This is a genomic window from Paenibacillus sp. p3-SID867, assembly GCF_025142895.1.
Classification (GTDB): domain Bacteria; phylum Bacillota; class Bacilli; order Paenibacillales; family Paenibacillaceae; genus Paenibacillus_AQ.
Genome location: NZ_JAMBDM010000032.1, coordinates 1 through 45,847, shown reverse-complemented (window position 1 = coordinate 45,847; position 45,847 = coordinate 1). Strand labels below are relative to the sequence as shown.

The window sequence follows — 45,847 nt, the reverse complement described above, 5'->3', positions numbered from 1 at the left end:
CAGCCTTGGGCCGGTGGGGGCTTAGCGCAGCGCAGAGCGCCGCCGCTGGCGCTGCGCTGCGGTTTTTGGCGGAGCCGCCCGAAGGGGGCTCCGCGGGGCCCGCCCGGTTTCTCATCTGGGCGGTGACCGGTGCCGGAAAGACTGAAATGATCTTTCCGCTGCTGCAGTCTATTCTGGATGCGGGTGGGCGCGTGCTGGTTGCCGCGCCAAGACGGGACGTGGTGCTGGAGCTGGCGCCACGTTTATCCAAGGCTTTTCCCGAAGAGACGGTGGTCACGTTATACGGGGGAAGTCCGGATCGATGGAAGCGTGGGAGCATCACACTGGCAACAACGCATCAACTGCTGCGCTTCAAGAGGGCTTTTGACCTGGTGGTGATCGACGAGATTGATGCCTTCCCGTATCATAATGATCCGATGCTGGATTACGCTGCCAAAGGCGTTTGCAAAATAGGAGGGAAGTATATCTACCTATCAGCCACTCCGCCAACGCCATTACAGCGTGAGGCGTCTGCAGGCAGATTGCCTCACGCCAAAGTCCCGGCACGCTTCCACGGTCATCCGTTACCCGTTCCACAAAAGCTGAAAATCTTGACGGTGAACCGCTGTCTACAGGAAAAAAAGCTTTCCCCACTCTTGGTTCGCAGTCTGAGCGCATCTCTATCCCGCGGTGCTCAAGTGTTCCTGTTCGTTTCCCGCATCAAGCATATTGATCCTATTCTGAAGCTGCTTCGCAAGGCGATTGCCAACATGCCGATTGAAGGGACTTCATCTATCGATCCGGAGAGGGCAAGCAAAGTGATGTCTTTTCGTAACCGGGAGATTCGCTTGCTCGTGACAACGACCATTCTTGAACGCGGGGTAACGGTTCCGAAGAGTGACGTGTTTATTTTGGATGCAGACAGTGAGCTTTTTGACGAAGCTGCATTGATTCAAATGGCCGGCCGCGCGGGCCGATCCAAGGATGATCCGGCAGGACGGGTGGTTTTTGCTGCGCCCCAATGGACTCGGAGCCAAAGCACGGCAGTCCGGCAAATCAAGGCAATGAACAGAATCGCCCGTAAGGGTGGGTATTTACGGTCTGTTCAGGAACTGGTGAATGACTAGGGGATTGAGCGGACATGAGTTTGTAGCGCATGAATATTGAATCTCGGGAGTCCTTTAAGTTTCCAACACTATAGTGAAAAAAATCTACTGAGCTGATATCGGCGGTCCCGGAATAGTGATGACAATATATTCGCGTTGTTGTTTTGTAGTCTTTTTACCCGTTGAGTGATGTCTATCATTCTTTATTCTATCTCTCTTAGAAAGGAAGGAGCATAATTGATTTCAAACGCCTTTAGCCATTTACTCGGACATATGCATCGTTTGCTCAAACCAATTGACGAAACCTGTCTCGCTTGTGGAAAAACAGGTTCATTCACCCGGGAACTTCCGGGCATATGCCGTGCCTGTTATCGGAATATCCCCTGGATTATGAGACCTAAATGTTGGCGTTGCGGAAGGGGAATCGGCTGCCCCGACTGTACTCGTTTAGGAATGAACGATCGAAGCTTTGTTTTGAACCGAAGTGCGGTAACCTACGGTACACAGATGAGAGAGTGGTTGGCTCAGTACAAATATAGGGGGAATGAACGTTATGCTCCTCTTTTGATAGAGATGATGCTGCGGGCATACGCAATGCTCCATCGGGAAGTAAATATCCATTTGGGCAATAAGGGGTCACGGAAATCTAGTAACATGCCATGGAGTGTACATGCCGTCACTTCGGTTCCGGTCAGTGAGGAAAGGCTTCAGGAGAGGGGCTTCAATCAAGCGGAGGTACTTGCACAGGGGCTTGCGCTTAGAATTAAGGTGCCTTATGTACGGATGTTGGAACGTAGACGTCACACGGACAAACAGAGCTTCAAAAACCGGATGGATCGGCTGAAGGATATGGAGGGTGTATTCGGTGCATTGCAGGATGGACCCGATATGCTTATGTCTATTATAAGTAATCAGGCCGCAGAGCATACTCGTTCCGAAGTGGGAGCATCTCTGTTCAAAGGACCATTCCGTATGCTTTTGATTGATGATATCTATACAACCGGAAGTACGATTAATGCTTGTGCGCAGGTTTTGCGGAGATGCGAATCCCTTATGGAAATGCCCGTAGAGATCTATAGTTTAACTTGGGCTCGTTCGTAAATGATTAAAATAGGAAAAATGTGTGGATTCTGTTACCGAATGATAGACGTAAGCCCTCAGATAATGTAATCTAGGGGTATCAAAGGTTCTATGTGGCATGGAGGTTGTTGAGCATGAATTTGGGGAATTGCCCTCGGTGCGGCAAGTTATATACGGTGAATATTCGGGAAATGTGTCCTGAATGCATGAAAGTGATTGAGAAGGAATATGAGAAATGCGCAACCTTCCTGCGTGAGCAAAAAGGCGCAACCATCCATGAGGTATCTGAGGCTACGGAAGTATCTGTGCGGCAGATTACGAAGTTTATCAAGGAAGGCCGGATCTCGATTGCGAACGCGCCGAACCTGGCGTATCCTTGCGAAGTGTGCGGAACGTTGATTCGCGAGAGCAATATGTGCGAGTCCTGCCGGACGCGATTAACGAGGGAGTTAAGACAGGCGGCTGCTGGCGACCAGGAAAATCAGCCTGGGTCCCGCAAAGACAGAGAGACTTACAGTGCAGTCGATAAACTGCGCAAATACTAACTTTTGAACTATTAACAATGTTTCATATCCGGCCGATAAACTTAGTAAAGCTTATCGGTCTTTTATTTTAAGTGAGGTGAATAGGGCGTGAAGATTAACGAATCGGGACGTGTGAACGGCATCAATTCGTATCAACGGAATATTGAATCTCGGGAGATGCAGCATATCGATAAGAAGAAACGCCGTAAGGATGAAGTATCAATCTCCCCGGAGGCGATGGAACTGAGTGCACAGAGTAAAGTACAGGATCCGGAACGCGCGGAGAAAATCCAGCGTTTGAAGGAAGCTGTAACCAACGGCACATACGAAGTGCCGGTTGATCGTTTGGCAGACAAATTGCTCCCGTATTTTCAATCCTACAATAAATCAGGTGAGTCCAAGTGAGTGCTAGGTCCATAATCGAATATATGAAGCGTCAGGATGAGCTGCATCAGCAGCTCATAGAGGCAGGGAAAGATAAAAGGCAAGCCATTCTGGATAATGATGTGGAACGTCTTACAGCGGTCATGACCAAGGAGAACCGCCTGCTGAAGCAGGTGGCGGAAACGGAAGCGCTGCGTCAAGGTGCCGCAGATGATTTTTTGCGTGAGAAGGGCATCCGCTCCCAGCTTCAGCTGACGGTTACTGAGATGACTCGTCTTGTATTTAACCCGGAGGAAAAAACTGAGCTGCAAGATGTTCAGCAGCAATTAATGGACAGGCTCATGGAACTGAAAGAGCTGAATGCGATTAACCGAGAGCTCATTGAGCAATCCCTAGCGTTCATTGATTACAGTTTGAATTTGTTAGTTAGTCGTCCGGAGGATGATTTGCTCTATCAGCATCCGAAGCATCAGAATCCTGCCGGCAAGGGCCGAAGCATGTTTGATACCAGGGCATAAGCAGAAAGGAAAATGTAGATGAGATCCACATTTCATTTGCTCGAAATCGGAAAGAGGGGCTTGATTGCCCAGCAAGCTGCAATTAACACAGCTGGTCATAACGTCACGAACGCCAATACGCCAGGTTACTCTCGTCAGACTACCCGCCTGGTTGCATCGAATCCGATTGCATTCCCAGGAATGCAGCGATCCCAAGCCGCAGGACAGCTTGGAATGGGCGTAGAAGCGGAGAGCATTCAGCGGGTACGGGACTTTCTATTGGATATCGAATACCGCAATCAGAACACAAATTTGTCGACATGGAGCGTTCAGCAAGAGACGCTTTCGAATATTGAGGGGATTTTTAACGAGCCTTCGGACAGCAGCTTGAGCGCAAGTATTGCCGAGTTCTGGACGGCATGGCAAACGCTCAGTAAGAATCCAAGCGACACCGACTTGTCTGCCCGTATGGCGGTTCAGCAGAAAGCGATCGCTTTGACGGAGACGTTTAACCATATTTACTCTCAATTGGATACACTCAGTAATAACTTGACTTCCCGCATCGACACCAAGGTAGCGGAGGCTAACAACTATATTGAGCAAGTGGCGGAATTAACCCAGAGTATTAAGCGGATCGAGGGTCTTGGCGATAATGCAAACGATCTGCGGGATAAACGAGATTTGCTCGTTGATCAGTTATCATTACTCGGGAATGTGAACGTAACGGAGACAGGTGACGTTTATCAAGTGACGTTTGGCAACCAGGTCGTGGTTGATGATATGACGTCCACACCGATTACGAACGCGATTGCCGGCGCATTGACCGGCGGGGAGATCGCTGGTTATGTGACCTCCCGTGATGTGCATGTTCAAGGATATATCACCCAGCTGAACATTATGGCCAACACACTGGCTACAGGCAAAGTGGAAGTGACCCTGCCGGCTGGAACGATACTTCCACCAGGCGTGAATATTCCGAATGCTGTTATGGATGCGAATAATCCTCGCAAGCTTGCCCAGGATACGAAGCATACTGTAGACGGCCTCAACGGATTACATAAGTTGGGTTATACCCTTAATGAGCCGGCCACAACCGGTGGCGACTTCTTTGTATCTGCTAACGGCGGGCCAATTACCGCTGGTAATATGAGATTAAGCCAGACGATCCAATCCGATCTGAAGAACATCGGGGCCTCTCTCCGGACAGAAATGAAGACTGATCCAACGACTGGTACGACCTCCGAGGTGGTTTTAAAAGGGAACGGCGGCATGGCGCTTCTGATTGCGCAACTGTCAGAACGTACGTTTAATTTCAATCCGAATAACAACAATGGTTCAGTAACGGACATCACGAATTTTGAAGGATATCTGCAGTCCGTTATCTCCAAATTGGGTACGGACAGCAGCAATGCCATCAAGATGGTGGAGAACGGCACGTTGTTGGTGGAGCATGCAGATACACTCCGTCTGTCGATTAGCAGTGTATCACTTGATGAAGAGATGTCGGATTTGATCCGGTTCCAGCATGCTTACAGCGCATCATCACGTGTTGTCACTACGATTGATGAAATGTTGGACAAATTAATTAACGGTACCGGCGTCGTCGGCAGATAGGAGGAATAAGTCATGCGCATAACCCAATCCATGATGACTAGCTCCATGATGAGCGGCTTGCAAGGCAACTATCGCAGACTGGATAAATATCAGGAGCAAATGATGACCCAGCGCCGGATTAATCGTCCTTCCGACGATCCGGTGGGTGTAGCCAGTGCGCTCCAATACCGTGGTCAAATCACTGCTACAACGCAGTTTGAGCAAAATGCGGATGATGCGGATGCATGGTTAAAGTATGGAGATACGGTAATGACCGAAGTTACACAGATTATCCAAAAGCTTTCGGAGCTGGCGGTTCAGGGTGGAACGGATACTGTGCCGAAGGATGCCAGGGAAAACATTGCCGCTGAGGTGGATCAGTTATTCCAGCAGCTGGTTTCTCTCGGTAATTCGCAATTCAAAGGGAAGTATATTTTTAATGGTGAGAGAACCGATGAAAAGCCATTCCCTGATGACCCAACCCAAACCTCATATGCTTTGGATGATGGCGAAGTAAGGTATCAAGTTGGTGCTGGAATTACAGTGTCTGTGAACACTTTAGGAGAGCAAGTGTTTGGAGCATATGGAGACACTTCGGGAATATTTGCTGTGGTAGATAATCTTAAGAAGGCACTGCTTGCTGATGATACAGCAGGTATTCAAAGTGCCATACCTTCACTGCAGAAGAATCTCGAGACAACAATTACTGCCCAAGCGGAGATGGGCGGTAAACAAAATCGTCTGGAGTTTACGCTTAGCAGGCTTGGAGATCTTAATTTAAACTACATGGATTTACAATCAAAAGTGGAAGACGCAGATATCTCCAAAGTTATTATAGATCTCAAGACTTCCGAGAGTGTTTATCAGGCTTCTTTAGATACCATGGCTAGAATTATTCGTCCGAGTTTGTTGGATTTCCTAAGATAAAGGAGGGTATGCATGAATATCCCCCGAATACAAATTCAGCAAGGATACTCACAGATTGGCCTTCAATCCACAAAGGGCCAACAGAGTATAGAGCAGCCTAGACCATCCATAAATATGACCCAGAAGAAGGCCATCCTAGAGGTGGAGCAAGCTAAGGGAACATTGGAGATTGATTCACGCAAGGCGTGGTCGGCGTTAGGCAAGGCTCGCTTTGAAGAGGTTACGGATAGAATAGCACAATCTTCTCTTCAGATTTCAATGCAGAACATTGGAGAGATAGCCCAGAACGGGGACCGTATGATGGCTACTCATGAGGGCGGTAATGTATTTGCAGAAATTGCGAGGAATAACGTATTCAAGGAACGTCCAAGGGTCGAGCTAACCGGTGATCCTGGATATGATAATGTAGACGTTACTTATATTCCTGGTCAAGTGAAAACTAACTATATTCCAGGTGGAGTTAGCTTTAATCCCGAGATCCATAAACCAGTAGTTGATTATTATCCCGGCAAGGTTAACCCATATTTAATAAATCAAAATTTTATATTTATGTCGGCAACAGGTAAACAGCTTGATGCAGTTGTCTAGTTGTAGATATACAATAGCTATAATGAAACTTGTTTCATTATAGCTATTGTTTTTAACGAAGGAGGAATAACCTATGATTGTAAATACAAAAAGATTCGGCAAAATCGAGATAGATAACAACCAAATGATCGTATTTGAGAGTCCGATATTGGGATTCGGAGATTTCCAGAAATATATTTTGCTTCAATCAGAGGAGAAGACGAGTCCCTTTGAGTTCTTGCAGTCTGCGGAGAATGAAGATCTAAGTTTTATTGTTACAGACCCCTTTGTTTTTTTTCCTCAATATGAATTTCATTTGGAACCACACTGGCTTGAGGCATTAGCCATTACTAATGAATCTGATATAACGATCATGGTTATCGTTACGGTCCGGTCTGCAGATGACATATCCTGCAATTTAAAGGCGCCTGTTGTCATCAATAAATCCAACAATAGCGCTGCACAGATTGTCTTAGATCATGGGGGATATACGACACAGCAGCCCTTGTTAAGAGAGAAGAAGGGGGCTGAAATTAATGCTGATTCTGTCAAGAAATAAAGGACAGAAAATTATGATCAATGATAACATTGTTCTTTCTGTTATTGAAGTAAATGGTGATCAGGTCAGAATTGGTATTGAAGCCCCTGGGAATGTGACTATATTTCGTGAAGAAATTTATGAAGCTATCAAGCAGCAGAATCAAAATGCAGTTGAATTCAATGATGATATACAAAATATATTGCAGACTGTCATTCCAAGAGAAAAGAAATAATTTTTATTTAGAAATTGATATTCTGCTATAAACAATAGAGTAAAGTTTCCGATAAATATAATATGGGTCGAAAGGCATGGCAGTAACGGCCGAACGCCATGTCCCGATCACAATAGGGTGAAGCAAGGATGCTAATCACCAACACATTCCAAGGAGGAATTTTATCATGCGTATTAACCACAATATCAGTTCTTACAACACACAGCGTCAATTGTCTTTCAACAACACTCAACAAGGTAAATCCCTTGAAAAGCTGTCTTCCGGCTACCGCATCAACCGTGCAGCTGACGATGCTGCTGGGCTTGCAATCTCCGAGAAAATGCGTAACCAAATCCGTGGTTTGGAGCAAGCTTCGAAGAATGCCTTGGATGGTATCTCCCTGATCCAAACAGCTGAGGGTGCTTTGAATGAAACTCATGCTATGCTGCAACGTATGGCTGAGCTTTATGTACAGGGTGCTAACGAAGTATTAACTACTACAGATGCTGCTAAGATTGATTCGGAAATTAGCCAACTTACTTCCCAAATCGGATCTATCGCTACACAAACTCAATTTAACACTAAGAAACTCTTGGATGGTTCTACTAGCTCTGTTAAATTCCAAGTTGGTGCTAATGGTGGAGAAACAATTACCCTTGATCTGAAAGCAGCTCTTGCAACTTCCTTGGATATTGCTGGTCTTGCTAGTTTGTCCACAGCTGCTGCAGACGCTATGAACTCCACTGCTGCTGCAAACTTAGCTTCTGTTCAGGCGGCTATCAACTCGGTTTCTTCTATCCGTTCTGATCTTGGTGCTGTTCAAAACCGTTTGGAACACACAATCAACAACCTGGGAACAACTTCCGAGAACCTGCAAGCTGCTGAATCTCGTATTCGTGATGTTGATATGGCAAAAGAAATGTCCGAATTTACGAAGAACAACATCTTGCAACAAGCTGCTACAGCTATGTTGGCTCAAGCAAATCAGCAGCCGCAAGGCGTTCTGCAACTGCTTCGTTAATCTTGAGATTAAGCCGGCCGGGAAACCGGCCGGCTTTTTTACTATAGATCCATTTTTGTTGTGAAATGGAGGCTAGCAATGAAGGTTGAACAAAACTCTTCATTTATATTCCCGGTCCCAGGGTTGAATGACAATCTCTCCTCCGCAGCTTCAAGTCAAACAGAAAAGGTAAGTGGTAAGAACAAGGAAGATTATACAGTGCCTGAGCTTATGGAGAAATTAAACAAGAAGTTATCTGATATGGGGACCCATATTCAGGTGAAGTTACATGAGAAGACAAATACCATCATGGTCGCTGTTGTTGCAAATGAAACCAATGAAGTGATTCGCGAAATTCCACCGGAAAAAATGCTGGACATAATGTACAACATGTGTTTACAAGTCGGTGTTTTTTTAGATGAGAAAATGTAGGGGGAGGAGTTAAAGTGGCGAACATAAATGGACCAATAAGATTAACAGGTTTTAGCGGTGCCCTTGATACGGATTCATTGATTAAAGACTTGATGAAAGCCGAACGCATGCCATTGGACAAGTTGCTGAAACAGAAACAGTACACGCTTTGGAAACGCGAAGATTACCGCTCGATGAATACATCGCTGCTTTCCTTTAGAAACGCGGTTAATGATCTGCGCTTTGAATCTAACTTTGAAACGGTAAAGGCATCATCCTCAAACACTGGTGTGCTGGATATTTTGTCGGGAGGGTCTAATCCAAGCACGAGCACGGTGTCTGTAAGCAAGTTGGCTTCTTCAGCGTCTATTATAGGTAATAAAGTTACCCAATCCTCCTCGGCTCCAGTGACAACCGGTGGTACAGTTAAAATTACAGGAGCGAGCGGTTCGGCCGAAATTACCATAACTGCTGGCACTTCGACTTTGGATTCTATTGTTAAAGATATAAATAATAATTCGAAGGCAACTGGCGTTAAAGCCAGTTTTGATCAAAGCGCAGGAGTATTGTATCTAAGTTCTACGACAACGGGTTCTTCTTCAAAGGTTGAGATCACCCCGGGGGGGGCGACAAACGCGTTAGCACAAGTTTTTAACTTGGATACAGCTCAACTTTCTAAAACTGGAGAGGATGCGGAATATACCGTTAATGGAAGTAACGTAATTAAATCAAGTACTAATAATGTATCGATTAATGGAGTGCAAGTAACTCTCCGTGGAAGCGGAGATGCTACGATAAGTGCTGCTACTGATCGGTCCGGAATTACCGATAAAATTAAAAGTTTCGTTGAGAAGTACAATGAAATTGTTGATTTGTTTTCAACAACTGCAACTACGAGGAAAAATCGTGAATATGAGCCGTTAACTTCCGAAGAGAAAGGCAGTTTGTCCGAGAAAGAAATTGAACTATGGGAGAAGAAGGCACGTGCTGGAACGTTGTATAATGACACTTTGCTTACAGGGACACTTTCAGCTCTTCGCTCCGCTTTGAATCTGCCGCTGGACACACCGTCAGAAGATCAGTTGGCATTGTTATCTCAGATCGGTATTACCGTAAAATCTGATTACAGGGAAAACGGTAAGCTGGAGATTGATGAAGCAAAACTTCAAGATGCTATAAATAACCGTTTTGATGAAGTGAAACAGCTCTTTACGCAAACTTCAGACACGCCTGCGGATACTCCGGAAAACATCAAAAAGAGAAGGCAAGAGCTTGGTTTTGCTGATAGACTTTATGAGGAGATTACGGCCCAACTCAATAAATTCACTAAAAAAATCGGTACGGGGTCCATTGAATCAATTGACGACAGTGTTCTTGGCCGAGAATTAAAACAACTAGGCCAAAAGGAATCGGACTTAGAACGAAAATTAGCTGATATTGAGACCCGGTATTATAAAAAATTTGCGGCTATGGAACAGGCCATTCAGAAGTTGAACACACAAAGTTCTTGGCTATTTTCGCAACTTGGCGGCTAATCTGAAGTCTAGTCCCAACTAAATAGAATTATGGAGAGATTGAACATGCAGAATGCACAACAATTGCAATACTTAAAAGTTCAGGTTGAAACAGCGAGTCCGGGAGAATTGACTCTTTTGCTATATCAGGAGACTGTCAGATCCTTACTTAAGGCAAAACAGCTATATACCCAAGGCGAGTATGAAATCATGAATGAAGTATTGCATAAGGTGAGGAGCATTTTTAACGAATTGATCATAACTTTGGACCTACAGTATGAAATCTCCCGGAATTTAAAAGAATTATACCTCTTCTACAACAACTATTTGGCACAATTTATTATAAATAAAAATGAAACGTTATTGGATGAAACACTTGATTTTGCTAGAGGGTTGCTTGAGACTTGGAAACAAGCCTTAGTTCTAGTGAAAAGTGGGAGAGGGAATTAGAGCATGGATAATTCGCAACAATTCCAGTCACTTGAAGATCGTCTTATACGTTTGTATCAAGAGGTATTAAGAGAACCAAAATTTGAGAATTATGCTGCAACAGCCGGTGAAATTGATGCATTATTTTTTCAACTGCAACAGAGGGAGAACACGAAATGTGACCATGTGAAATTAATTGAGATCAAATCGTTGCATGATCAAGTCGTTAACATGATTCTATCAGAAAAAAAGGGCTTAGGTGAGGAGCTTATTGAGTTTAATATGAAGAAAAATGCATCCAGTCAATACGGAAAAGTATCCGAGTATGAAAGAATGGATGCTTTTTTCGTGGATTATAAAAAGTAGAGTCAAAAAGGAGGCTCGTTAAATGAAAGGATCATTGTCAAAGTATATATACATATTTTTAGCAGCTGTACTAGTATGGACTCAATTCCCTATTAGTTCACAAGCTGCGGGAAGTTCAGAGGCTGTTCAGGTTACCAAAACAGTAAGTCCGACTGGAATCCTCGAAGGTGGCGAAGCGGAAATTCAGCTTGATGTAACAGGATCAGGAGATGCTAGTTTTGTAAAGCCAAATGATATTATCCTCATAATTGACCGCTCCGGCAGTATGTTGCCGAGTAACAATAATGGTGAGGATAAAATGGCCAATGCCAAAGCAGCGGCAAAAGGATTTATTGATCTTGTGGATTTTTCTAAGCACCGAATCGGGGTTGTTGATTTTTCAAGTGACGTGAAATTTAAAGAGCTTTCCAACAATCCGAGCGAACTAAAAACCTATATTGATGGTATACGCGCTAATGGAGGAACGAATACAAAAAGCGCAATTGAGAAATCGCGCGAGCTTTTAAGCAATCATAGACCTGATGCCCAACCGGTAATACTTCTGTTGACAGACGGGGAAGCAACGGAACCGTCCCCTGTAGAAAATGCCCGGTTACAGGCCTTACAGCAAGCAAACTTAGCTAAGAATGAAGAAATTGTATTTTATACTATAGCCTTACTGAAAGGAAATGAAAATCCGGATTCAAGCGCTCCAAACCAACTAATGAAAGAAATGGCTACAACAGCACACCACCATCATTTTGTGTTAGGATCGGTTGGACTGTCTGAAATATACGAGGCTATTGTCGACGAAATTGGAGTAGCCAGTGCTTATGATGTAACTGTAACCGACAGTGTAGGACCAGAGTTTGAAATTGTCCCGGACTCTTATCTGCATAACATTCCTCAACCTACAGTTAACGGGAACACATTAACATTCAAGTTTAATGAATTAAAGGAACAAACACTGACCTTAACTTATAAGATTCGCCATAAAGTTGGAGGGAAAACGGGCGAGGTATCTGTCGGAGAACAAAACGTAAATGTAACCTACAAGGATTATGCCGGAGCGCCACATCAGTTTAGCGTTCCTCATCCTATCATTAAAGTTTCTTATCCTGCGCCAGAGATAACCTCAGTTGTTGAGGATAGAGGGGGAATCGACGGCGGAGAGAACGTAGTTATTACAGGCAAGAATTTTAGGCCAAATCCTACAGTCCTGTTTGGATCAAATTCTGCTACAAACATTCAATATATTGATGCAACTAAATTGATTGTTACGGCGCCTAAAGGCGTCCAAGGTGATGTTACGGTTAAAGTAACGAATACGGATGGGCAATTTGCAACAGCCATTTACAAATATGTTGCCAATCCGAGCATAACCTCCATTACCCCCAATATTGGACCATTGGCTGGGGGAACCAGAGTCGTTATAAACGGGGATTATTTCCTCCCAGGAGCAGAAGTTAAGTTCGGTGATCAAGTGGGAACCGTAGTTTCTACGACATCAAAGCAAATTGTTGTGAACACTCCTCCATCTGCTACTGCTCAAACCGTAGACGTGTTAATAACCAATCCGGATGCAACTGCTGTGACTGCGGAACAAGCTTATTCATATGTAACTGGACCTGAAGTCCAAAACGTATCCCCGAATAAAGGGTTAACGTTAGGGAATGAAAGTATCACCATACACGGCGCTCATTTCATTAATGGAGTGAAAGTTTATTTTAATAACACGTTGATTACTTCTGAATTTGTTTCGAATACTGAATTATTGGCAACAACGCCAAACTGGGTTAATGCAGAATTCGTCAAGGTGAAGGTTGTTAATCCGGATGGCCAAGAGGCGGTACTAGATTCCGGATATCAATATGTTTATCCAAAACCGGTAATAGAAAGTATTTCACCTAATCAAGGTATGGTATCAGGTAATCTTTCAGTGGACATTAAGGGACAGCATTTTTTGAATGGTGCCAAAGTATTTTTTGATGGTGTACAACTTCAAAATGTGGTGTTCTATAGTAGCAATCAACTTAAAGTCAGGACTCCGGTCTGGGCAAATGCCGACATTGTTAATGTAAAGGTAGTTAATCCCGATGGACAAGAAGATACTGAGCTTGATGGTTTTACCTATCAACTGCCTTCTGCACCAGTAGTCTCGGGGATAAATCCAATTGAAGGTCCTTTAAGCGGAGGAACTGCAGTAAGTATTACAGGATCTAATCTTGGATCAGTGACTGAGTTATATCTGGATTCTATGAAAGTAGAAATTAAATCCAATAGTGGGACAATACTAACATTTACTACACCTAAAGCTACAACTCCAGGAAAAGTTGATGTAAAAGTAATAGACCAATATGGCAGAGAATCCATTTTACCTGATGCTTTTGAATATTTGAGCCCACCACCTCCACCAGTGCCGACGATTACTACAATCACTCCAAATGAAGGAACTATGAAGGGTGGGTATACTGTTGTAGTAAAGGGCACTAATTTCGAAAGCACATCGAAAGTATTTGTCAATGACGTTTCTGCTGCGACTTTATTCTACAGCAGTAATGAACTTCGTATAACTATTCCAACCTCTACTATGAGTGGTGCAGTTGATGTCAAAGTGTTAAATATGAGTGGTGAAAAAGCCATTGCATCTGGAGCATTTACTTATCTTGCCCCGCCACCGAAGGAAGCACCTGTTATATCAACGGTAACCCCTAACGAGGGAGCGCTGCAAGGCGGGTATTTAATAAAGGTGCTGGGAAGTAACTTTGATTCCACAGCAAAAATCTATTTTAATGGTTCATTAGTGGAAACTACTTTCTATTCCAGTAGTGAGCTCCGAATGAGGGTTCCAGTTTCTCAAACTCCTGGCGGAGTGGATGTTAAAGTAGTCAATTCGGACGGTCAAGAAGCACTTGCACCTCAAGCCTTCACTTATCTGGCCCCACCGTTGAAGGAAGCGCCTGTTATTTCTTCAGTAACCCCTAACGAGGGAGCACTGCAAGGCGGATATTTAATAAAGGTACTGGGAAGTAATTTTGATTCCACAGCAAAAATCCATTTTAATGGTTCATTAGTAGAAACAATTTTCTACTCCAGCGGTGAACTTAGAATGAGAGTTCCAGCTTCTCAAACCCCTGGAGAAGTGGATGTTAAAGTAGTTAATTCGGACGGTCAGGAAGCTATTGCATCTGATGCGTTTATGTATTTGGCTCCTCCGCCAGCGCCTGCACCAACCATCACCTCGGTAACACCTAACGAGGGGTACCTTGAAGGGGGATACTATTTAACAGTTAAAGGAGCAAACTATACAAGTTCATCTATTTTGCAAATTGACAGCAAGCCTGTTCAGACTGTTTTCTACTCAGCCAATGAACTAAGAGGCAGAGTTCCGGCTTCTCCGGTAGCGAAAGTAGCGGATGTCAAAGTAGTGAATTCCGATGAACAATTTGCAATTGCGGCAGGTGCGTTCAGTTATATCACACCACCACCACCACCTGCGCCAATGATAACTTCATTATCTCTTGATAGCGGTATAACGACGGGAGGATATTATAGCTTCGTTAATGGAGACAACTTTAGTTCCAGTACTAAGGTATATTTTAATGATACATTATTGAACTCTGTGTATTATTCGCCTAAACAAATTAGGGTAATGGTACCTGCTAAAACAACTGCCGGCCCGGTTACAGTTAAAGTTGTTAATAGTGATGGGCAAGAGGGGCTCCTTGTAGACGGATTTACTTATTTATTGCCTCCGCCGCCGTCAGTCACGGAAATCAGGCCAAACAAAGGTGAAATAGCAGGAGGATATCTTATTGTTATTACAGGAGCAAACTTTAATAGCTCATCTGTTGTATATATTAACAATGTGGCAGTACAAACCATTCTATACTCTGGCAATGAGTTAAGAGCAAGGGTGCCACAAGCATCTCAGCCTGGTCCGGTAGATGTACGGGTAATGAATAGCGATAGTCAGGAAGTTACTGTTACCGGCGGCTTTACCTATATTGCTCCGCCACCACCGCCATCTCCTGTTGTAACTTCCATAACGCCAAACACGGGACAAATAACAGGTGGTTATTATATTAGTATCAAAGGATCCAATTATGATGCTAATTCGAAAGTTTGGATAAATAATGTTGAGGTGCAAACCGTATTCTATAGTGCCAGTGAAGTGCGTGGTAGAGTACCTGCTACCAGCGTTAGTGGTCCAGTCAATGTTAAGGTTGTCAATAAAGACGGACAATATGCTGAAGTCATTGGTGGTTTCACTTACGAAACCCCTCCTCAAAAACCAGCTCCAGTGATTACCAGTGTAACTCCTAACTCAGGTACTCTTGCAGGCGGTTCCTTCATTTCTATTAAGGGCACGAATTTTGAGTCCACAACAAAAGTATATATTAATAACATAAGCGTCCAAACTTTATTCTATTCGACCGGAGAAGTAAGAGCTCGTGTTCCAGCTAGCACCGTATCTGGTCCGGTTGACATTAAAGTAGAGAACAGTGACGGCCAATCTATAGTATTGGCCGGTGGATACACTTATCAATAATTCTAACAAATTTTGGAGTAGGCGTTTCTCGCCTGCTCCTTCTTTTCTGGAGGGTATATGGTTACTGCTGGATTATCGCTTTGCATGATTGTGAAAAATGAATCAGAATTTATCGAACAGGCAGTTCTTTCAGCTAAACCGTTTGTGCAAGAGATCGTCGTAGTAGACACGGGTTCAACAGACCAAACTCCTGTGTTGGCTGAAAATCTGGGAGCAAAAGTATTTAAGAAGGAATGGAATGATAATTTCTCTGAAATGAGAAATTACTCCATTGAAATGGCAACGCAGCGCTTTATATTGGTTATGGATGCGGATGAGATGATCATTGAAGGCAATACAGAAGCACTTCAGCGTCTGTGTGAAAAAATAGAAGGAAATCCTGGTTCCGCCGGAACAATCACAATATTAAATGAAACGATGTCTGGAGATACTTCTTCTACAACAATTGTCCGCATTTTTCCAAGGGATGAGCGTTATCGATATACAGGAAAGATACATGAGCAATTAACTTTTTTAGGGAAACCAATTCAACTCGCAGTCGATTCTCAAATTAAAGTAAATCATTTGGGTTATTCGGCATTACAAATGACGAAGAAAAATAAATACGAGCGCAATTTGGCATTATTACTGAGTGAACTTTCAGAACACCCTGATCCAAGCTATATTCAATTTCAGATAGGAAGAACTTTTTATGTCATGAAAGATTATGTTCAAGCAGAGCATTTTTTAAATAAATGTATCGAAACCGAACTTCAAAGTTCAAGGAGAAATTTCCTGAGTTCAGCCTTATTGACAATGGGATATTGTTGTATCCCCCTGCAGAAATTTAACGCTTTATCGGAATATTATAAGTTGGCTATTGATTTATACCCTGATTATACCGATTTATATTTTATGTATGGTGTAGGACTTATTGAATCAAGAAACATACATGCGTTCAAAGAAATACCAGATGTATTTAAAAAATGCACCGAAATGGGTGAAGCATCAAGCATTAAATATGAAACTGTCAAAGGAGTTGGCTCATTTAAGGCTCATTATAATTTAGCTCTATTCTATGAATTAACTGGTCAACTTAAAAAAGCAGTCCATCATTATCAATTAAGCAGCAGGGACGGTTACACGCAGGCAAAAGAAAGATTGCGAAGGCTCCTGCACTAAGAAAGGAATTGGACCAATGAATCATAATTCGGTTTCGTTATGCATGATTGTCAAGAATGAAGAAAGCTATTTGGAACGATGCCTTGAAAGCGTTCGAGGTATTGTTGATGAGATAATCATTGTGGATACAGGTTCGTCAGATAAAACTAAAGATATAGCAAAAAGATATACCGATAAAGTATTTGATTTCAAATGGATTGATGATTTCTCGGCAGCAAGAAACTTTGCGATAGAGTTTGCATCATCGGAGTATATTCTTCAGTTGGATGCAGATGAAATACTTCGTTTTCCTCAAAACGATCTTCTTCAACAGTTGAATAAAGACTTCTATTATATTCGAATAAAGAATGATTTGGGATCGGGATTATACCTATCTCACCAATTTATTAGATTATTCAGAAACTCTTCAGATATACGTTATAGGGGAGCATTGCATGAGCAGGTTCCTTCTGATTTCGATATTGAACGTTATGGATTTTTATCTTCTATGGAGATTTTTCACGAAGGGTATAAAACACATCTCGTCAAAACTAAACAAAAAGCTCAGAGGAATTTGAAAATTTTACTAAAAGAAATCAAAACGAAACCAACAGCGTTCAATTACTATAATTTGGGTATGCAGTATATTTTGGAAGAGAAGCACCATGATGCTTTGATTGCCTTGAAAAAGTCCTACTCTTTAGGTACCCAATATGCTTTTTCTCAAAAAGTAGTTTTGGATATTATGAAGTGTTTGCAGGCGTTGGGGCAATTTCAAGAAGCTATAAAAGTTGGTAAAGATGCTGTCGTTCTTTATGAAGACGTTCCGGATTTCTGGTATCAAATGGGCCTTGTATTTATGGAATGGGGATTGATCAAGGATGCACAAAAATGTTTTGAACAATGTCTAGAGATCGGGGAAGAGAATGCATATAAGTTAGTCCAACACTATGATGGGACAGGCTCTTATATGGCTCAAGCTAAATTGGCAGAGATTAGTCTAGCTTTGGAAAATCATGAAGAAGCCTTAAAGTATATTGTTCAAGCAGCCAAAGCTTCGCCGGATACATTGGCGATTTTTGATATATTCCTATCTATTTATCCAAACGCAAAAAATAGCGAGATATTTCAAACAATTAGTTCGATTTGGCCATTTTCACCAGAAAGATACATTCAATTTATAAGCTACCTGTACCAACAAAGAAGTCCTTTACTAAATGAGTTTTTGATTTATTTCGGGATGGACGTCGTTTATCCGGTTTCTACTTTCTATTATATTGTGGCTGGTAAGTATGAAGAAGCAATTTCGGATTTCTTAAGCAACAAGGAGCAGTCTGTTGAAAAAGATCCGCAAGTCAATTCCAATCTATTATTTTTGGCGATGGCAACTGAGAATTCTGGTTTATTGGATCACTTTGATTTATCACTATCATCAAAAGAATTGAAATGGTTCAAAAATTTAGTGGATACTAAGAAAGTTAGCGAAATTCCAGTTAATCGTTCTATTCTAGTTATATGGAAACAACTCGTTACAGATATTATTCAACTGCAAAAATACGAATTTATAGATATATTAATTAATGCGACAGATCAGCCGGAATTGAAATTAATTATTGCAGAATGTTTGCAATTGTACGGTTTCGATGCGTTAGCGCTTGATGTGTTGGTTGAAACCAGCGATCAACAGATTAACCGAAAAATATATATGGTCGCAGCTAACTCTCTCAGAAAACTAGGTGCAATGGAAGATGCTCTGTTTTATTTCAAGAAAGCAGAAAAAATAAAATTGGATTTTAATGTTTTATATGAACAATGGAGAATCTATAGTGATATGGATGCAAAAACGAGTCGTGAGCTTCTTCAAAAAATAAATAGTCTTTACCCCGATTCAAAGTGGGTTAAAGAAGAGGCTTATGAAAGAGGAGTTACTATATGATACCTACACTAAGGTAAAGTGAGTATCGAGCAAGAAATTCCTGGTATCTTTAAAACCACAAGAGCAGTAAATCCTCCCGGTCCTGGTGATGGTCAAGAAGGAGAGCGGGCCTTGCTTCGTCTTATCCTTTTAAATGGCATCGATAGAGAGTACGACTTATCCATGACGGAGGTGAATGCCTTCATTAACTGGTATGAAGAACGTGCCAACGGCGTTGGAACAGCTATGTATGGTATCAATAAATACAATAATAATAAAGGGCCGTTTGTAAATCGTAAGGATTATGTATTCTATGATAAGATTATTACGTTTGAAGTGAATTCTTATGATACGGGGACAAGTGTACCGGAAACCCCGCCCTATGATCCGGGTGCCCATTAAGACGACTGATGTTTAAAATAACTTATGCTCTTGGCGACGCAGATGGCGTTGCCGAGAGCTTTTTTGTATGGCTTCATTTTGGCTGCTTGAGAATCTGTTTGTATAATTAAGAAGATTTTTTCTGAAGGAACATGGTTCATAATATTTTTTACCGGGTAAATAACCCTAAACCTATTTTGTCCGAAGACTATTTTCACCCGCCAACTCAGTCGTGAAGCCAAGTCGACATTTTTCCCGGTTTTCTGCAAAAGAAAACCTTTTTCTTGGTAATTGACACTGGATAAGTCGGGTGCTATAGTCGGAAATGTGGACAATTAGTGTCACACTTTATTTGACAATGAAGGGAATGTTAGTGCATGCAAGGTAAAGTGAAATGGTTCAACGCAGAGAAAGGTTATGGCTTCATCGAGACTGAGGACGGCGGCGACGTATTCGTACATTTCTCCGCGATCCAATCCGAGGGCTTCAAGACTCTGGAAGAAGGACAATCCGTAGAATTCGAGATCGTTGAAGGCGCTCGTGGCCCGCAAGCAGCTAACGTAATCAAATTATAATCATCCCGGCACAGCCGACCTACATAAACGGTATAGATGATTAACAGTTCGAGATTCGCTAGCCCAAGACTCCGGTTCGTCCGGAGTCTTTTTTCTGTGCGCCGACCCCTTTAAAATATTGTGCCAAAATTCACAATTCTGACTTTTTACATAGCCTTAACAAAATGCTATAATGAAGGTGCAAAGGAGGAGTGCCCAATGCAATTCACTATCCGAGGTCAACAAATTGAAGTGACCGATGCTTTGAAAGACTATGTTGACAAGAAACTCAGCAGGCTAGATAAGTATTTTGATGCACCCCCCACCTCCGAAGGATATGTCACACTGAATGTCATTCGAGGATTGCACACAGTGGAAGTGACCATTCCGCTCACAGGCGTGGTACTGCGTGCGGAAGACCGAAGCGACGATATGTACGCTTCCATTGACGCTGTTGTGGACAAGTTGGAACGTCAGATTCGCAAGCACAAAACCAAGCTGAACCGTAAGATCAAGCAAGAGGGCGGACTGAAGACGCTTATTGCGGCGAACGGAGCAGCGGCAACCAGTCAGATGGAGGCAGAGCAAGTCGAGTATGACGAGGACAATTACGAGGTTGTCCGTACGAAACGTTTTACCATGAAGCCGATGGACGTGGAAGAAGCGATCCTGCAGATGAACATGGTAGGCCATAATTTCTTCGTATTTTCCAACATTGACACACAAGAAGTAAATGTCGTTTACAAGCGTGATGACGGCAAGTACGGATTGATCGAGCGGGACTAAGTTTTTAAACGGCATTCCAAACGGAATGTAGAGGCAGTTGGACCTGATCGAATTTTAAATTTTAAACGTTGAAATGAAATTGAAATGTAAGATGAGCCTTCATCCGTGTAAGCGGGTGGGGCTCTTTATTTGGATATATACGTTTTCGATGCGATAGGCATCGTAAAGGCGCTGGCATTTGATGGTAAGCCCATCGGAGTGTGCTGAATAGTGCAACCAATTATTTTAATGAGATGGCTCTCTTAGGGGGCCTCAGGGCCGTTTCTTAAACAGCTTCAGGTACAACGTCTTAAGGACTTCCTATATAAGAGGATTAACGTTCGGTTAGCCACGATTCAGCGATAGTTCTAGGGCGGAGTCTTTGTTGTTTTCGGACAATGAGAGATGAATATTTGGCACCCACTTAGATGTAGAGTTTCATTTATGAAATGAATATACTTCCATTGGTTATGACTGGGTAAATGCTCCACGCAACTTTTTTGAGCCTTCCCGCGTCTTATAGAGTAGGGCTTCATGTAACAGACATCTCTTGTGATAGCACATATTGTTGCGGCATCCCTTACAAACTGTTACAATTTATGCAAACCCTCATTTTATGGGACGGGCTTTTTAGCCTGCATGAAATGGGACCATCATAAGGAATCAATGAATCGATTTCATCATTTAACCCTTTGGCATTTAATGAAGTTGATTCTATCACTTGTTTTGCACGAAAGGGGTTAACCATGCTAGGACTTGTCAAAAAGATATTCGGCGACACCAACGAGCGTGATGTCAAACGTCTCATGAAGACGGTCGATGTAATCAACAAACTGGAACCGGATTTTGAGAAGCTCTCCGATGAGCAGCTGCAATCCAAAACCGAAGAGTTCCGTGCGCGGATCGAGAAAGGTGAGACGCTGGAGGAATTGCTTCCTGAAGCGTTTGCGACAGTTCGTGAAGCTTCCAGACGGACACTCGGCAAGCGTCACTATGACGTGCAGCTGATCGGAGGAATGGCCCTCCACGAAGGCAGAATTGCAGAGATGAAGACCGGTGAAGGTAAGACCCTTGTAGGTACGCTGCCGGTTTACTTAAATGCCCTGCTTGGCAAAGGTGTTCACGTTGTAACGGTCAATGATTATCTAGCGCAGCGTGACAGCCAAGAGATGGCGCAAATATATAATTTCCTGGGAATGACGGTCGGGGTTAACCTGAGCGGTATGGAACACCCGGATAAACAGCAGGCATATGCTTGCGATATTACGTACGGTACGAACAATGAGTTCGGCTTTGACTATCTGCGGGACAACATGGTTCTCTACAAAGAGCAGATGGTTCAACGTCCACTCTATTTCTGTATCATTGATGAAGTGGACTCCATCCTGGTTGACGAAGCGCGTACGCCGCTCATCATCTCGGGTCAAGCTCAGAAATCGACCGAGCTGTATTTTGCCGCTGACCGTTTCGTGAAGCGTCTGACTGCGGAAGAGGATTATACGGTAGACATTAAAGTCAAATCCGTGGCCTTAACTGAAAAAGGTGTGGCGCTGGCGGAGCGTTCCTTCGGCATCGACAACCTGTATGACCATAACCACGTAACCTTGAACCACCACATTGTACAAGCGCTGAAAGCGAACGTGATCATGCGCCGCGATGTGGATTACGTTGTTACCGACGATGAAGTGGTCATCGTTGACGAATTCACGGGACGTCTGATGGCTGGACGCCGCTATAGCGACGGTCTCCATCAGGCGATTGAAGCGAAGGAAGGCATCGAGGTTCAGAACGAGAGCATGACTCTTGCAACGATCACCTTCCAGAACTACTTCCGGATGTATCGCAAGCTGGCAGGTATGACTGGTACGGCGAAAACCGAGGAAGAAGAATTCAAGAAGATTTATGGTCTTGAAGTGCTGCAAATTCCTACGAATAAACCGAATCAGCGTATCGACATGCCGGATGTGGTATACAAGAGCGAAGAGGGCAAGTTTAAGGCGGTTGTAGCTGAGATCGTGGAACGTCACAAAAAGAACCAGCCTATTCTGGTGGGTACGGTTTCCATCGAGAACTCCGAGCGTTTATCGGAAATGCTGAAGCGCAAAGGCGTCCAGCATAAAGTTCTGAATGCGAAGTACCATGCGGAGGAAGCGGAAATCATCTCCCGCGCCGGTCAGCCGGGATCGGTAACGATCGCGACGAACATGGCGGGACGCGGTACGGATATTTTGCTTGGTGAAGGCGTACAGGATATTGGCGGGCTTCACATTATCGGTACGGAACGCCACGAATCGCGCCGGATCGATAACCAGCTGCGTGGTCGTGCCGGTCGTCAGGGTGACCCGGGGTCGACTCAGTTCTATCTGTCCCTCGGCGATGAGCTGATGAAACGTTTTGGTACGGACAACGTGCTGAACATGATGGAGCGTCTTGGTTTTGAAGAAGACCAGCCGATTGAGAGCAAAATGATTACCCGTGCGGTTGAATCCGCGCAGAAGCGGGTAGAAGGCAATAACTTCGACATGCGTAAAGTCGTTCTCCAATATGATGACGTCATGAACCAGCAACGTGAGATCATCTACAAACAGCGCCGCGAGATCTTGGAGTCCCAAGACATTAAGCAAATCGTTGTAGAGATGATTAAGCCGGTCATTGATCGCGTTGTTCAGGCTCACTGCAGCGATGACATTCCGGAGAACTGGGAACTGCAAGAAGTGGCAGACTACGTCAACAGCAAGCTGCTGGACGAGGGTGCCGTTACCCGCGAAGATCTGTGGGGTAAAGAAGCAGAAGAGCTTACCGAGTACATCTTCGATCGCGTGATGAAGAAGTACGAAGAGCGTGAGCAAGCCATCGGCGAAGAAATGGTTCGCGAGTTCGAGAAGGTTATCGTGCTGCGTGCGGTGGACAGTAAGTGGATGGATCATATCGATGCAATGGACCAATTGCGTCAAGGTATTCACCTTCGTGCTTACGGCGGTACCGATCCGCTTCGCGAATACCAATTCGAAGGCTTCGAAATGTTTAATGCCATGATTGCGACGATCCAGGAAGAAGTGGCGACGTACATCATGAAGGCCCAAATCGCGACGAATCAGGAGCGTCAAGCCGTTGTGGACGAGAACAAAGTCTCCACGAACAGCAGCAGCGAACCTGCCGAGAAGCGTCCGGTCCAAGTGGCTGAACAGATCGGCCGGAATGATGCATGCCCTTGCGGCAGCGGCAAGAAATATAAGCACTGCCATGGACAGAACGCATAAGCGATACGGCCTATTGGCGATGAATATAATATTAAGAAAAGCATCCATCGACGCGCTTTTACAGCAGTCGGACCGCGTGTAGAGGATCATTTTCTTGCGATGATCGAATTTGTTCAGTTTTGCTAAAACCGACGAATTCGGTGATTCTTATAAGCCCGTCCAGAATATGGGCGCGGAACTATTTAACTCCCTTAAGAGCGGCAGATGAACCGGGTGATTGTGGTCTATTCCACCGTGATCCGGAATCACTGCTGCGCTTAAGGGAGTTTATCTGAATAAACAGCAAACATGGTGTGAAGCGATGTGGCATGGATTTTCTCTTGAAATGGAACGTTTTTCATACAGGAGAGGGTATACTGAAATTATTACATGAAGATAAGAAAGGACGAGGACTCATGATCGATCCAAGTGTGAAGCAGGACCTGCGTGAAATTAGCAAGAAACTAACCAATCTTAGGGGGTCTCTTTGACTTAAGTTTAAAGCAGGAGATGATTGAGAACTTTGAAGAGAAGATGGCAGCCCCGGATTTCTGGGACGACAATGAGAAAGCTCAGGCGCTCATTGCCGAGATGAATGCCGTGAAGTCATCCGTGGATCAATATCTGAAGCTGCAAGCGGATTACGACGATGCCGTTGTGATGATCGAGCTCGCGGATGAAGAAGGCGATGACTCCCTTGCGGGAGAAATTGGAGAGACGATCAAGGACCTGGTTGGGCGTGTGGAAGAGTTTGAACTCCAACTGCTGTTGAACCAGCCTTACGATAAAATGAATGCCATCCTTGAGCTGCATCCGGGCGCGGGGGGTACCGAGTCGCAGGACTGGGGCCAAATGCTGCATCGCATGTATACGCGTTGGGCGGAGAAACGCGGCTTCAAGGTAGAGACACTGGATTATTTGCCTGGGGATGAAGCGGGAATCAAAAGCGTGACGCTGCTCATTAAGGGCTACAATGCTTACGGGTATTTAAAGGCTGAAAAAGGCGTACATCGCCTGGTTCGGATCTCCCCATTCGATTCTTCCGGCCGTCGACATACCTCATTTGTGTCCTGTGACGTCGTTCCGGAGATTAACGATGAGATTGAACTGGATATCCGCACGGAGGACCTGAAGATTGATACTTATCGTGCGAGCGGCGCCGGTGGTCAGCATATCAATACGACGGACTCGGCCGTACGGATTACTCACTTGCCAACGGGTGTGGTCGTAACCTGTCAGAATGAACGGTCCCAGATTAAGAACCGTGAGCGCGCGATGACCATGCTTCGTTCCAAGCTCTATGAGCGCAAGATCGAAGAGCAGCAAAAGGAATTAGCGGAAATCCGCGGCGAGCAGTCCGACATCGCATGGGGCAGCCAGATCCGCTCGTATGTATTCCATCCGTACAGCATGGTGAAAGACCATCGTACACAGGTGGAGACCGGTAATATAGGAGCCGTCATGGACGGGGATCTGGATGCTTTTATCGATGGATATTTGCGCAGCCAGATCAAGCAGGAAGTCGAGTAAGACGCTGAGGAGAGATTCGAAGAGCTATGGCGCAATCCGCTGGTAATCCATCGATTAACAAAAGAAAAAGAGAACCCCTGATTCCGATCAACGGTCCCCTCAGGCAGACGGTGGACACCGTTTTTATCATCATCGGCTCCTTTATTATGGCGCTGTCATTTAATCTGTTTTTCTTGCCCAACCACATCGCCTCAGGCGGTGTGTCCGGATTGTCCGTTCTTGCGCAAGCATGGCTCGGCATTGAACCGGCTTTTACGCAGTGGGCGCTGAATATCCCCTTGTTTGTGCTCGGCTTCTGGCTGCTAGGACGTGACTACGGCATTCGTTCCCTGCTGGGAAGCGTGGTTTTGCCATTGTTCGTATTTTTGACCAAGGACTGGCCCATTCCAACCTCCAATCCCCTCTTGGCTTCCATCTATGGCGGGATCGGCGTCGGGATCGGCATGGGGCTGGTCTATCGCGGCAGGGGTTCAACCGGTGGATTGACCATCGTGGCTCAGCTCCTGCAAAAATACAGCGGCCTCAGCTTCTCCCTTTGCGTCGTGCTCTTGGATGCGATTGTGATCTCTTCGGCAGCCCTCGTGCTGTCGCTGGAGCAGGCGTTGTACGCACTCATTGGACTGTACGTGACAGGCAAAGTGATTGATGCGATTGAGCTGGGCTTTAGCTTCACCAAGGTGGCTTACATTATATCCGATCATACGGAGCCGATAACCAAGGCCATTCTCGAGGATCTCGACCGTGGTTTAACCAAGCTGACCGCAGAGGGAGGCTATACGGGTGAACACCGAACGGTTCTGATGGTCGTCGTCGGGCAGAGTGAAATTCCCCGTCTAAAAACGGTGGTACAATCGGTGGACCCGAATGCGTTTGTCATCATTAGCAATGCCCATGAGGTATTGGGTGAGGGCTTCCGCAATATTAAGGCGTAAAACAATAAAAGCTGTGTCGAGAGGTTTTCGGCACTCGGAGAGACGGTGTATATCACCGTCTCTTTTTTTGTGGACTTTAGAATGTATAAGTTTTCAGCGAAGCTGAACCGTTCGTTGAGTTGCAAGCAGAACTTCCTCTACACGCGGTCTGTCGTCTGTGAAGTGCGTCGATAGACGTTTTTCCAAATGGGATCGACTTTTCGGTGGGAGCCAAACCGATAACCTTGAATTTTCCTTTATTTTTCTAGCAAAGAGCATATAATGGTATCTAATATTGTTCAGGGGGTAGGAGATTATGGAAATCGAACGGATCTTTGCTAATTTGCCGGTGCTGGAAACCGAGCGACTGAGGCTTCGCAGAATATCGATGCAGGATGCGGACCAGATGTATGCCTATGCCTCTGATGATGAGGTTGCCAAGTACGTAACATGGGAAACTCACCGCTCGATCAACGACAGTAAGAAATTTATCCAGTTTATACTGGTCCAGTATGCCAAGCATGATATTGCCCCTTGGGGGATCGAGCTGAAGGAAAGCGGACGTCTGGTCGGGACGGTGGATTTCGTATGGTGGAAGCCCGAACAGCAGAGTGCCGAGATTGGATATGTACTTGCGCGGGATTGTTGGGGACAAGGTCTCATGACGGAAGCTGCTTCTGCTCTATTGAAACTCGGATTTGGTGAAATGGATCTTGTGCGCATCCAAGCGCGTTGCATAGAAGGGAATATCGGCTCGCAGCGTGTGATGGAGAAGATCGGCATGTCCTATGAGGGGACGTTGAGGAAGGGGATTAAGACCAAAGGGCGACATTGGGACCTCAAATTATATTCCATTCTAAAAGATGAATATGAATCTCTTTAGCATTGGAAGGCGATTGGAATTCATTTGCAATGGGATCAAATTTGAATAATCCATTGTATTTATATGAATACAGTCGTATAATAATACATATTTATGAGACGGATAAAGTCAATGAATACCTAGGAATAAAGCGTGTGCTAACGCAGGAGACAAAAAACTCCGAAGAAGATCATCACCAGCTTGACTGCTTCTTGAAGCAAAAAAGATATCAAGAAGCACCAGTAGACACGCGTGGTTTTTGATAACCCATCATATGATGAGGATAGCATCAGCGCAGCGTGATCGATCGGGTGAAGGAAACGGATGAGCATGGAGTACAGATGAAGGATGGATGAATGGGACCTTGCATAAGGTCCTTCAGCTGTTCCTTGGGGAGAGGGATGAGGAGAAATGACGGACACAAACATAGTAAAAGTAGCTATTGTAGGATCTACCGGCTATGGTGGCGTGGAACTGATCCGGCTGCTGCAAGCACACCCGCGCGTTGAGATTACATCGGTAATCTCGTCCTCAACTGCAGGGGTACCGATCACGGACGGTTTTCCGCATTTGACAAATATCATGACCCAGAACCTGGATGGTGTTAACCCAGCGGAAATCGCTGAGGTGGCAGACCTCGTGTTCGCGGCCACGCCTTCGGGGGTCAGTGCCAAGCTGGTGCCGGAGCTGCTGGATGCAGGCCTGAAGGTCATTGATCTGTCGGGAGATTTTCGCTTAAAAGACGGGGCAGCGTATGAACAGTGGTATAAGCATACGGCTCCGAGTGCGGAACTATTAGAGAAAGCCGTATACGGTCTATGCGAAGTGTTTGGCGAAGAGGTCCGCGATGTCGATTTCATCTCCAATCCGGGCTGCTATCCGACAGCGACGCTGCTCGGGCTGATTCCGGCTATCAGCGCGGGATGGATTGATGCCTCTTCCCTTATTATCGATGCCAAATCCGGTGTGTCCGGTGCAGGCCGGGGAACGAGTTTGATGACGCATTATGCCGAGATCAATGAGAACTTCAAAGCCTATAAGGTGAATAAACACCAGCATATTCCCGAGGTTGAGCAGGTATTGACTCAGGTAGCGGGCGAACCGATTACCGTTACCTTTACCACCCATTTGGTGCCGATGACGCGGGGAATCATGACCACCATGTATGCCACGCTGAATGGTCCATACACGGAAGAGGATTTCATTGAACTGTATCGCCAGTATTTCAAGGATCGCAAGTTTGTGAGAATCCGGGACTTGGGCGTATGGCCTGCGACAAAAGAAGTCAGCGGGTCCAATTACTGCGACATCGGATTCGCGGTGGATGCGCGTACGAACAGAGTGACCATTATATCGGTCATTGACAATGTGGTGAAGGGTGCGGCCGGTCAGGCAATCCAGAACCTGAATTTGATGATGGGATGGGAGGAGAGCCTCGGACTTACGTTTACGCCGATTTATCCGTAAGCGGCTGGGGATACAGACATGGGAGAGAATATGTTTGCGATTATTGACGGGGGCAGCATCGTAACGCCGCAAGGCTTCAAGGCTGCCGGACTCCACTGTGGACTTAAGAAGACCGACCGTAACGATCTGGGCGTCATTGTATGTGACGTACCTGCCGTGGCGGCAGCTGTATATACGACGAATCTGTTTCAAGCGGCACCGCTGAAGGTGACGCGTGAAAGCCTGCAGGACGGCAAGCTTCGTGCGATTGTCGTGAACAGCGGGAATGCCAATGCCTGTACGGGTAAGCAGGGTGAAGAGGATGCTTACACGATGCGTGCTAATACGGCTGCGCAATTCGGCCTGGATGAGAACGATGTGGCCGTCGCCTCAACGGGAGTCATCGGGGAACTGTTGAAGATGGACCGCGTTTCTTCGGGGATCGCCGGCCTGCCTGCACGACTCAGCGGCGGAAGCGAAGGGGCTGAGAGCTTCAGCCAAGCGATTTTGACAACCGATCTCGTGAAAAAAGAAGCCTGCGTGACCGTTCAAGTTAACGGTACGAAGGTGACTATCGCCGGAACAGCGAAGGGGTCGGGGATGATTCATCCGAACATGGCGACCATGCTCGGATTTATGACGACAGATGCGGTCATTGGTCAGGAAGCGCTGCAGCTGCTGCTGCGCCAAACGACCAATCTGACCTTTAATATGATTACGGTGGATGGCGATACAAGCACCAACGATATGCTGGTAGCGATGGCTAGCGGCATAGCGGGGCACGACATGCTTTCGCCGGAGCACCCGGATTGGGATGCATTCGCAGCTGGCTTCCATTATGTTTGCCAGCAGCTGGCGAAGGCGATCGCGCGTGACGGAGAGGGAGCTTCCCGCCTGATCGAGGTTCGCGTGGACGGTGCTGAAAGCGATGATGACGCGCAAGCGATTGCCAAGACGATCATTGGCTCCAGCCTGGTCAAATCCGCCGTATTCGGCGCAGATGCCAACTGGGGACGCATTATTGCGGCTGTCGGCCGTGCGGGCCGTCTGGTTAATCCGGAGACGGTCGATATTGCCATAGGCCCGATTTCGGTGCTGGAGCAGTCAAGACCCGTTGCTTTTGACGAGGATGCGGCTCTGGTTTACCTTCAGGGAGACACCGTGGATATTGACGTGAAGCTGCATATCGGAAATGGCTCGGCTACGGCCTGGGGCTGTGATTTAACTTATGATTATGTCCGCATTAATGCGGCTTATCGTACTTAGATAATCAAACATTCAGTAGGACGGAGGAGACGGATATGAAGAGCACGATCGATCAAAAGGTTACGCTGCCGGTTCAAACATCAGGTGCGGATACGTTCGTGATGAAATGCGGCGGTAGTACGCTCGCGGCCCTTCCTGACAGCTTCTTCGAGGATTTGAAGAATCTGCAGCAAAAGGGAGTTAATCCCGTTATCGTTCATGGTGGCGGACCCGCGATCTCCGGCAATCTGGAGAAGCTTGGCATCGAGACCGAGTTCGTGAACGGACTGCGCAAGACGACGGAGGATGTGCTGGACGTTGTGGAGATGGTGCTTGCGGGCACCATCAATAAGCAGATCGTACGACGGATTCAAAGCGTAGGCGGCTCTGCCATCGGTTTATCCGGCTCGGACGGCGGGCTGATCGAGGCCAAACCGGTGACGAACCACGCGGAAGTTGGCTGGGTCGGCGACGTTACGTTTGTGAAGTCGTCCATCCTGAGCGGCGTGCTGGAGATGGGCTACATGCCGGTGGTTGCACCGATCGGGGTGGATCAATCCGGTCAGCGCTACAATATCAATGCCGATACGGCGGCGGGTGCCGTGGCTTCTCATCTGGGCGTAAACCGGATGATCGTTGTCACTGACGTACCTGGAATTATGAAAGGATCGGGCGGCGAGAAGCGGGTGCTTCCAACCGTGACGGTTCAGGAGATCGAGGATATGATCGGGACAGGCGAAATCTACGGCGGCATGATACCGAAGGTCAGAGCGGCCATCAGCTGCATTCACGGCAAGGTGAGCGAGGTTGTCATCGTGGACGGAAGCGAGCCGAATGTACTGAGCCGAGTGCTTGGAGGCGAAGTGCTGGGTACGCGCATCGTGCGGATGTAGTAAGACACGGTTTGATATTCAAACCGCAACTATATGAAAACTTCAACGGAGAAGGCGGAATCATTCCGGAGAAGCGAAGCGGGCCCCTTTGTCCACGGAATTTATCCTTGTTTAGATGATTCCATAAAAATCTGTGGGCAACAGGGATCGGAGGAATGATCCGAATTCGCAGTGCTGGTTAAGCTTAATAGATATTCATATCGTAGGACGGTTCAAACGTGAAACACGAAGCTATGCCAAATGCAAAGGAGTGTGTGAAGGTTATGGGAAAAGAAACAGCAGCAGGCGGTGTTAAAGCAGCGAATGAAAGCTCGTTGTTCCAGACATACGCCAGATATCCAATCGCCCTGGTCAAAGGGGAAGGAAGCTGGTTATGGGACGCTCAAGGCAACAAATATCTTGATTTTATGGCGGGCCTGGCGGTAACGAATCTCGGCCATGCCCCGGTAAAAGTGAAAGAGAAGCTGAAGTCCCAGCTGGATGAATTGTGGCATGTCTCGAACCTGTTCCACATTCCGGGTCAGGAAAAAGCAGCCGAGTTGCTGACAGCGAACACCTGCGCGGATGCGGTATTCTTCTGCAACAGTGGGGCGGAAGCGAACGAAGCGGCCATTAAGCTGGCGCGCCGCTACCATCAGAAGGTGAAGGGAACGGGGCGCTACGAGGTCATTACGTTTACGCAGTCCTTCCATGGACGGACGCTGGCTACGCTGACGGCCACCGGCCAGGATAAGGTAAAGGAAGGTTTCCTTCCGCTTCCGGCAGGCTTCAAGAGCGTTCCGCTGCATGACCTTCCGGCACTGGAATCGGCCATTAACGATAACACCGCTGCGATCATGATCGAAATGGTGCAGGCGGAAGGCGGCGTTCATCCGGTAGAGCCGGAGTTCCTTCAAGCCGTCACCGAGCTGTGTAAGAAGCATGGAGTGCTGCTGATCGTGGACGAGGTGCAGACGGGCATGGGCCGGACCGGGAAGCTGTTTGCCCATGAGCATTACGGCATCGAGCCGGATATCTTTACCGTAGCCAAAGGGCTCGGCTCCGGGTTCCCGGTCGGCGCGATGCTGGGCAAAGCTTACTTGCGCGAAGCCTTCACGGCAGGAAGCCATGCGACGACGTTTGGCGGCACGCCGATTGCAAGTGCCGTCATCCAGGCCACCATCGAGACGATGCTGGAGGACAACGTGCCGCAGCGCGCAGCCGAAGCCGGAGAATATTTGATGACAAAGCTGAATGAGAGCCTGGGCAATCATCCTTTTGTGAAGGCGATCCGGGGGAAAGGCCTGCTGATCGGCATCGAATGCGTTGAGCCGATTGGCGAGCTGGTGCTGAAAGGGCAGAGCCGCGGGCTGCTGTTCGTAACGGCAGGACCGAATGTGATCCGGCTGCTTCCGAATCTGTACGTCACGAAACAAGAGATCGACCAGGCGGTATCGATTGTTACGGAACTTATACATGAGCATACGGCGGTTAGCCAAGCATAGAAGAATCGTGTTGCAGCATTTTGGACAATAACAGCATGGTTAAGGAGGACTGGAGAATATGGCCACTAGCGGACAAGTGAAGGAATTAAGCCTGAAAGGGCGGGATATGATCGAGCTGGACGAATACTCGACGGAAGAGATTCAGTTCTTGCTCGATTCGGCAATTGAGATCAAACGCAAGCAGAAGAACGGCGAAGTCTATCAGCCGCTGAAAGGCAAGACGATCGGATTGATTTTTGAGAAGTCGTCCACGCGGACGCGGGTTTCATTCGAGGCTGGGATGTTCCAGCTGGGCGGACATGCACTCTTTTTAAGCAAAAACGATATCCAGCTCGGACGCGGCGAGCCGATCAGCGATACGGCGCAGGTGATGTCCCGTTATCTGGACGGCCTGATGATTCGTACCTTCGGGCACGACAACGTGGTCAACCTGGCGAAATATGCCTCCATTCCGGTTATCAACGGCCTGAGCGACATGGCGCATCCATGTCAGGTGCTGGCCGATTTGCAGACCGTGCTGGAGCACAAGGGCAAGCTGAAAGGTCTCAAAATGGCCTTTATCGGCGATGGCAACAACATGGCGCATTCGCTTCTGATTGGCGGTGCCAAGATGGGCATGCATGTAGCCGTGGCCAGTCCGAAGGGCTATGAGGCGGATGCCAGCATCGTGAAGCTGAGCGAGGAAATCGCGGCGCAAACGGGTGGCAAAATTACGATTACGCAAGATCCGATCGAAGCCGCGAAGGATGCGGACGTGATCTATACGGATGTATGGGCAAGCATGGGCTTTGAAGAGGAGCAGGCACAGCGAGAGGCTGCGTTTGCGGACTACCAGGTGAATGAGGAGCTGGTGAAGGCGGCGAAGCCGGATTACTTGTTCCTGCATTGCCTCCCGGCCCATCGGGGCGAAGAGGTCAGCGAAGGAGTGATCGACGGTGCCAACTCCGTCATTTTTGATCAGGCCGAGAACCGTCTCCATGCCCAGAAGGCTTTGATGGTTGCTTTGATGGCTTAGAGCCAGTCAATTGCAGCGAACATTCTCTATGAAAATGCGTCAATGGACGTTATCTTTAGTATAATGAACGACAGGGTTGTTAGTAACAAAGAGAGGGAGTTTAACGATGGCAAAACAAAAAATCGTGCTGGCGTATTCCGGTGGCCTGGATACGTCCGTTATTCTGAAATGGCTGAAAGAAACTTACGATGCGGAGATCATTGCTTTCACGGCCGATATCGGCCAGAAGGAAGAGCTGGACGGACTTGAGGAAAAAGCGCTGGCGACCGGCGCCTCCAAAGTATACATCGATGATCTGCGCGATGAATTTGCGAATGATTTCATCTATCCGATGTTCCAGGCGGGTGCTATGTACGAAGGGCAGTACCTGCTCGGGACCAGCATCGCGCGTCCATTGATTGCCAAGCGCATGGTGGATATCGCTCGTGCCGAAGGCGCGACGGCGATTGCGCACGGCGCTACGGGCAAAGGGAACGACCAGGTTCGTTTTGAGCTGGGCGTAGCCGGCTTGGCACCGGACATTGAAGTAATCGCGCCTTGGCGCATCGAGGAGTTCCGTAACTCCTTCCCGGGTCGGGCAGAGATGATCGCTTACGCGGAAGCCCATGGCATTCCGGTAACGGCATCTGCAGCCAAATCCTACTCCATGGACCGCAACCTGCTCCATATCAGTTATGAGAGCGGCGTGCTGGAGGATCCTTGGTTCGACGCAAGCGCGGAGGACAGCAAGGATATGTACCTGCTCAGCGTATCTCCTGAGGATGCGCCGGATGAGGCGGAGTACCTCGAGCTTACGTTTGAGCAAGGGAATGTTGTTGCGCTGAACGGCGAATCGATGAGCCCGCTGCAAGTGATGGAGAAGCTGAACGAGCTGGGCGGCAAGCACGGCATCGGTCGCGTGGATATGGTAGAGAACCGTTTCGTTGGCATGAAGAGCCGCGGTGTCTACGAGACGCCGGGTGGAACGATCCTGTTCACCGCTCATCGCAAAATGGAATCCATCACGATGGACCGCGAAGTGATGAACCTGCGCGACAGCCTGATTACCCGTTACAGCACCTTGGTTTATAACGGCTTCTGGTTTGCGCCGGAGCGACTGGCACTGCAGGCGCTGGTAACCGAAAGTCAGAAGAACGTAACCGGTACGGTGCGCGTGAAGCTGTACAAAGGCAACATTATCGGCGCAGGCGTGAAGAGTCCGGTCAGTCTGTACAACCCGGATATCGCTACGATGGAAGCCGATCCAACGCAAGCTTATGATCAGGGCGATGCGACCGGCTTTATCCGCTTGAACGCACTGCGTTTGAAAGTGGCAACCGGCGTGAACCAGAATCAATAAGTGTACAATAATGAACAGGCTGAAGGCCGTTTTCATGCAAGGGAGCTTCGTTGATTCTCGCGTAACCGGGATCAATGGGACTTCTTAAGCGGGAAGCGGCCCTCTGCCTTAAACAGAGAGGGGCAAGTGTTGTGAGCAAGTTATGGGGCGGACGCTTTACGAAGCAGACCAACGCATTGGTAGAGGAATATACGGCATCCATCGGTTTTGATAAGCAGCTGGCTGAGGAGGATATCCAGGGAAGCCTTGCGCATGTGTCCATGCTGGGCAAATGCGGCATCGTGCCGGCCGAAGACGTGGAGACGATCAAGGCTGGCTTGAACAAGGTGCTGGAGCGCATCCGTGAGGGCAGCATCGAGTTCTCCGTTTCGGATGAGGATATCCATATGAACATCGAGAAGAATCTGATCGAGGAAATCGGACCTGTCGGCGGCAAGCTCCACACAGGACGCAGCCGTAACGATCAAGTGGCTACGGATATGCATCTGTATTTGCGTAACCGCGTGGTGGCGCTGACCGGCATGCTGCATGAGCTGCAAACCGCATTAATCGGGCAAGCCAAGGATAATCTGGATACAATTATTCCGGGGTATACGCATCTGCAGCGTGCTCAGCCGATTCTGTTTGCGCATCATCTGATGGCTTACGTGTCCATGTTCCAGCGGGATATCGACCGTCTGATCGACAGCTATAAGCGCATTAATGTGTTGCCGCTCGGGGCAGGCGCGCTTGCGGGGACGACGTTCCCGATCGACCGCCATTTCGTGGCGGAGCAGCTTGGGTTTGACGGCGTTTACGAGAACAGTCTGGATGCGGTCAGCGACCGCGACTTCATTCTGGAATTCCTCTCGGATGCTTCCATCATCATGATGCACTTGTCCCGCTTGAGCGAGGAGCTGGTGCTCTGGAGCAGCACGGAGTTCAGCTTCATCGAGCTGGATGATGCGTTCTGTACGGGCAGCAGCATAATGCCGCAGAAGAAGAATCCGGATGTACCTGAGCTGGTCCGCGGCAAAACCGGACGGGTATACGGCAACCTGATGGGTCTGCTCACCGTGCTGAAGTCGCTGCCGCTTGCTTATAACAAGGATATGCAGGAAGATAAAGAGGGCATGTTCGATACGGTGGCTACACTGGAAGGTGCATTGCAGCTGTTTGCTCCGATGATTGCCACGATGAAGGTCAACAAAGGCCGCATGCGTGAAGCGGTGAATACCGACTTCTCCAACGCAACCGACATCGCGGACTTCCTGGTTGGCAAAGGGCTTCCTTTCCGTCAAGCGCATGAAGTGATCGGCAAGACCGTATTGTACTGCATCCAGAACAACAAGTATCTGCTGGACCTGACGCTGGATGAGTTCAAGCAGTTCTCGGAGCTGTTCGACGACTCCATTTATGGTGTGCTTCAACCCGAGACGGTAGTCAATGCGCGTAACGTTTACGGCGGCACGGCAACCGAGCAGGTGAAGGCGGCCATTGACCGCAGCGTGCGGACGCTTCAGGTTACGGAAGAATGGCTGGGTCTCCGTCAAGGGAATGTAGAGTAACGATACAGAAATCGCAAGCGTGAAAAAATAGAGGTGGACCGGCAAACGCTACATTTGCCGATCCACCTTTTTTAAGATATCAAAAAAGTATGAACGAATCGCAGGGGCGGTGTCCTCCATTGCATGCGGATAAACCGAACAGCGGGACAACTGCTGCCCGTAGGATGGGCATGCATATCTGGATTCATCAGGCTTTCAACGGAAGCCACTTCAACACATCCTGAATGTGAGTATCCCAATATCCCCAATCATGGCCGCCTGGGCCTTCCAGATAGGTGAGATCGAGGGAGGTTTCTTCGCAGGCCTTGCGGAACGCTTGATTGTCTTCATAGAGGAAGTCTTCGGTTCCGCAGCATTGATACAGCAGCGGCTTAGGCCCCTCTGATCGATCGACTTCCTGAAGCAGCCACAGCAGGTCGTTGTCGGTGCCGGTAATATCTTGATCTCCGTAGACTAATTGATGTTCAAACAAGGCCTCATTCCTCCGGACATGACCCGCCATATCGAGCGCGCCCGATAAACTGGCGGCTGCGGCAAAGGCTTCGGGACAGCGAAGGGCCAGTTTGAAAGCCCCGTATCCGCCCATGGACAAGCCAGCGACGAAGTTATCTTCTCTCGCGTGGGATAACGGGAAGAAGGAACGGGCAATGGCTGGCAGCTCCTGGCTGATGAAGGTCCAGTATTTGCCGCCGTATTCCATGTCCGTATAGAAGCTGCGGTGCACCTGCGGCATAACGACGGCAATGCCCATCTCGGCCACATAGCGTTCGATGGAGGTTCTGCGCAACCAGATGGAATCGTCGTCGGACAGGCCGTGCAGCAGGAAGAGCGTCGGATGCAGCCCCTTTTTGGCATGATTGGTCATACCGATCTGCGAAGAGGTTTGCTGAGGGAGAATAACGGTCATGGACGTGCTGAGACCGAGTACCTCCGAGTAGAAGTGACATTGCATAAGAGCCATGTTATGTATCCCCTTTCACTTTTGTAAATGTGAGATCGAAAAGACGAGTCTATTTAAATCATATCACAATCAATCTCCCTTCCTCCAAGCAAATCTGAACCAACTTCTGCGGGCGTGAACGGATGTACAGTCTGCTGCGTTTGGCCACCTCGCTAATCCTCGGGGATATAAAGGCGGCTCGGGCCGGAATCGAAATGGATAGGATAAGCTGCATACATCGTCTCGGTCTTGAGACCGAGGCGAAGTTCAGCCATCGGACTGTTCTATGATGAGCGGGGTTGTGGTATCTTAGAGGGAGATTATGGCTCCACCTGGTGGAGGATGGACATTTAGTAAGGTAATTGTTGTGATGAAGCCGTTTAGATATAGATAGTGATTACTTTGTGAATATGGAGGATACTCATGATACCACATGACGACAAGCTATCCGATCTGAAGATTACGGGCACCGGAAGTTCAAGCGGCGGCCAATACGACAAGGTACGCATTGACGGTGCCGGGCAGATAAATGGAGATCTGGATTGCCGGGAATTGATAGGCAATGGAACGATGAGCGTCAATGGCGCCGTCGCTGCGCGTACGATTCGCGTGAACGGTTCGGGAACCATTAAGGGGGCCGTGGAGTCTGAGGAGCTGAATGTAGCCGGCAGCCTGAGCTTGAAGGAAGGATTGCGCAGCCGATCCATCTACATCGGGGGGCATTGCAGCGTTCACGGAGATTCCGAATCGAAGAAGCTTGAGGTTACCGGACACCTGAGAAGCCATGGTGACGTGCGGAGTGAATTCGCCACGTTCCAGGGAGGCTTTAAGATCGATGGCCGCCTGCATGTTGGAACAGCGGATATCCGGGTATTGGGTCGCTGCCTTGCACAGGAAATCGTTGGAGACCGAATAACGGTTCGCAAAAAAGGGAAGAGGCTCTGGGAAATGCTGTCCCTGTCTTTAAAGGGAACGCGTCTGGAGGCTCGTATTATTGAAGGCGACGTCCTTGATCTCGAGCATGTCGAAGCTGATATCGTCCGCGGTAATCGGGTGATCCTAGGCAAAGGCTGCGAGATTCGGCAAGTGGAGTACAGAGATGAACTGTCACAGCATCCGGAAGCCGAGGTCAGAGCGTCCAGGCGGTTTTAAGGGTGGAAACGATCCCCACGTTCAGGCCTTAGGCCGAACAGGTGGAATATACCGAGGCTTTCAGCGCAGATGCCATGGCAGAAGTCGGGACCTTTTATAAAATTGATGTTTTACACTAAAATACGGCAAGGCAAACAGCCCGGATTCGCGGTTCTATTCGCGAATCCGGGCTGTTCCATGTTTCTACTATGTTCGGTATGACCAATGGAAGATCCTCAAGGGCTTTCGCCGCAGAACGGAACCGATAGAGTAGACGTCGATGTTTTCCATGTTATCTCCAGGTTTACGGTGCGCTGATACCGTCCTCAACCACTTCCTCTTTCGGTGTATCATTCGCTTCCGGCAGTTGGACCTCGCTTGTCGGATTGATGGCAACGATGCTGTTCTGGGGGCGATAGGTATCCTTGGATATTTTAACCTTCTCTACAACCTTGCCGTTTACTTTCTTGGTTCGGTAGGTTTCAACCACATAGCCTGGCTTCCCGTTCTGAACCACCTGCTTGAGTCCTGGCGGCAGCGAGTTATTGTGAATGACCTTCTCTGGTGACGGCAAGGTTTCAACGGTGGTGGACACAAGCTCATATTCCGTATTTTCCGGGAAGGTGCCAAACATCTTCAGCGTTAAATTACCGTGCGATACTTCCGATAAAATAAGCAGATGCTTTCCTGTATTGTTCCGGAAACGGAAATTGATCGCCCCTTCCGCGAAGGTGGCATCCTGCCCCTTCGGCAGGTAGCTGACCGGAAGGGAATGATTCCGCCTTTCGGTAATCTCCAGTCCGATCAGTAGGGCGGCATGATACACCGTGCTGGATACCTGGCAGATTCCGCCGCCGATTCCGGGGACCAGCTTGCCGTTCACGATGACAGGAGCTTCTTCAAAGCCGTATTCCCTTTTCGCGGTATCAATAATATGAGCATAATTGAATTCATCGCCGGGCTTCAGAATCATGCCGTCAACCGATTTGGCAGCGGCGGTCACGTTATGAACGCGTCCAGGCCCGCTGGATCCGAGACTGGTGGAGAATTCAACGATTTTGCGCTCAATCCCTTCATTCTGCAGCGATTTTACGGTAACGGGGGGCTTTTGACGGATGAGAGGCAGCGGAACCGTAATGATCTCATCTGGATTCGGCTCGGTGAAGTGAGACTCATTCGGAAGCACAGCGCTGAACCCTTCATAGAATGCCGGCCAATCGATGCGGTATGCCGTTTTCTCCGGAGTGTACCGGACAACATCATCTTCGGATATGCTCCGTACCGCATTGACGGGTTCCCCGAAGCGTTCCTTTTGCCAGTCTTCGCTCAGCCGCTTTTTTAACACATCGCGATCCCAGTCCGTGGATATATGCCATTCCAGCTGAAAGTTACGCCGGTAAAGAACTTGATCCCATAGTGATCCTTCGGACAACCTGGCGATAGCCTCCTGAAAATCGGCTGCGTTGAATTGAACTCCGGCCTCTCGAAGAGTGAAGCTTTCTGTGTGTCCCTTGAGCGCGTCCGATTGCAGCTTCACCTTCAACGCTGTCATCGCCTGCAGCCGTTGATCCAGCTCTGACAGCACCTCGTCTGATGGTTTACCGCCTACCTGCCAACCGGAGAGAACGACCCCCTTCGGAAGTTCCTTCTGGTTCACGTACATCGTCAATAGACCGAAGCCGACGGAGAGGAGAAGACCGAAACTGATGACAATGATGAGACCAAGATGAATTTTTTTCATTCGAAACCACCTTCTTAACTTCGTATTGGCCGCAGTTCATGCACTTGTTCATGTATATGTCACGGTGGGCTTAAACTTTCGGGTACTCAAAAGGTAACAAATTTGTTACAATAGACGATGTCGTGAGGATTTTTCATGGATTTTAAAGGAATTCGATGGAAACTGTCGAAAGTATAATGGCTAATTAAGGATTGGGAAGTGATGAAGTGATCGAAATGCAGGACGTATGGAAGACTTATCCGAACGGCGCTCATGCGCTTCAGGGAGTTTCCGTCAAAATCAATCGAAATGAATTCGTCTATGTTGTCGGACCGTCAGGTGCGGGCAAATCGACGTTTATGAAACTTATCTATAGAGAAGAAGTGCCTACCAAGGGGCAAATTTCCGTTAACGGATTTAATATTGGGAAGCTGAAGCAGCGCAAAATCCCCTATGTTCGCCGAAATATCGGGGTTATTTTTCAGGACTATCGTCTGCTGCCCAAGTTGACTGCTTACGAAAATGTAGCTTTTGCCATGGAGGTTATCGAAGCGCCGCAGCGTCTCATCAAGAGACGGGTCATGGAGGTGCTGGAGCTTGTGGGTCTGAAATCCAAGGCAAACCGCGAACCTTCCCAGCTCTCTGGCGGGGAGCAGCAGCGGATCGCAATCGCCAGAGCGATTGTGAACAACCCCTCCGTCATTATTGCGGACGAGCCTACAGGTAACCTGGATCCGGAAACCTCGTGGGGCATCATGCAGCTGCTGGATGAAATCAATTTCAGGGGAACGACCATCGTAATGGCTACCCACAACAGGGATATCGTGAACACCATGCGTAAACGCGTTCTTGCGATTGAGCACGGACAGATCGTCCGTGACCAGCAGAGAGGAGATTACGGGTATGAATTTTAGAACCTTCTTGCGGCACTTGCGGGAAGGGGCGAAGAGCGTTTTCCGGAACGGATGGATGTCGGTCGCATCCGTCACTTCCATCGTGGTGTCTTTGTTTATACTGGGCGTTTTCATGCTGTTAGTCATGAATGTGAACGCTTTAGCCGATAAAGCAGATAGCAATGTGCAAATCAACACGTACTTAAATCTCAACGTGGATGAAAAGCTGCGCGAGACCATTAAGGGTGAACTCGAGGCCATGCCGGAGGTCAGCGCCATCAAGTTCGTGTCCAAGGAAGAGGGCATGAAGGAGCTTGAGGAAAGCCTGGGCTCCGAATGGGTGGAAGGCTTCAGCGAGGCGGACCAGAATCCCCTACCGGATGCATTCGAGGTTTCCGTTATTGAACCGACCACGGTCGGTTTTGTTGCCGACAAGATTACTGCCCTGAACAAGAAGTATACGGAGGAGCCGATCCTGCGTGTCAAGTATGGGGAAGGCACGGTAGAAACCCTGTTCAAGATTACGAAGACGGTGCGGAATATCGGCTTTATTTTCGTAGCGGGACTCGGCTTGATGTCCATGTTCCTGATCTCGAACACCATTCGGGTTACGATTTTGGCCCGTCGCCGCGAGATCGGCATTATGAAGCTTGTCGGCGCGACCAACAACTTCATTCGTTGGCCGTTCTTCGTGGAAGGAGCTATGATCGGCCTGATGGGCTCCATTGTGACGGTCACGCTGTTGTTTGTAGGCTACAACCGCCTGTACGCCGCATCGCAAACGGATTTGACGTTAGCCAAAAGTTTAATCCCTCTAGGAGATTTGTGGCTGCCGATCGGCACCATTGTTGTTGGGCTGGGCATTGTCATTGGCATCTGGGGAAGCACCATGTCGATACGTAAATTTTTGAAAGTATAAAACAAGGTAAAGGATGGGGAGCGAAACTTGAAGAAGATCGCCGCAGGAGTAGCAGCCTTATTACTGGCCACTGTTATGATCCAACCGACCGTCGGACAAGCCGAGAAGAAGACTTCAGCCGATGTAGATCGAGAGCTGAGCGTGCTTCAGGAGCAGGTCAAGAAAGCTCGGGCGCAGAAGAACAAAGCAGCGGAAAATAAACAAGAAGCTCAGCATTACAAGAAGAAAACAACGAAGAATCTGAAATATGTGTTGGAGCAGATCAGCATCGTCAGCAATGAATTGACCAAAATCTCCATGAAGATCGAGGAGACAGAGGATCTGCTGAGAAAAACGACCAAGGAACTTGAAGCGGCGGAGGAGCGCATCGCCTCCCGAGAGAAGCTGTTGGAATCCCGAATTCGCCTCATCTATATGGATGGTCAAGTATCGTATCTGGATGTGCTGCTCTCCTCGACCAGCTTCAGCGATTTTATTGAGCGTGCGGATTCCTTGAAGACGATCGTTAACCAGGACCAGGATTTGCTGGTGGAGCATAAGCAGGACAAGCTGCTGGTCATTGACAAGAAGAAGGAACTTGAAGGACAGTATGCAACCGCCAAGGACCTGTATGGCCAAATGGAGGACCGCAAGAGCATCCTGAACGAGAAGGAACAGGAGAAGCGCGTACTACTGGCCCAGTATGATCAGGAAATTGAGGATGCGGAAATCTTGACCGAAGAGCAGGATAGAATGCTGGTTGCTCTGGCAAGCAAACGTTCGGATCTGCAGAAGGAAAAGAATAAGCTTGCGGCTGAGGAAGCTGCACGTAAAGCGGCGGCTGCCAAAGCGGCTGCGGCGAAAAGAGCCAAGGCGACCACCCTCGGCGGCAGTAAAGGCGGCGGGGGATATACAGGGAACGGCGGACCATTCGCCATTCCGGTCTCCGGGGCCAGACTGTCCTCCGGTTATGGGCCTCGGGTCCATCCGGTAACGGGTGAAGTCGGCAAGATGCATACAGGCCAGGATTTTGCCGTTCCGCAGGGAACTGAGATCCGCGCAGCCGAGAGCGGTACGGTCATTTTGGCCGAGTGGTGGAGCGGTTACGGAAACTGTGTTATTGTTGATCATGGGGGCGGCGTATGGACCTTGTATGGACATATCCGCAACGGCGGCATTAAAGTCAGCGAAGGCGACAAGGTGTCCAGAGGGCAGAAGATTGCCGAAGTAGGCTCCACGGGTCAGAGCACAGGACCGCATCTTCATTTTGAGGTTCGTGTCAATGGATCGCCGGTGAATCCTTCGCCTTATCTGTAACAGAATTTCATGACGTATACCATATAACCTTCAGACCGCTGTATAAATATTCCCGGCAAGCCAATCATATACTAGGTGGACGGGATTCCCCCGTGTGTGTAGCAGTTGAAACGTACAAAGGCGGTGAAGTACTTGCTGAAAAAACGAACGGCTGTCTTTCTGGTCATAGCTGCCATGATATGCGGCGTGCTGTTAACGATGGCTTTGACCCAGCTGCCCGCTCCCAGCCAGACTGGAGACGGTGAGGGGCTGCTGGCCAGTATAGCGAACAGGAATGGGCTGGAGCAGTCTGAAGCGAAAAAACTGGGGACAGCAATTGACCTCATCGAAAGCAATTATTACAAGGATATCGATCGGTCGAAACTGATCGACGGCGCCATCAACGGGATGATGGAAGCGCTGGAGGATCCATATTCCAACTATATGGGAAAAGAAACGGCAGCTCAGTTTGAAGAGAGCATCGAGGGCTCCTTCTCGGGGATTGGCGCGGAGGTGTCCTCTGTAGATGGCAGTGTGGTCGTTGTGTCTCCGATCAAGGGATCTCCTGCGGATAAAGCCGGCATTCGGGCGAAGGACACCATCCTTTCAGTCAATGGCGAATCCTTGCAGGGCCTTGAACTGAACGCGGCCGTCAACAAGATTCGTGGTCCGAAGGGCTCCAAGGCCGTCCTTCAGATCAAGCGTGCTGGCTCCGAGCAGCCGATCGAGTATGTTATCGTTCGTGATGACGTCGATCTGGAAACCGTATCGGCACGGATGGAGAAGGGCGGAATCGGCGTTATTGAGATCTCCCAATTCTCGCTGAATACAGGCGAACGCTTTAAGGAAGAACTCGAGAAACTGGAAAGCCAGGGCATGAAGGGACTGCTGATCGACGTCCGGAACAATCCAGGCGGCGTGCTGTCTGTTGTCATTGACATTGCAGAGCAGTTCGTACCTAAAGGCGAGTTGATCGTTCAGGTAGAGGATAAGAATAAGAAGCGGGAGAAGCATCCTTCGAACGGTGAGGCGAAATCCTATCCGATTACGGTGCTGATGAACAAGGGCAGCGCCAGCGCTTCCGAAATTTTGGCGGGCGCACTGCAGCAGTCGGCGGGAGCTACCTTGATGGGTGAGCATTCCTTCGGTAAAGGAACCGTGCAAACGAGCTTTGATAAGCAATTTGGCGATGGAAGCCTGCTCAAAGTTACGATTGCCAAATGGTTGACGCCAAACGGTACCTGGATCCATGAGAAGGGAATTGAGCCGGATATTCAGGTGTCACAGCCGGAATACTTTACCGTTGCACCGATCGATAAGAAGAAAACCTATACGTACGACACCAATAGCACGGATGTGAAGAACGCGCAGATCATGCTTGAAGCCGTTGGCTATAAGACTGGGCGTACCGATGGCTATTTCGACCGGAACACGGAGAAGGCGATCAAGAGCTTCCAGAGCAAGCACAAGCTGAAAGCGGACGGTATCCTTAACGGCGCCACAGCCGAGGCGTTGGAAGCCGCATTGATCGAGAAGATTCAAGATCCGAAAGAGGATAATCAAATGAATCGCGGAATTGCCGAGGTTCGGAAGGAAATCGCCGCTCAGGCGTCGAACAAGTAAGAAGGCTGAACGTTAGCCTTCTTTTTTTCTTTTAAGATATTAGAAAGTATAAGCTTTGAAGCGTCTTGAAGCTGAAAGGAGCGTGGCAAGCTGTTGGAGACATTGAAACAACTGCTTATGTATGGGATAGATGCAGGCATACAACTGCTGACGCAGCCCTTTTATTATATTTCGATTTTGTTTGTGATGCTGTTTTACCGAAGGCAGGTGCTGGTGGAGCGTAAGCTGTTCCATGTGAAGCTGCATTCCTGGGGGTTGCAGACATGGCGAACGTTTCTGGGCGGGCTGCTGGCAGGAATCGGCGTGTCCATCATTGTGGCCTTCCTGGGGATATCCTTAAGCCTGGAAGCCATTATATGCATATGGGTGACTTCCCTGATCCTGATGCTGTTTCATATCCGGTACTTATGCTTTGCCTATTCCATCGGCCTTCTTGGGATCATTCAGTTTGGATTAAGCTGGTTTCCGAATTGGCAGCCGGAAGGCTGGATCAGTCATGTAATCACAACGATTGTTGGATTGGACATTCCCGCGCTGCTGGCTTTATCCGCCGTCCTGCATTTTGCCGAAGCCTTGCTTGTCAGGATACAGGGTTCAGGTTTTGCTACACCGTTGTTCCTTGAAGGGAAGCGTGGCAAGCTCGTTGGCGGCTATCATATGCAGAGTTTCTGGCCGTTGCCCTTGTTCCTGCTTGTTCCGGCGGTAAGCGGAGGCAGCGTGCTGCCCTGGACGCCATTCTTCGGCGGTGATGCCTGGAGCACAGGTTTTACCATGATGGCGCTCCCGGTCGTGATCGGCTTCGGGGAAATGACGCAGAGCATGCTCCCGCAGGAGAAGGCAGGAATCACATCGAAGCGGCTCATATTCTACGGAGCGATTGTGCTGGCATTGAGCCTGCTTGCCGAGTGGTGGACACCGCTTACTATCGTGGCTGCACTAGCGGCATTACTGCTGCACGAGGGCTTGGTGTGGTATAGCCGTTATGAAGAGCAGCAGCGCAGTCCGATCTTTGTGCATCCGATTCGTGGACTACGCGTCCTCGCGGTGCTTCCGAATAGTCCGGCAAGCGAACTGGGCATTCTGGCCGGAGAGACGATTCTGAAGGTGAACGGTAAACTGATTCATAGCAAGGAACAGCTGCATAGCGCCCTTCGTCAGAATTCGGCCTTCTGTAAGCTGGAGGTTCAGAATCATCAAGGGGAGAGCAAGTTCCTGCAGCGTGCGATTTACGCGGGGGATCATCATCAGCTGGGAGCTATCGTGGCGCCTGATCCGAGAGATGGCATAGCGGTGAGATTGAAGCCGGTAAGCTTGATCACGCTGCTGGCGAATAAACTTCATATTCGCAGCAAGCGGGGTTCTTCCGGCAGCACGACGACCGGCGGTTCCGAAGAAACAGGTTTCCATTCCTCATGATAAC

The 45,847-nt window shown here is 48.0% G+C and carries 40 protein-coding genes; 38 read left to right on the top strand and 2 right to left on the bottom strand.

The window, feature by feature from the left end; all coding sequences use genetic code 11:
• From M4D81_RS32855 to argH, 32 genes are all read left to right on the top strand, one after another.
• On the top strand, positions 1-1,106 hold a 1,106-nt coding region (locus M4D81_RS32855; RefSeq protein ID WP_260069449.1), incomplete at its 5' end, for a helicase-related protein.
• A gap of 633 nt (positions 1,107-1,739) precedes the next feature.
• Positions 1,740-2,186, top strand: a complete 447-nt coding sequence (locus M4D81_RS32850; protein ID WP_235613074.1) for a ComF family protein — start codon at positions 1,740-1,742, stop codon at positions 2,184-2,186.
• Between the two features lie 113 nt (positions 2,187-2,299).
• Positions 2,300-2,710 carry a TIGR03826 family flagellar region protein gene (locus M4D81_RS32845; protein ID WP_260069448.1) on the top strand — a complete coding sequence of 137 codons (411 nt, stop codon included), beginning with the start codon at positions 2,300-2,302 and terminating at the stop codon, positions 2,708-2,710.
• A gap of 87 nt (positions 2,711-2,797) precedes the next feature.
• Positions 2,798-3,094 (top strand): flagellar biosynthesis anti-sigma factor FlgM, encoded by a 297-nt coding sequence (flgM, locus tag M4D81_RS32840; RefSeq protein WP_015737724.1) that lies wholly within the window; start codon positions 2,798-2,800, stop codon positions 3,092-3,094.
• Complete coding sequence (locus M4D81_RS32835; RefSeq protein ID WP_260069447.1) at positions 3,091-3,591, top strand: flagellar protein FlgN; 501 nt, start codon at positions 3,091-3,093, stop codon at positions 3,589-3,591. The genes flgM and M4D81_RS32835 overlap by 4 nt, the downstream gene beginning before the upstream one ends.
• 18 nt (positions 3,592-3,609) lie before the next feature.
• Positions 3,610-5,184: a flagellar hook-associated protein FlgK gene (flgK, locus tag M4D81_RS32830; RefSeq protein WP_260069446.1), complete on the top strand. Its 1,575-nt coding sequence runs from the start codon at positions 3,610-3,612 to the stop codon at positions 5,182-5,184.
• Positions 5,185-5,196: 12 nt separating this feature from the next.
• Positions 5,197-6,090: a flagellar hook-associated protein FlgL gene (flgL, locus tag M4D81_RS32825; protein WP_071219803.1), complete on the top strand. Its 894-nt coding sequence runs from the start codon at positions 5,197-5,199 to the stop codon at positions 6,088-6,090.
• Between the two features lie 12 nt (positions 6,091-6,102).
• Positions 6,103-6,678, top strand: a complete 576-nt coding sequence (locus M4D81_RS32820; protein ID WP_071219802.1) for a DUF6470 family protein — start codon at positions 6,103-6,105, stop codon at positions 6,676-6,678.
• A 73-nt stretch (positions 6,679-6,751) separates the two neighbouring features.
• Positions 6,752-7,216 carry a flagellar assembly protein FliW gene (gene fliW / locus M4D81_RS32815; RefSeq protein WP_071219801.1) on the top strand — a complete coding sequence of 155 codons (465 nt, stop codon included), beginning with the start codon at positions 6,752-6,754 and terminating at the stop codon, positions 7,214-7,216.
• Positions 7,194-7,430, top strand: coding sequence for a carbon storage regulator CsrA (csrA, locus tag M4D81_RS32810; RefSeq protein ID WP_071219800.1), 237 nt, complete (start codon positions 7,194-7,196; stop codon positions 7,428-7,430). The genes fliW and csrA overlap by 23 nt, the downstream gene beginning before the upstream one ends.
• A gap of 166 nt (positions 7,431-7,596) precedes the next feature.
• Positions 7,597-8,430: a flagellin N-terminal helical domain-containing protein gene (locus M4D81_RS32805; protein ID WP_071219799.1), complete on the top strand. Its 834-nt coding sequence runs from the start codon at positions 7,597-7,599 to the stop codon at positions 8,428-8,430.
• Positions 8,431-8,508: 78 nt separating this feature from the next.
• Complete coding sequence (locus tag M4D81_RS32800; protein ID WP_071219798.1) at positions 8,509-8,841, top strand: flagellar protein FlaG; 333 nt, start codon at positions 8,509-8,511, stop codon at positions 8,839-8,841.
• Positions 8,842-8,855: 14 nt separating this feature from the next.
• Positions 8,856-10,355, top strand: coding sequence for a flagellar filament capping protein FliD (fliD, locus tag M4D81_RS32795; RefSeq protein ID WP_071219797.1), 1,500 nt, complete (start codon positions 8,856-8,858; stop codon positions 10,353-10,355).
• A gap of 45 nt (positions 10,356-10,400) precedes the next feature.
• Positions 10,401-10,784 (top strand): flagellar export chaperone FliS, encoded by a 384-nt coding sequence (gene fliS / locus M4D81_RS32790; RefSeq protein ID WP_071219796.1) that lies wholly within the window; start codon positions 10,401-10,403, stop codon positions 10,782-10,784.
• Positions 10,785-10,787: 3 nt separating this feature from the next.
• Positions 10,788-11,129, top strand: coding sequence for a hypothetical protein (locus tag M4D81_RS32785; protein WP_071219795.1), 342 nt, complete (start codon positions 10,788-10,790; stop codon positions 11,127-11,129).
• A gap of 22 nt (positions 11,130-11,151) precedes the next feature.
• A complete protein-coding gene (locus M4D81_RS32780) occupies positions 11,152-15,660 on the top strand; it encodes an IPT/TIG domain-containing protein (protein ID WP_071219794.1) in 4,509 nt (1,502 codons plus the stop codon).
• A gap of 57 nt (positions 15,661-15,717) precedes the next feature.
• Positions 15,718-16,821, top strand: a complete 1,104-nt coding sequence (locus tag M4D81_RS32775) for a glycosyltransferase family 2 protein (RefSeq protein ID WP_071219793.1) — start codon at positions 15,718-15,720, stop codon at positions 16,819-16,821.
• A 16-nt stretch (positions 16,822-16,837) separates the two neighbouring features.
• On the top strand, positions 16,838-18,736 hold the full coding sequence (locus M4D81_RS32770) for a glycosyltransferase (protein WP_071219792.1): 1,899 nt from the start codon (positions 16,838-16,840) through the stop codon (positions 18,734-18,736).
• An 18-nt stretch (positions 18,737-18,754) separates the two neighbouring features.
• Positions 18,755-19,117, top strand: coding sequence for a hypothetical protein (locus tag M4D81_RS32765; protein WP_162487560.1), 363 nt, complete (start codon positions 18,755-18,757; stop codon positions 19,115-19,117).
• A gap of 356 nt (positions 19,118-19,473) precedes the next feature.
• Positions 19,474-19,671, top strand: a complete 198-nt coding sequence (locus M4D81_RS32760; RefSeq protein WP_009594275.1) for a cold shock domain-containing protein — start codon at positions 19,474-19,476, stop codon at positions 19,669-19,671.
• Between the two features lie 198 nt (positions 19,672-19,869).
• Complete coding sequence (gene hpf, locus M4D81_RS32755; RefSeq protein WP_071219789.1) at positions 19,870-20,436, top strand: ribosome hibernation-promoting factor, HPF/YfiA family; 567 nt, start codon at positions 19,870-19,872, stop codon at positions 20,434-20,436.
• A gap of 725 nt (positions 20,437-21,161) precedes the next feature.
• Positions 21,162-23,675 carry a preprotein translocase subunit SecA gene (secA, locus tag M4D81_RS32750; RefSeq protein WP_071219788.1) on the top strand — a complete coding sequence of 838 codons (2,514 nt, stop codon included), beginning with the start codon at positions 21,162-21,164 and terminating at the stop codon, positions 23,673-23,675.
• Positions 23,676-24,070: 395 nt separating this feature from the next.
• A protein-coding gene (gene prfB / locus M4D81_RS32745) for a peptide chain release factor 2 (protein WP_100540916.1) occupies positions 24,071-25,184 on the top strand; the annotation gives its coding sequence in 2 pieces (ribosomal slippage) (positions 24,071-24,142 and positions 24,144-25,184; 1,113 coding nt in all).
• Between the two features lie 26 nt (positions 25,185-25,210).
• Positions 25,211-26,116: a YitT family protein gene (locus M4D81_RS32740; RefSeq protein ID WP_071219787.1), complete on the top strand. Its 906-nt coding sequence runs from the start codon at positions 25,211-25,213 to the stop codon at positions 26,114-26,116.
• 295 nt (positions 26,117-26,411) lie between these two features.
• A complete protein-coding gene (locus tag M4D81_RS32735; protein ID WP_260069445.1) occupies positions 26,412-26,978 on the top strand; it encodes a GNAT family N-acetyltransferase in 567 nt (188 codons plus the stop codon).
• Positions 26,979-27,368: 390 nt separating this feature from the next.
• On the top strand, positions 27,369-28,424 hold the full coding sequence (gene argC, locus M4D81_RS32730) for an N-acetyl-gamma-glutamyl-phosphate reductase (protein ID WP_260069444.1): 1,056 nt from the start codon (positions 27,369-27,371) through the stop codon (positions 28,422-28,424).
• Between the two features lie 18 nt (positions 28,425-28,442).
• Positions 28,443-29,669, top strand: a complete 1,227-nt coding sequence (argJ, locus tag M4D81_RS32725; RefSeq protein WP_260069443.1) for a bifunctional glutamate N-acetyltransferase/amino-acid acetyltransferase ArgJ — start codon at positions 28,443-28,445, stop codon at positions 29,667-29,669.
• A gap of 35 nt (positions 29,670-29,704) precedes the next feature.
• Positions 29,705-30,541, top strand: coding sequence for an acetylglutamate kinase (gene argB, locus M4D81_RS32720; protein WP_260069442.1), 837 nt, complete (start codon positions 29,705-29,707; stop codon positions 30,539-30,541).
• A gap of 263 nt (positions 30,542-30,804) precedes the next feature.
• Positions 30,805-32,025 (top strand): acetylornithine transaminase, encoded by a 1,221-nt coding sequence (locus tag M4D81_RS32715; protein ID WP_260069441.1) that lies wholly within the window; start codon positions 30,805-30,807, stop codon positions 32,023-32,025.
• Between the two features lie 58 nt (positions 32,026-32,083).
• Entirely contained in the window at positions 32,084-33,040 is a 957-nt protein-coding gene (gene argF, locus M4D81_RS32710; protein WP_194539898.1) for an ornithine carbamoyltransferase, read from the top strand.
• 106 nt (positions 33,041-33,146) lie between these two features.
• Entirely contained in the window at positions 33,147-34,379 is a 1,233-nt protein-coding gene (locus M4D81_RS32705; protein WP_260069440.1) for an argininosuccinate synthase, read from the top strand.
• Positions 34,380-34,510: 131 nt separating this feature from the next.
• Positions 34,511-35,926 carry an argininosuccinate lyase gene (gene argH / locus M4D81_RS32700; protein ID WP_260069439.1) on the top strand — a complete coding sequence of 472 codons (1,416 nt, stop codon included), beginning with the start codon at positions 34,511-34,513 and terminating at the stop codon, positions 35,924-35,926.
• Positions 35,927-36,113: 187 nt separating this feature from the next.
• Here argH and M4D81_RS32695 read toward each other — a convergent pair whose 3' ends face one another.
• Positions 36,114-36,887, bottom strand: coding sequence for an alpha/beta hydrolase (locus tag M4D81_RS32695; RefSeq protein WP_194539896.1), 774 nt, complete (start codon positions 36,885-36,887; stop codon positions 36,114-36,116).
• 402 nt (positions 36,888-37,289) lie between these two features.
• Here M4D81_RS32695 and M4D81_RS32690 point away from each other — a divergent pair, with 402 nt between their 5' ends.
• A complete protein-coding gene (locus tag M4D81_RS32690) occupies positions 37,290-38,018 on the top strand; it encodes a DUF2807 domain-containing protein (protein WP_260069438.1) in 729 nt (242 codons plus the stop codon).
• A 283-nt stretch (positions 38,019-38,301) separates the two neighbouring features.
• Here M4D81_RS32690 and M4D81_RS32685 read toward each other — a convergent pair whose 3' ends face one another.
• Complete coding sequence (locus tag M4D81_RS32685; protein ID WP_260069437.1) at positions 38,302-39,738, bottom strand: VanW family protein; 1,437 nt, start codon at positions 39,736-39,738, stop codon at positions 38,302-38,304.
• Positions 39,739-39,944: 206 nt separating this feature from the next.
• On the opposite strand from M4D81_RS32685, the gene ftsE reads away from it, so the two are divergent.
• The 5 genes from ftsE (at position 39,945) to M4D81_RS32660 (ending at position 45,843) form a co-directional block, all read left to right on the top strand.
• Positions 39,945-40,631: a cell division ATP-binding protein FtsE gene (gene ftsE / locus M4D81_RS32680; RefSeq protein WP_071219774.1), complete on the top strand. Its 687-nt coding sequence runs from the start codon at positions 39,945-39,947 to the stop codon at positions 40,629-40,631.
• Positions 40,621-41,529, top strand: a complete 909-nt coding sequence (gene ftsX / locus M4D81_RS32675; RefSeq protein WP_071219773.1) for a permease-like cell division protein FtsX — start codon at positions 40,621-40,623, stop codon at positions 41,527-41,529. Before ftsE ends, ftsX begins: the two co-directional genes overlap by 11 nt.
• 27 nt (positions 41,530-41,556) lie before the next feature.
• The gene (locus M4D81_RS32670; protein WP_260069436.1) at positions 41,557-42,825 is read left to right on the top strand and encodes a murein hydrolase activator EnvC family protein; all 1,269 of its coding nucleotides are present in this window, start codon (positions 41,557-41,559) and stop codon (positions 42,823-42,825) included.
• A gap of 132 nt (positions 42,826-42,957) precedes the next feature.
• Positions 42,958-44,427, top strand: coding sequence for a S41 family peptidase (locus M4D81_RS32665; RefSeq protein WP_260069435.1), 1,470 nt, complete (start codon positions 42,958-42,960; stop codon positions 44,425-44,427).
• A 93-nt stretch (positions 44,428-44,520) separates the two neighbouring features.
• Positions 44,521-45,843, top strand: coding sequence for a PDZ domain-containing protein (locus tag M4D81_RS32660; RefSeq protein WP_260069434.1), 1,323 nt, complete (start codon positions 44,521-44,523; stop codon positions 45,841-45,843).
• Positions 45,844-45,847 lie beyond the last annotated feature (4 nt).

What these genes read in the sequence shown, in the direction of transcription:
- M4D81_RS32850 (WP_235613074.1), top strand. Translation starts at nt 1,740, where the DNA reads ATGCCATGGAGTGTACATGCCGTCACTTCGGTTCCGGTCAGTGAGGAA.
- M4D81_RS32845 (WP_260069448.1), top strand. Translation starts at nt 2,300, where the DNA reads ATGAATTTGGGGAATTGCCCTCGGTGCGGCAAGTTATATACGGTGAAT.
- flgK (WP_260069446.1), top strand. Translation starts at nt 3,610, where the DNA reads ATGAGATCCACATTTCATTTGCTCGAAATCGGAAAGAGGGGCTTGATT.
- flgL (WP_071219803.1), top strand. Translation starts at nt 5,197, where the DNA reads ATGCGCATAACCCAATCCATGATGACTAGCTCCATGATGAGCGGCTTG.
- M4D81_RS32820 (WP_071219802.1), top strand. Translation starts at nt 6,103, where the DNA reads ATGAATATCCCCCGAATACAAATTCAGCAAGGATACTCACAGATTGGC.
- fliW (WP_071219801.1), top strand. Translation starts at nt 6,752, where the DNA reads ATGATTGTAAATACAAAAAGATTCGGCAAAATCGAGATAGATAACAAC.
- csrA (WP_071219800.1), top strand. Translation starts at nt 7,194, where the DNA reads ATGCTGATTCTGTCAAGAAATAAAGGACAGAAAATTATGATCAATGAT.
- M4D81_RS32805 (WP_071219799.1), top strand. Translation starts at nt 7,597, where the DNA reads ATGCGTATTAACCACAATATCAGTTCTTACAACACACAGCGTCAATTG.
- M4D81_RS32800 (WP_071219798.1), top strand. Translation starts at nt 8,509, where the DNA reads ATGAAGGTTGAACAAAACTCTTCATTTATATTCCCGGTCCCAGGGTTG.
- fliS (WP_071219796.1), top strand. Translation starts at nt 10,401, where the DNA reads ATGCAGAATGCACAACAATTGCAATACTTAAAAGTTCAGGTTGAAACA.
- M4D81_RS32785 (WP_071219795.1), top strand. Translation starts at nt 10,788, where the DNA reads ATGGATAATTCGCAACAATTCCAGTCACTTGAAGATCGTCTTATACGT.
- M4D81_RS32780 (WP_071219794.1), top strand. Translation starts at nt 11,152, where the DNA reads ATGAAAGGATCATTGTCAAAGTATATATACATATTTTTAGCAGCTGTA.
- M4D81_RS32775 (WP_071219793.1), top strand. Translation starts at nt 15,718, where the DNA reads ATGGTTACTGCTGGATTATCGCTTTGCATGATTGTGAAAAATGAATCA.
- M4D81_RS32770 (WP_071219792.1), top strand. Translation starts at nt 16,838, where the DNA reads ATGAATCATAATTCGGTTTCGTTATGCATGATTGTCAAGAATGAAGAA.
- M4D81_RS32760 (WP_009594275.1), top strand. Translation starts at nt 19,474, where the DNA reads ATGCAAGGTAAAGTGAAATGGTTCAACGCAGAGAAAGGTTATGGCTTC.
- hpf (WP_071219789.1), top strand. Translation starts at nt 19,870, where the DNA reads ATGCAATTCACTATCCGAGGTCAACAAATTGAAGTGACCGATGCTTTG.
- secA (WP_071219788.1), top strand. Translation starts at nt 21,162, where the DNA reads ATGCTAGGACTTGTCAAAAAGATATTCGGCGACACCAACGAGCGTGAT.
- M4D81_RS32740 (WP_071219787.1), top strand. Translation starts at nt 25,211, where the DNA reads ATGGCGCAATCCGCTGGTAATCCATCGATTAACAAAAGAAAAAGAGAA.
- M4D81_RS32735 (WP_260069445.1), top strand. Translation starts at nt 26,412, where the DNA reads ATGGAAATCGAACGGATCTTTGCTAATTTGCCGGTGCTGGAAACCGAG.
- argC (WP_260069444.1), top strand. Translation starts at nt 27,369, where the DNA reads ATGACGGACACAAACATAGTAAAAGTAGCTATTGTAGGATCTACCGGC.
- argJ (WP_260069443.1), top strand. Translation starts at nt 28,443, where the DNA reads ATGGGAGAGAATATGTTTGCGATTATTGACGGGGGCAGCATCGTAACG.
- argB (WP_260069442.1), top strand. Translation starts at nt 29,705, where the DNA reads ATGAAGAGCACGATCGATCAAAAGGTTACGCTGCCGGTTCAAACATCA.
- M4D81_RS32715 (WP_260069441.1), top strand. Translation starts at nt 30,805, where the DNA reads ATGGGAAAAGAAACAGCAGCAGGCGGTGTTAAAGCAGCGAATGAAAGC.
- argF (WP_194539898.1), top strand. Translation starts at nt 32,084, where the DNA reads ATGGCCACTAGCGGACAAGTGAAGGAATTAAGCCTGAAAGGGCGGGAT.
- M4D81_RS32705 (WP_260069440.1), top strand. Translation starts at nt 33,147, where the DNA reads ATGGCAAAACAAAAAATCGTGCTGGCGTATTCCGGTGGCCTGGATACG.
- M4D81_RS32695 (WP_194539896.1), bottom strand. Translation starts at nt 36,887, where the DNA reads ATGGCTCTTATGCAATGTCACTTCTACTCGGAGGTACTCGGTCTCAGC.
- M4D81_RS32690 (WP_260069438.1), top strand. Translation starts at nt 37,290, where the DNA reads ATGATACCACATGACGACAAGCTATCCGATCTGAAGATTACGGGCACC.
- M4D81_RS32685 (WP_260069437.1), bottom strand. Translation starts at nt 39,738, where the DNA reads ATGAAAAAAATTCATCTTGGTCTCATCATTGTCATCAGTTTCGGTCTT.
- ftsX (WP_071219773.1), top strand. Translation starts at nt 40,621, where the DNA reads ATGAATTTTAGAACCTTCTTGCGGCACTTGCGGGAAGGGGCGAAGAGC.